This window comes from Aureimonas sp. AU12, assembly GCF_001463705.1.
GTDB lineage: Bacteria > Pseudomonadota > Alphaproteobacteria > Rhizobiales > Rhizobiaceae > Aureimonas.
In genome coordinates this window covers 112660-165902 of sequence record NZ_BBWH01000040.1, presented here as the reverse complement: position 1 = coordinate 165902, position 53243 = coordinate 112660, and the positions used below count along the sequence as shown (strand labels likewise).

Annotated in this window: 54 protein-coding genes and 1 tRNA gene (1 of these 55 running past the window's edge); 25 read left to right on the top strand and 30 right to left on the bottom strand. The window is 68.9% G+C overall.

Translation table 11 applies throughout. The features are described 5' to 3' along the window. Positions 1-352 (top strand): L,D-transpeptidase (locus tag AUL33_RS16400; protein ID WP_062210516.1); only part of this gene is annotated, 352 nt, incomplete at its 5' end. A 140-nt stretch (positions 353-492) separates the two neighbouring features. Continuing rightward, entirely contained in the window at positions 493-2826 is a 2334-nt protein-coding gene (locus tag AUL33_RS16395; protein WP_062210511.1) for an FdhF/YdeP family oxidoreductase, read from the top strand. A 116-nt stretch (positions 2827-2942) separates the two neighbouring features. Here the strand turns inward: AUL33_RS16395 and AUL33_RS16390 are convergent, their stop codons facing one another. The 8 genes from AUL33_RS16390 to AUL33_RS16355 all read right to left on the bottom strand — a co-directional run bounded on the left by AUL33_RS16390 (position 2943) and on the right by AUL33_RS16355 (position 8576). Beyond that, positions 2943-3578, bottom strand: a complete 636-nt coding sequence (locus AUL33_RS16390) for a LysE family translocator (protein WP_062210506.1) — start codon at positions 3576-3578, stop codon at positions 2943-2945. A 98-nt stretch (positions 3579-3676) separates the two neighbouring features. Continuing rightward, positions 3677-4357: a methyltransferase gene (locus AUL33_RS16385; RefSeq protein WP_062210504.1), complete on the bottom strand. Its 681-nt coding sequence runs from the start codon at positions 4355-4357 to the stop codon at positions 3677-3679. Positions 4358-4636: 279 nt separating this feature from the next. Further along, positions 4637-4861 (bottom strand): DUF3072 domain-containing protein, encoded by a 225-nt coding sequence (locus AUL33_RS16380; RefSeq protein WP_062210596.1) that lies wholly within the window; start codon positions 4859-4861, stop codon positions 4637-4639. 43 nt (positions 4862-4904) lie between these two features. Continuing rightward, the gene (locus tag AUL33_RS16375; protein ID WP_062210500.1) at positions 4905-5351 is read right to left on the bottom strand and encodes an EVE domain-containing protein; all 447 of its coding nucleotides are present in this window, start codon (positions 5349-5351) and stop codon (positions 4905-4907) included. Positions 5352-5366: 15 nt separating this feature from the next. Continuing rightward, the gene (locus AUL33_RS16370) at positions 5367-5657 is read right to left on the bottom strand and encodes a YciI-like protein (protein WP_062210495.1); all 291 of its coding nucleotides are present in this window, start codon (positions 5655-5657) and stop codon (positions 5367-5369) included. Between the two features lie 71 nt (positions 5658-5728). Further along, complete coding sequence (locus AUL33_RS16365; protein ID WP_062210492.1) at positions 5729-6706, bottom strand: NAD(P)H-dependent glycerol-3-phosphate dehydrogenase; 978 nt, start codon at positions 6704-6706, stop codon at positions 5729-5731. Positions 6707-6726: 20 nt separating this feature from the next. Continuing rightward, complete coding sequence (gene tsaD / locus AUL33_RS16360; RefSeq protein ID WP_244492293.1) at positions 6727-7848, bottom strand: tRNA (adenosine(37)-N6)-threonylcarbamoyltransferase complex transferase subunit TsaD; 1122 nt, start codon at positions 7846-7848, stop codon at positions 6727-6729. A 113-nt stretch (positions 7849-7961) separates the two neighbouring features. Continuing rightward, a complete protein-coding gene (locus tag AUL33_RS16355; protein WP_062210489.1) occupies positions 7962-8576 on the bottom strand; it encodes a hypothetical protein in 615 nt (204 codons plus the stop codon). Between the two features lie 205 nt (positions 8577-8781). On the opposite strand from AUL33_RS16355, the gene hemC reads away from it, so the two are divergent. The 7 genes from hemC (at position 8782) to sthA (ending at position 16677) form a co-directional block, all read left to right on the top strand. Continuing rightward, positions 8782-9717, top strand: a complete 936-nt coding sequence (gene hemC / locus AUL33_RS16350; RefSeq protein WP_062210486.1) for a hydroxymethylbilane synthase — start codon at positions 8782-8784, stop codon at positions 9715-9717. Between the two features lie 9 nt (positions 9718-9726). Continuing rightward, positions 9727-10425 carry a uroporphyrinogen-III synthase gene (locus tag AUL33_RS16345; protein WP_062210482.1) on the top strand — a complete coding sequence of 233 codons (699 nt, stop codon included), beginning with the start codon at positions 9727-9729 and terminating at the stop codon, positions 10423-10425. A 309-nt stretch (positions 10426-10734) separates the two neighbouring features. After that, a complete protein-coding gene (locus AUL33_RS16340) occupies positions 10735-12303 on the top strand; it encodes a COG4223 family protein (RefSeq protein ID WP_156419447.1) in 1569 nt (522 codons plus the stop codon). Position 12304: 1 nt separating this feature from the next. Then, on the top strand, positions 12305-13789 hold the full coding sequence (locus AUL33_RS16335; RefSeq protein ID WP_082652665.1) for a heme biosynthesis protein HemY: 1485 nt from the start codon (positions 12305-12307) through the stop codon (positions 13787-13789). Between the two features lie 32 nt (positions 13790-13821). Next, positions 13822-14286, top strand: coding sequence for a TerB family tellurite resistance protein (locus AUL33_RS16330; RefSeq protein ID WP_062210476.1), 465 nt, complete (start codon positions 13822-13824; stop codon positions 14284-14286). 64 nt (positions 14287-14350) lie between these two features. After that, positions 14351-15169 (top strand): glutamine amidotransferase, encoded by an 819-nt coding sequence (locus tag AUL33_RS16325; protein WP_082652673.1) that lies wholly within the window; start codon positions 14351-14353, stop codon positions 15167-15169. Positions 15170-15264: 95 nt separating this feature from the next. Then, positions 15265-16677, top strand: a complete 1413-nt coding sequence (sthA, locus tag AUL33_RS16320; RefSeq protein ID WP_062210473.1) for a Si-specific NAD(P)(+) transhydrogenase — start codon at positions 15265-15267, stop codon at positions 16675-16677. A 29-nt stretch (positions 16678-16706) separates the two neighbouring features. On the opposite strand, the gene AUL33_RS16315 is transcribed toward sthA, so the two are convergent. Both AUL33_RS16315 and AUL33_RS16310 read right to left on the bottom strand, forming a co-directional pair. Next, a complete protein-coding gene (locus AUL33_RS16315; protein ID WP_062210468.1) occupies positions 16707-17981 on the bottom strand; it encodes an MFS transporter in 1275 nt (424 codons plus the stop codon). 70 nt (positions 17982-18051) lie between these two features. Next, positions 18052-18127, bottom strand: a tRNA-Ala gene (locus AUL33_RS16310). A 152-nt stretch (positions 18128-18279) separates the two neighbouring features. Here AUL33_RS16310 and AUL33_RS16305 point away from each other — a divergent pair. From AUL33_RS16305 to AUL33_RS16295, 3 genes are read left to right on the top strand one after another with little or no spacing between them, the layout of a single operon-like run. Further along, the gene (locus tag AUL33_RS16305; RefSeq protein WP_306302799.1) at positions 18280-18663 is read left to right on the top strand and encodes a YggT family protein; all 384 of its coding nucleotides are present in this window, start codon (positions 18280-18282) and stop codon (positions 18661-18663) included. Between the two features lie 14 nt (positions 18664-18677). Continuing rightward, entirely contained in the window at positions 18678-18974 is a 297-nt protein-coding gene (locus tag AUL33_RS16300) for a DUF167 family protein (RefSeq protein ID WP_062210465.1), read from the top strand. Then, on the top strand, positions 18928-19509 hold the full coding sequence (locus AUL33_RS16295) for a hypothetical protein (RefSeq protein WP_062210462.1): 582 nt from the start codon (positions 18928-18930) through the stop codon (positions 19507-19509). The genes AUL33_RS16300 and AUL33_RS16295 overlap by 47 nt, the downstream gene beginning before the upstream one ends. A 128-nt stretch (positions 19510-19637) precedes the next feature. Here the strand turns inward: AUL33_RS16295 and ppa are convergent, their stop codons facing one another. The 6 genes from ppa to AUL33_RS16265 form a co-directional block, all read right to left on the bottom strand. Beyond that, positions 19638-20213 carry an inorganic diphosphatase gene (ppa, locus tag AUL33_RS16290; RefSeq protein WP_062210459.1) on the bottom strand — a complete coding sequence of 192 codons (576 nt, stop codon included), beginning with the start codon at positions 20211-20213 and terminating at the stop codon, positions 19638-19640. Between the two features lie 96 nt (positions 20214-20309). Next, positions 20310-20816, bottom strand: a complete 507-nt coding sequence (locus AUL33_RS16285) for a GNAT family N-acetyltransferase (protein WP_062210455.1) — start codon at positions 20814-20816, stop codon at positions 20310-20312. Between the two features lie 143 nt (positions 20817-20959). Further along, a complete protein-coding gene (locus tag AUL33_RS16280; RefSeq protein WP_062210452.1) occupies positions 20960-21340 on the bottom strand; it encodes a PH domain-containing protein in 381 nt (126 codons plus the stop codon). 44 nt (positions 21341-21384) lie between these two features. Continuing rightward, on the bottom strand, positions 21385-22398 hold the full coding sequence (locus AUL33_RS16275) for a zinc-binding alcohol dehydrogenase family protein (protein WP_062210449.1): 1014 nt from the start codon (positions 22396-22398) through the stop codon (positions 21385-21387). A gap of 179 nt (positions 22399-22577) precedes the next feature. Further along, the gene (typA, locus tag AUL33_RS16270) at positions 22578-24407 is read right to left on the bottom strand and encodes a translational GTPase TypA (protein ID WP_062210446.1); all 1830 of its coding nucleotides are present in this window, start codon (positions 24405-24407) and stop codon (positions 22578-22580) included. A 137-nt stretch (positions 24408-24544) separates the two neighbouring features. Beyond that, positions 24545-26593 (bottom strand): M3 family metallopeptidase, encoded by a 2049-nt coding sequence (locus tag AUL33_RS16265; RefSeq protein ID WP_062210443.1) that lies wholly within the window; start codon positions 26591-26593, stop codon positions 24545-24547. A 179-nt stretch (positions 26594-26772) separates the two neighbouring features. Here AUL33_RS16265 and AUL33_RS16260 point away from each other — a divergent pair, with 179 nt between their 5' ends. Continuing rightward, positions 26773-27321, top strand: coding sequence for a MarR family winged helix-turn-helix transcriptional regulator (locus tag AUL33_RS16260; protein ID WP_244492289.1), 549 nt, complete (start codon positions 26773-26775; stop codon positions 27319-27321). Positions 27322-27340: 19 nt separating this feature from the next. On the opposite strand, the gene AUL33_RS16255 is transcribed toward AUL33_RS16260, so the two are convergent. After that, positions 27341-28360 (bottom strand): LLM class flavin-dependent oxidoreductase, encoded by a 1020-nt coding sequence (locus AUL33_RS16255; RefSeq protein ID WP_062210578.1) that lies wholly within the window; start codon positions 28358-28360, stop codon positions 27341-27343. A gap of 196 nt (positions 28361-28556) precedes the next feature. Here AUL33_RS16255 and AUL33_RS16250 point away from each other — a divergent pair, with 196 nt between their 5' ends. Further along, positions 28557-29183 carry a LysE family translocator gene (locus AUL33_RS16250; RefSeq protein WP_062210440.1) on the top strand — a complete coding sequence of 209 codons (627 nt, stop codon included), beginning with the start codon at positions 28557-28559 and terminating at the stop codon, positions 29181-29183. Between the two features lie 92 nt (positions 29184-29275). After that, entirely contained in the window at positions 29276-30415 is a 1140-nt protein-coding gene (locus AUL33_RS16245; protein WP_156419446.1) for a helix-turn-helix transcriptional regulator, read from the top strand. A 100-nt stretch (positions 30416-30515) separates the two neighbouring features. On the opposite strand, the gene AUL33_RS16240 is transcribed toward AUL33_RS16245, so the two are convergent. Continuing rightward, positions 30516-31736: an argininosuccinate synthase gene (locus AUL33_RS16240; RefSeq protein ID WP_062210434.1), complete on the bottom strand. Its 1221-nt coding sequence runs from the start codon at positions 31734-31736 to the stop codon at positions 30516-30518. Between the two features lie 377 nt (positions 31737-32113). Here AUL33_RS16240 and AUL33_RS16235 point away from each other — a divergent pair, with 377 nt between their 5' ends. Beyond that, the gene (locus AUL33_RS16235; protein ID WP_062210576.1) at positions 32114-32752 is read left to right on the top strand and encodes a LysE family translocator; all 639 of its coding nucleotides are present in this window, start codon (positions 32114-32116) and stop codon (positions 32750-32752) included. Next, the gene (locus tag AUL33_RS16230; RefSeq protein WP_062210431.1) at positions 32752-33171 is read left to right on the top strand and encodes an EamA family transporter; all 420 of its coding nucleotides are present in this window, start codon (positions 32752-32754) and stop codon (positions 33169-33171) included. Before AUL33_RS16235 ends, AUL33_RS16230 begins: the two co-directional genes overlap by 1 nt. A gap of 22 nt (positions 33172-33193) precedes the next feature. Here AUL33_RS16230 and AUL33_RS16225 read toward each other — a convergent pair whose 3' ends face one another. The 7 genes from AUL33_RS16225 to thpR all read right to left on the bottom strand — a co-directional run bounded on the left by AUL33_RS16225 (position 33194) and on the right by thpR (position 38208). Next, positions 33194-33853 carry a glutathione S-transferase family protein gene (locus AUL33_RS16225; RefSeq protein WP_062210428.1) on the bottom strand — a complete coding sequence of 220 codons (660 nt, stop codon included), beginning with the start codon at positions 33851-33853 and terminating at the stop codon, positions 33194-33196. Between the two features lie 155 nt (positions 33854-34008). After that, a complete protein-coding gene (locus AUL33_RS16220) occupies positions 34009-34230 on the bottom strand; it encodes a BrnA antitoxin family protein (RefSeq protein ID WP_062210425.1) in 222 nt (73 codons plus the stop codon). A gap of 26 nt (positions 34231-34256) precedes the next feature. Continuing rightward, positions 34257-34712 carry a hypothetical protein gene (locus tag AUL33_RS16215; protein WP_062210422.1) on the bottom strand — a complete coding sequence of 152 codons (456 nt, stop codon included), beginning with the start codon at positions 34710-34712 and terminating at the stop codon, positions 34257-34259. 37 nt (positions 34713-34749) lie between these two features. After that, the gene (gene rlmN, locus AUL33_RS16210) at positions 34750-35982 is read right to left on the bottom strand and encodes a 23S rRNA (adenine(2503)-C(2))-methyltransferase RlmN (RefSeq protein WP_062210419.1); all 1233 of its coding nucleotides are present in this window, start codon (positions 35980-35982) and stop codon (positions 34750-34752) included. A 212-nt stretch (positions 35983-36194) separates the two neighbouring features. Next, a complete protein-coding gene (locus tag AUL33_RS16205) occupies positions 36195-36695 on the bottom strand; it encodes an invasion associated locus B family protein (RefSeq protein ID WP_062210416.1) in 501 nt (166 codons plus the stop codon). A gap of 310 nt (positions 36696-37005) precedes the next feature. Then, a complete protein-coding gene (locus tag AUL33_RS16200) occupies positions 37006-37419 on the bottom strand; it encodes a YkvA family protein (protein ID WP_062210574.1) in 414 nt (137 codons plus the stop codon). A gap of 180 nt (positions 37420-37599) precedes the next feature. After that, positions 37600-38208: an RNA 2',3'-cyclic phosphodiesterase gene (gene thpR / locus AUL33_RS16195; protein WP_062210413.1), complete on the bottom strand. Its 609-nt coding sequence runs from the start codon at positions 38206-38208 to the stop codon at positions 37600-37602. 274 nt (positions 38209-38482) lie between these two features. Between thpR and AUL33_RS16190 the strand changes: the two genes are divergently transcribed. Further along, entirely contained in the window at positions 38483-39073 is a 591-nt protein-coding gene (locus AUL33_RS16190; RefSeq protein WP_062210410.1) for a GNAT family N-acetyltransferase, read from the top strand. A 5-nt stretch (positions 39074-39078) separates the two neighbouring features. On the opposite strand, the gene AUL33_RS16185 is transcribed toward AUL33_RS16190, so the two are convergent. Further along, positions 39079-39735, bottom strand: coding sequence for an arylesterase (locus AUL33_RS16185; protein ID WP_062210407.1), 657 nt, complete (start codon positions 39733-39735; stop codon positions 39079-39081). 119 nt (positions 39736-39854) lie between these two features. Here AUL33_RS16185 and AUL33_RS16180 point away from each other — a divergent pair, with 119 nt between their 5' ends. The 5 genes from AUL33_RS16180 to AUL33_RS16160 all read left to right on the top strand — a co-directional run bounded on the left by AUL33_RS16180 (position 39855) and on the right by AUL33_RS16160 (position 45642). Next, positions 39855-40574, top strand: a complete 720-nt coding sequence (locus AUL33_RS16180; RefSeq protein ID WP_062210404.1) for an ABC transporter ATP-binding protein — start codon at positions 39855-39857, stop codon at positions 40572-40574. Positions 40575-40675: 101 nt separating this feature from the next. Then, positions 40676-43168 (top strand): ABC transporter permease, encoded by a 2493-nt coding sequence (locus tag AUL33_RS16175; protein WP_082652671.1) that lies wholly within the window; start codon positions 40676-40678, stop codon positions 43166-43168. Positions 43169-43371: 203 nt separating this feature from the next. Continuing rightward, on the top strand, positions 43372-44154 hold the full coding sequence (locus AUL33_RS16170) for a Bax inhibitor-1/YccA family protein (protein ID WP_062210401.1): 783 nt from the start codon (positions 43372-43374) through the stop codon (positions 44152-44154). A 320-nt stretch (positions 44155-44474) separates the two neighbouring features. Next, on the top strand, positions 44475-45032 hold the full coding sequence (locus tag AUL33_RS16165) for a GNAT family N-acetyltransferase (RefSeq protein WP_062210398.1): 558 nt from the start codon (positions 44475-44477) through the stop codon (positions 45030-45032). A gap of 37 nt (positions 45033-45069) precedes the next feature. Next, the gene (locus AUL33_RS16160) at positions 45070-45642 is read left to right on the top strand and encodes a histidine phosphatase family protein (protein ID WP_062210395.1); all 573 of its coding nucleotides are present in this window, start codon (positions 45070-45072) and stop codon (positions 45640-45642) included. 22 nt (positions 45643-45664) lie between these two features. On the opposite strand, the gene AUL33_RS16155 is transcribed toward AUL33_RS16160, so the two are convergent. After that, positions 45665-46072 carry an acyl-CoA thioesterase gene (locus AUL33_RS16155; protein WP_062210569.1) on the bottom strand — a complete coding sequence of 136 codons (408 nt, stop codon included), beginning with the start codon at positions 46070-46072 and terminating at the stop codon, positions 45665-45667. A gap of 267 nt (positions 46073-46339) precedes the next feature. Here AUL33_RS16155 and AUL33_RS16150 point away from each other — a divergent pair, with 267 nt between their 5' ends. After that, positions 46340-47830 (top strand): MDR family MFS transporter, encoded by a 1491-nt coding sequence (locus AUL33_RS16150; protein WP_062210392.1) that lies wholly within the window; start codon positions 46340-46342, stop codon positions 47828-47830. A gap of 19 nt (positions 47831-47849) precedes the next feature. On the opposite strand, the gene AUL33_RS16145 is transcribed toward AUL33_RS16150, so the two are convergent. The 3 genes from AUL33_RS16145 to acnA form a co-directional block, all read right to left on the bottom strand. Next, positions 47850-48185 (bottom strand): DUF2794 domain-containing protein, encoded by a 336-nt coding sequence (locus tag AUL33_RS16145; protein ID WP_062210567.1) that lies wholly within the window; start codon positions 48183-48185, stop codon positions 47850-47852. 199 nt (positions 48186-48384) lie between these two features. Next, a complete protein-coding gene (locus AUL33_RS16140) occupies positions 48385-49176 on the bottom strand; it encodes a thioredoxin family protein (protein ID WP_062210390.1) in 792 nt (263 codons plus the stop codon). Between the two features lie 320 nt (positions 49177-49496). Then, positions 49497-52250, bottom strand: coding sequence for an aconitate hydratase AcnA (gene acnA, locus AUL33_RS16135; protein WP_062210387.1), 2754 nt, complete (start codon positions 52248-52250; stop codon positions 49497-49499). 556 nt (positions 52251-52806) lie between these two features. Here acnA and ccmA point away from each other — a divergent pair. Then, on the top strand, positions 52807-53243 hold the 5' portion of the coding sequence (gene ccmA / locus AUL33_RS16130) for a heme ABC exporter ATP-binding protein CcmA (RefSeq protein WP_244492287.1). It continues 244 nt past the right edge of the window; 437 of the gene's 681 nt are visible here — the first part of the coding sequence; the start codon lies at positions 52807-52809; its stop codon lies off the right edge, out of view.

Below are 53243 nucleotides of genomic sequence, written 5' to 3'. Positions count from 1 at the left end.
CCGGCGGGGCGGCCGGCCCGGCCTGCCGCAATGGACCCTGCCGACGCGCCACATCCGGTCGGACGACGGCTGGTGCGACGCGGCCCGGCACGGCGCCTACAACCGGCCCGTTCGCCTGCCGTTTCCCGCCAGCACCGAACGCATGATGCGCGACGACCGGCTCTACGACGCCGTGGTGGTGCTCGACTGGAACGTGCGGATGCGGGTGCGCGGGCTCGGCAGCGCGATCTTCCTCCATATCGCGCGGCCCGGCTACCGGCCGACGGAGGGCTGCGTCGCCGTCTCGCCGCGCGACATGGCCCGTCTCGCCCCGTTCCTGCGGCCCGGCATGCGCCTCGTGGTGCGCCGCTGAAGGTCACCGTGCGGTCATCGTGCCGCGTGGGCCCGATTGGGAGGGAACTTGTGTCGCGTGCGAGCGGTTCACGGATGAGACGAAGTGCGAGCGGATCGGGCCACTCCGATCCGCCTGCCGGCAGCCAAGGACGTGACGCGATGGACCGCAGCGAGATCCAATCCAAGCCCCGGGTCGAACCCTATGACGAGCCGACGGGCGGCTGGGGTTCGGTCAAGTCTCTCGCCACGAAGAGCCTGGCAGAAGGACTGGCGGTCTCGACGATCTGGAACACCCTGTTCAAGCAGAACAAGGCCGACGGCTTCATGTGCGTCTCCTGTTCCTGGGCCAAGCCCAAGGACGGACACGCCTTCGAGTTCTGCGAGAACGGCGCGAAGGCGACGATCTGGGAGCAGACGAAGAAGCGCACCGACAAGGACTTTTTCGCCAAGTACCGCGTCAACGAGCTCCTGACGTGGACGGACTACGAACTGGAGAAGAACGGGCGCCTCACGACGCCGATGCGCTACGACCCCTCGCTCGACCAGTACGTGCCGGTGACGTGGGAAAGCGCCTTCGCCGAGATCGGCCGTGAGCTGAAGGCGCTCGATCCCAAATCCGCGATCTTCTACGCTTCGGGCCGCGCCTCGCTCGAGACGACCTTCATGTACCAGCTCCTGGCGCGGGTCTACGGCAATGCCAATCTGCCGGACTCCTCGAACATGTGCCACGAATCGACCTCGGTCGGCCTGCCGCTGTCGATCGGCTCGCCGGTGGGCACGATCCAGCACGAGGATTTCGCGCTCTCCGACATGATGCTCTTCTTCGGGCACAACACGGGCACCAACGCGCCGCGCCTGCTGCATCCGCTGCAGGAGGCGAGGAAACGCGGCGTTCCTGTCTACACGTTCAACCCGATCGAGGAGCGGGGCCTGATGCGGTTCAAGAACCCGCAGGCGCCGACCGAAATGCTGTCCCCCGACGAGGGGACGAAGATGTCGACGGAGTATTTCCAGGTCCGCTGCGGCGGCGACATCGCGGCCATCACCGGCATCGCCAAGGCGGTCTTCGCCCTCGACGACGCCGCCAAGGAGACCGGACGCGAGCGCGTGCTCGACGTCGACTTCATCGCCGAGCACTGCCACGGCTTCGAGGCGTTCGAGACCTTCGTGCGCGAGGCCGACTGGGACGAGATCGTGCGCGTCTCCGGCCTGCCGCGCGCCGACCTCGAGGAGGTCGGCCGCGTCTACGCCCGGTCGAAGGCGGTCATGGCCCATTACGGCATGGGCCTCACCCAGCACCGGCACGGCGTCGAGAACGTGCAGATGGTGGTCAATCTCCTTCTCATGCGCGGCAATATCGGCAAGCCCGGTGCCGGCATCTCGCCGATCCGCGGCCATTCCAACGTGCAGGGTCAGCGCACGGTGGGCATGACCGAGAAGCCGGAACTCGCCCCGCTCGACAAGTTCGCCGAGTTCTACGGGTTCGAGCCGCCGCGCGAGAAGGGCATGGCGACGGTGGAGGCCTGCGAGGGCATCATCGACGGATCGGTGAAGGCCTTCATCGGCCTCGGCGGCAATTTCTCGCGCGCCGTCCCCGAGACCGGCAAGATCGAGGAGGCGTGGCGCCGGCTGCGGCTGCACGTGCAGATCTCGACGAAGCTCAACCGCAACCATCTCCTGCCGGGCGAGGTCACCTACATGCTGCCGTGTCTCGGCCGTATCGAGCGCGACACGCAGGCGACCGGCGACCAGACCGTGTCGATCGAGGACTCCACCGCCTGTATTCACGGCTCGAAGGGCTGGCGCCCGCCGGCCTCGCCCGAGCTCCTCTCGGAGACGAAGATCGTCGCCGAACTCGCCAAGGCGACGGTGGCGGGCCAGAGCACCATTCCGTGGGACGACTGGGTGGCCGACTACTCGCGGGTGCGCGACGAAATCGAGCGCTGTTACCCGCAATATTTCAAGGGCTTCAACCAGCGCTTCCTGCAGCCGGGCGGCTTCCACCGTGATCTGCCGGCCTGCGAGCGCATCTGGAAGACGGAGAGCGGCAAAGCCAACTTCCTGCTTCCGGAAAACGGCTTCGACGTCGATCCCGACATCAATGTTGAGGGCCACGACGTCTTCAAGCTGATGACGCTGCGCTCGAACGACCAGTTCAACACCACGGTCTACGGCTATGACGACCGCCTGCGCGGCATCTCGGGCTCGCGCATGGTGCTCCTGATGAACAAGGACGACATGGCGCGCATGGGCCTGCGCGATCAGGACTTCGTCGACGTCGAGACCCATGCAGACGACGGGGTGGAGCGCCGCGTCGAGGGCCTGCGGGTCCATTCCTACAAGCTGCCGACCGGCAATGTCGGGGGCTACTATCCCGAGCTCAACAAGCTCATCCCGCTCTGGCACCACGAGAAACAGGCGCATGTGCCCGCCGCCAAGTCGGTGCCCATCCGCGTGGTGCGGGCCCTCGTGCCGGCGATCGCGGCGGAGTAGCGAAAGGGGGGCGTGGCTGTTCGGCTGCGTCCCCTTTGATCCAGATGCGGACCGGCGCTGGTCTGTTGGCTTATGGAACGCTCGGCACCGCCGCCGGTCGGGTAGACCGCCCGGGATCAGGCCGTCCGACGCCAGCCGAGGGCGAGAAGCCCCGCCGAGATCATCAGCGTGCCGCCGGTGCGGTTGACCGCACGGCGAACGCCGGCCCGCCGGATGTGGCGACGGGCGGCGAAGGCGAGGCCCGCATAGAGGCCGGCATTGATCGTCGCGAGCACGAGGAACGTCGCCTCGAAGACGATCATCTGCGGTGCCAGCGGCGCCGACGTGTCGAGGAACTGCGGCAGGAAGGCGACGAAGAAGACGATGCTCTTGGGGTTGAGCGCCGTCACGGCATAGGTGTGGAGGAAGATGCGCAGGGCGGAGACCGCTTCGCCCGCATCCTCTGTCGCTTCTGCGGCGTCTTCGCCGACCGGCGCCCGCCAGAGCTTGATCCCGAGATAGATCAGGTAGGCCGCGCCCAGCCATTTCAGCCCGGTGAAGAGGAGCGCGGAGGTCGCGAGCAGCGCGCCAAGGCCCAGCATCGAGGTGGTCATCGCCGTGAAGTCGCCGAGCGCCACGCCCGCCATCGAGGCACGCGCGACGCGGCGTCCATGCGTCAGCGCGTGCGAGACGACGAGAAGGATCGTCGGGCCGGGAAGGGCGAGCAGCACTGCGGACGCTGCAGCGAAGGCAAGCCAGTGTTCGATCGTCATGTTGAATCTCCAAAGAAGGAGGATCCATCCATCGATCGCGTGGACACGCAAGAGCCAAGAGCGGCAGACAATACGATCTTCGGCGAACGGAGGCTCTCCTACCGAGAGCCCGGCGGCATCCAGCGCCAGACCGTAGTGCGCTTTACGTCGGCATCCTCCAGCGCCCGCGTGACCGGCACCTCGTAGACGGCGCACTCCGTCACGTGGGCGCGCGGCAGGTAGGCACGGCCGGGATCGCCGACGAGGATGCGTGTTCCCGCTTCGGCCAGATGATCGAACCAGGGCGCGAGACGTTCCGCGAAGGCGCGGTCGTAGAAGACGTCGCCGGCCAGCAGGATGTCGGCCTCGACAACTGAGCCCACGAGATCCGCCGAGCGAATGTCGAGCGCGACGCCGTTCGCCTCTGCGTTCAGCCGCGTCGCCGCGAGTGCGAACGGATCGACGTCCACGGCGCAGACATGCGACGCGCCCGCCATCGCCGCGGCAATGGCGACGAGGCCCGAACCCGAGGCGAAGTCGAGGACGCGGGCACCGCGGACTTCGGTGGGGTGATCGAGCACGAAGCGAGCGAGGCCCTGCCCGCCGGCCCAGGCGAACGCCCAGAAGGGCGGCGGCAGGCCGATCGCCTCCAGCTCCTCTTCCGTACGCAGCCAGAGATCGTGCGCCTCGTCGGCCAGATGCAGCACGATCTCCGGCACGTGCGGTGAGCGAAGCCGCGCTGTCTGCGCCTCGACGAAGCGGCGACGAGGATCCTCGCTCGGCAGGGCAGGAGGCGTCATCGGCGGAACCGGGGAGGAGGGAACCAGCAGACGCGGCGCTGGTTGGTCAGAAGACGAGTTTGGCATCACAGGCAATGGAGCAGGGCAATGATGAAGGGTGGACTTATGTGGCTGATCGGGATCCCGATCCCCATCATCCTTCTCCTGTGGGTCTTCGGATTCCTGAGCTGAGCTGCAGGCATGGGGACCGGCGGCTGACGTTTGCGGTTGTCGATCACGGACCGACCAAAAGAAAGCCGCCCCGACCAGGGCGGCTTTCTTTGTTGGTGACAAGATCGATCAGGACGCGTTCTTCAACCGCTGGCTCTGGCCCTGAAGCTCGTCGATCAGCTTCGAGGCGTCGGCCTTGTTCATCTTCGGATCGAACTCGTGGCCGGTCTCCTCGCAGAGCGTCTGGAGATAGGAGCCCTGCGCCCCCGTCATCGGCTCGCCGCCGGTGGTCCAGGTGTCCGGATCCTTCTCGGCATTGGAGGGGGCGTCGGCCTTGGGATTGTCGCTCGTCATCTCGTTCACTCCGAAAACGCGTGGGTCTGTTTCCGGAATGTTCTCAGGCCGGGCGGGTTCCCATCGCCTCTGCGGCATCCAGTCCCCCCATCTCGCAGACGACCCGGAACTCGGCCACCGTCACCGGCTGCACCGAGAGGCGCGAGTTGGTGGTGAGCACCATGCCCTGCAGGCGCGGCTCGGCCTTGCAAGCGTCGAGCGTCACCGGGTTTGGCACATCCATCACCGCGCGAAGGTCGACGCACTCCCAGCGCGGGTCGTCGGCGGTGGAGTCGGGATGGACGAGGGCGCAGATCTCGACGATCCCCACCACCGCCTTGCCCTCGTTCGAATGATAGAAGAAGCCGCGTTCGCCCAGCATCATGGTGCGCATGAAATTGCGCGCCTGGTAGTTGCGAACGCCCGTCCACTCGGTGCCCTCCGTGCCGCAGGCCTTCTGCTGCTCGAAGGACCACTTGAACGGCTCGGACTTGAAGAGCCAGAAGGCCATGGCGACGCGGCCCCCTCAGGCGTTGTCGGGATTGTTGACGGTCCAGTTCCAGCGCCTCACCGTGACGGAGCCGAACAGGCCGGCCTTGGCATAGGGGTCGGCATCGGCGATGGCGCGGGCGGCCTCCGGGCTCTCGGCCTCGACCACGAGGAGGCTGCCCGTCGGCTTGCCGTCGTCGCCGAGGAAGGGGCCGGCAAAGCGCAGCACCGGGCCGAGCGCCTTCAGGTGCTCGAGATGGGCGGCGCGGGTGTCCGCGCGCAGCGTGCCGGCATCAACGCGGTCTTCGCAGAGAAGGGCGAACAGCATGTCTTCAGTCTCCCGTTGTGATCTGAGGTCGGATGATCTGCCGTCGGCGTCTATCAGCCCTGCGCCCGGTTTCAATCGAATTCGCGCTTCAGTGGGCGTGCCAGCAGCGCCGACACCGCTTCGCCGGCAGCGATACGCCCATCCAGAATGGCAGCGACGGCCTCGATGATCGGCGCCTCGATGGCGTGTTCGCGGGCCAGCCGCGCCGCAACGCCGGCTGAATGGACGCCTTCGGCGAGCTTCAGGCCACCGAGATCGTCGCCGCGCCCGAGCGCCAGCCCGTAGGCGAAGTTGCGCGACTGGCTGCCCGAGCAGGTGAGGACGAGATCGCCGAGGCCCGAGAGACCCATCAGCGTTTCCGGCCGGGCGCCGAGCGCTTCGCCAAGCCGGCGCAGCTCGACGAAGCCGCGCGTGACGAGCGCCGCCCCGGCGGAGGCGCCGAGCCCGAGACCGGCGGCCGCGCCGGCGGCGAGCGCCAGGACGTTCTTGAGCGAGCCGCCGGCCTCGACGCCGAGAACGTCGGTGCCGGCATAGATGCGGAAGGTGGCGGTGGACAGGCGCCGTGCCAGCCGGTCGGCCTCGGCGGCGTCAACGCAGGCAAGCGTCACGGCGGTGGGCAGGCCGCGCGCGACGTCGGCCGCAAAGCTCGGCCCCGACAGCACCGCGACGGGATGGCCGGGAAGTTCGGCGGCGACGACGTCGGAGGCAAAGAGCCCGGTCGCCGCCTCGATGCCCTTCGAGCAGAGGACGAGGGGCACCTGTGCCGGCAGACGCCCGCGCAGCGCGCCGCAGACGGTGCGCAGCGTCTGTGCCGGCACCACCGCGAGCACGGCTTCGGCCTCGGCCAGCACGAAGCCGAGATCGTCGCTGGCCCGCAGATGCTCCGGCAAGGCGATACCCGGCAGATAGCGCGGGTTCTCGCGCACACCGTTCACCGCCTCGACGATGGCGCTGTCACGCGCATAGAGCCGCACCTCGGCGCCCTCGCGACTTTCGAGGGCGGCCAGCGCCGTGCCCCAGGCGCCTCCGCCGATCACCGCGATCCGCATGTGCTTCTCCTGCGCCACGCTCACGCCTTGGCGCCGCGTTTGCCGAACCCGACGAGCGGGGCCGCGGTCTCGTCCAGCGGCCAGCGCGGGCGCACCGGCGCCGACATCGCATCGATGAGCCCCGCTTCCAGCCGTTCGAGGCCGGCATAGGCGATCATCGCGGCATTGTCGGTGCAGAGCGCCAGCGGCGGCGAGACGAGCCGAACACCGTGGCGCGCACACGCATCGGCCAGCACGGCGCGGATTGCGCCGTTGGCAGCGACGCCGCCGGCCACGGCCAGCACGGGATCTGCGAGACCGGGATGATCGGTGCGATAGCGCGCGAGCGCCAGCGTGACGCGGTCGCGCACCGTGTCGGCGGCGGCGGCCTGGAAGCTGGCGCAGAGATCGGCGACGTCGCCTTCGCTCAGCGGCGCATGGGCCTGCGCGGCCTGCCGCACGGCGGTCTTGAGGCCCGAGAAGGAGAAGTCGAGCCGCTTCTCGCCGCGCAACGGGCGGGGCAGGATGAAGCGGGCGGGATGGCCGCCCGCCGCCATGCGCTCGACGTTCGGCCCGCCGGGATGGGGCAGTTCAAGGAGCTTGGCGGTCTTGTCGAAGGCCTCGCCCAGCGCGTCGTCGATCGTCGTGCCCCAGCGCTCGTAGCGCCCCAGCCCGGCGACGAGGAGGATCTGCGTGTGACCGCCCGATACGAGCAGCAGAAGATAGGGATAGGCGAGGGCGTCGGTGAGGCGCGGCGTCAGCGCGTGGCCCTCGAGATGGTTGACGCCGACGAAGGGCAGGCCGCGCGAGGCCGCGATCGCCTTGCCGGTCATCGCGCCGACGATCAGCCCGCCGACGAGGCCCGGCCCGGTGGTCGCGGCGACCGCCGAGATGTCGTCCAGCGGCACGCCTGCTTCCTCGAGCGCGGCCCGCACGATGCCGCCGATCGCCTGCGTATGCGCACGCGCCGCGATTTCCGGCACGACGCCGCCGAAGGCCGCGTGCTCCTCGACCTGGCTGAGCACCACGTTCGACAGGATGACGGCACGCCCGTCCGCGTCGCGGCCGACGACGCTCGCGGCGGTCTCGTCGCAGCTCGTCTCCAGCCCGAGAACGAGCGTCGCTCCCGGGGCGGGATGCGGGATGGGCGTTGGACGGGACAAGGGCGGATCGCTTCCATGGCAGCGTGAACGTCCAGCCGACATAGAGCCTGGCGCCGGTTCGCGCCACTCCCGCCGGGTTCGTCTCCGGCGGGAGTCGTCTGGAGCGGGGGGCCTTACATCGGCGGGACGATGCCTTCCGTGCCGACCACCACGAAGGCGGTGGAGAGCGTGCCGTCGGCGGCCTTGGTCGCGGGCACGAAGACCGGTGCGCCCGGCTTCAGGTCGGCGGTGCTGGCCTCGGTGAAGGTGACGACGGGGATGCCGGCGGGCAGAGTCACCTGCTTGGTTCCGGTCGGGTAGGAAAGCGTCAGCTCGCGGCCCGAGACGTTCTCCACCGCGTTCGAGACGGTGGCGTTCGTCATCGTCGAGTTGGGCTTGAGGTCCCAGGGGTAGCTGCCCTCGCCCGCACCCTTCATCGCGGCGGGAAAGATCAGCACTTCCAGCGCGCCCGCCTTGCCGCCCTCGCCGGGCAACGAGGCGACGCCGACGTAGTCGCCGGCCTTGATGTCGGCCGCGTTCGCTGACGTGACGCCGCGCACGCCGACATCGGGCTTCATGGCGATCGCCACCACCGGGCCTTCGCGCGAAGTGACCGACAGGGTGCTGCCGTCGACGGCGGCGATGACGCCGCGAACTCGCGAGGGCTGGGCGTCCTGAGCACTTGCGAGCGAGGCGGAGAGCGCGAGGGCAGACAAGGCGAGGACGGGCATTCGAAGGGCAAGGCGCATGGGGGGAAAGCTCCTGTGCGGCAATCCAGTGGATCGCCTCGTAATCGATCGCCCATCAGGGAGCGCGCAAACCGACCGTTTCAAGGCCGCTGCGTCGCCCCGGCGCGGGATTGGCTTCGCCGGGCGGTCCCCAAGCGGCGCATCCTGTTGTAGGAAGCGGGAAAACGGGGCGCCGCGCGGGTGCCTGCTCCTTCGAAAGGCCTCCATGACCGGCACGTCCCTCATCCGCATCGGCACCCGTGGCAGCCGGCTCGCGCTGGCGCAGGCGCACGAGGTCCGCGACCGGCTGATGGCGGCGCATGGCCTGCCGGCGGAGGCGTTCGAGATCGTGGTGCTGTCGACCGCCGGCGACCGGATCCAGGATCGCCCGCTCTCGGAGGTCGGCGGCAAGGGCCTGTTCACGCAGGAGATCGAGGAGTCGCTTCTCGAAGGCCGGATCGATCTCGCCGTTCATTCCTCCAAGGACATGGCGACGCAGGTGCCGGACGGGCTGGCGCTCACCGCCTACCTGCCGCGCGAGGACGTGCGCGACGTCTTCATCGGCCGCCGCGTCGAGACCATCGCCGACCTGCCGCTCGGCGCGCGCGTCGGCTCGGCCTCGCTGCGGCGCCAGGCCCTGCTGCGGCGGCTGCGTCCCGATCTCGACCTCGTCATCTTTCGCGGCAACGTCCAGACGCGCCTTGCCAAGCTCGCCGCTGGCGAGGTCGAGGGCACGCTGCTGGCGCTGGCCGGCCTGAAGCGGCTCGGCAACGAGGCAGCCGCGACCGAATTCCTCGATGCCGCCAGCTTCCCGCCGGCGCCGGGGCAGGGTGCGATCTGCATCGAGGCGCGGGCCGGGGACGCGCGCACCGACGCGCTCGCCGCCGCCATCGACGACGCCGACACCCACGCGGTCCTCAAGGCGGAGCGAGCCTTCCTCGCCGTCCTCGACGGCTCCTGCCGCACCCCGATCGCCGCCCACGGCACGCTGAACGGCGACCGCTTCCGCTTCCACGGCATGATCCTGACGCCGGACGGAACGCGCATGCACGAGACCCATATCGAGGGCGAGCGCGGCGAGGCGAAGGAACTGGCCGAGGACGCGGCGTTGCGGCTGGTCGCCGAAGCGGGCGCCGCTTTCTTCGAAGACTGGAAGCGGTAGGTCCGAACGATGGCGCGCATCCTCGTTCTGCGAGAGACCGGCAGCGCCGCGAGGACAATGGCCGCGCTGGCGGCGCATGGGCACGGGGGACTGAGCCTGCCGCTGCACGAGATCCGCCCGCTCGATCCCAGACCCCCCGGCGGGCTCCTCGCCGGGCTCGTCGCCACGAGCGCGCATGCGGCACCTTGGCTCGCCCGGCATTTCGGCGACAGCCGCCTGCCCGTGGTGGCGGTGGGCGAGGGCACCGCCGCGGCGCTGCGGACGTCGGGCCTGCGTGAGATCCGTATCGGCGCCCATCGCGCGGCCTCGCTCCCGCCGATGCTGGCCGGGTTGGGCGCCCGGGTGGATCGTCCGGTGCTTTATGCGGCAGGTCGGGTCCGCCGGCCGGATCTGGAATCAGGCTGCGCGCGAAGGGGCGTCCCGCTCGTCGTCGCCGAGGTCTACGACACGCTGGCGCGTGCGGTCGGCTCGGCCGAACTGGCCGGCGTGACGGCGGGCGGCGCGCCCGACGGGGTGCTTCTCCTGTCGGGCGAGCAGGCCCGCGCCTTCGCCGAACTCGCCATGCGGCATCCCGGGTTGCTGGCGCCCGGCGCGACCCTCCACTGCCTGTCGGAGGCGATCGCCGAGGCTCTGCCGGAGCCGATGCGGGCGCAGGCGCAGGTGGCACGTAGCCCGGAGATCGATCGGCTGATCGCCGCAATCGTCTGAGATGGTGGACCCAAGTTTGATTATGTCCGTTGCAGCTTGCGCGGCGCACGCTAAATCAGCATCGATCGTGGGATGTGCGTCGCCGGTTTCGCCGGTGCCGCATGTCTCGCCAACCCGTCCGGTCCGGGATCGACAGTGACGTGAAGGAGTTCCTGGATGGCCCATCGCCCACGGCGGTCGAAATCTGGCGGAAGACCCGAAACCACGATCGATCTCGATGCCGAGCGGGTCGAGGGCGCCGACGCGGCAACGTCGCCGACAAGCCCCGACGACACTCCCTTTCCGATTGACGAAGGACGAACCGAAGCGATGAACGGCGGATCCGGCACCGGGCGACCATCCGATCTCGAGGCAGACGAGGCTGCGGCCGTGACCGGCGGGGCGCATCGCGACGACCTGCCGGCAGAGGCCGACCGGATCGCCGAGGGCGACACGGCGGCCGAGACGGGCCGCGTCCATTCGGCGGCAACGGACGACGCGCCGATCGGCACCGCCGAGCATCTCGACCCCGTCTCCGGCGACGTCGTGCCGGGCGGTGTCGCCGACGCGGCCGCGAGTGACGAGGAGACCAAGTCCAGCGAGGCGCCCGAGACCGAATTTGCGCGCGAAGAAGGCTTCGTTGGTGCGGGAGCGACGCTTCCGCCACGCCGCGACCTCGGCGAGTTCGAGGACGACGACACCGTTCCCCATACACCAGAGCCCGAGCCGTCCGGCCCCGATCCGTTGGCGACGAGCCCCTATCGCGCGGCGCCCGACGCTGAGTCCCCCCATCGCGGCCGCGGCTTCGGCTCGCTGCTTGGCGCCGGTCTTCTCGGCGCGGCGCTCGCGGTCGGCGGCGGTGCACTTCTTCTCACCTCCGGCGCGTTGACGATCCCCGTCGCCGAGACCCCGGCGGCCAACGTCCAGCAGTTCGCCACGGCCGGCGAAGTCCAGCAGGTCACCGGCGACGTCGCGACGTTGCGCGGCGCCGTCGAGCAGTTGCAGTCTGCGCAGGCGGCCGGCGGCGCGGGATCGGGCATGGTCTCGACCAGCGATTTCGCGCAGCTGAGCGACCGCGTCGCGGCCGCCGAGCGCGCGGTGCAGAGCGGCGGTGCCTCGACCGGCGACGCGGCGAGCGCCGCGGCCTCCGCCACCGAGACGGCCAACGCTGCCCGCGACACCGCGAGCGCTGCCGAGACCACCGCCAACGCCGCGCGCGACGCGGCAGCGGGTGCCACCACGGCGGCCGACGGCGCGCAGAGCGCCGCGCAGGCTGCCCAGCAAGCGGCGCAGAACGCCCAGACCGCCGCCAACGAGGCGCGCACCGCCGTGGACGGTTTCGCTTCGCGACTTTCGTCGATCGAAGAGGCCAACCGCCGCGCGGGCGTCGCGTTGTCGGCGGCCAGCCTCAAGACCGCGATCGACCGGGGCACGCCCTTTATGAGCGAGCTCGAAACCTTCGCGGGGGCCGCCGGCAATCCGGAGGCCGTCCAGTCGCTGCGCGATTTCGCCGCCTCGGGCGTGCCGACACCCTACGCGCTGACCGCGCAGTGGAACGAGGCAGAGGGGGCCATTCTTGCCGCGCTCCGGCCGGCCGACCCGACCGCCGAACTCGGCAGTCAGGTTCTTTCGGGTCTGCGCTCCCTCGTGACCGTTCGCCCCGCCGGCACCGCCGTTTCCTCGGCGACGCCCGGTCCCGAGGCGGCCGTCGCCCGTATGGACGCTGCGATCGCCGGAGGCGACTACGCCGCCTGGACGAGCGAGTGGACGGCCTTGCCGGACGCTGCCAAGACCGCCTCCCAGGACTTCGCCGACAAGGTGAAGGCGCGCACGCAGGCCGATGGCATCATCGACCAGACCATCAACAGCGCCATCGGCGCCTCCGCGTCGCAGGGCTGATATGCTGCGTATCCTCGCATTCTTCCTCATCGTCCTCGCTGCCGGCCTCGGCTTCGCCTGGCTCGCCGACAATCCCGGCTCCGTGTCGCTCGTCTGGCAGGGCCAGGAGGTCGGCACGAGCTTCACCGTGTTCGTCATCGTCGAGATGCTGCTCGTCGCCGGCGCGATCGCGCTGTTCTGGCTGGTGCGCGGCTTCTTCAAGGCGCCCGACCGCGTCACGCGCTTCTTCTCCAACCGCCGCCGCGACAAGGGCTACCGTGCCCTGTCGGCCGGCATGATCGCCGCCGGTGCGGGCGATGCCCTGACCGCGCGGCGTATGACGACGCAGGCCGCCAAGCTCCTGAAGAACCGCCGCGAGCCGATGCTGCGCTTTCTCGACGCGCAGACGGCGCTGATCGAGAGCGACCACGCCCGCGCCCGCTCGATCTTCGAGACGCTGGAGGCCGAGCCCGAAACCCGCCTCGTCGGCCTTCGCGGCCTGTTCCTCGAGGCCGAGCGCCTCGGCGACAAGGATGCGGCCCGCAACTATGCTGAGCGCGCCGTGCGCATCGCGCCGCACGTGCCTTGGGCCGGCGGTGCCGTGCTCGACCTCAAGGCCGCCCAGGGCGACTATGACGGCGCTCTCGCTATCCTCGAGGCGCAGCGCGATTCGCGGCTCGTCGACAAGGCCGAGAGCCGCCGGCTTCGAGCCGTCCTCCTCACCGGCAAGGCGCAAGGTCTCGCCGACGCCGATCCGACCGGCGCCAAGATCGCGGCCCGCGAAGCGCAGAAGCTCGCACCGGACCTGACGCCGGCTGCCGTCGTCGCGGCCAAGGCGATGATCCGCCTCGGCGACGCCAAGGGTGCCTCGAAGGCGCTGGAATCGGCCTGGAAGGCCGAGCCGCATCCCGAGATCGCGGCGCTCTACATCCATGCGCGGCCCGCCGATGGCGTCGCCGAGCGGCTGAAGCGGGCGCGTGTGCTCGCCGCCCTCCAGCCGGGGCACGTCGAGTCGCGACTGGCGGTGGCACACGCCGCGCTCGACGCACGCGAGTTTGCCCTGGCCCGTACCGAGGCGCTGGCGGCCGTGGACGCGGCGCCGCGCGAGAGCGTCTTCCTGCTTCTCGCCGACATCGAGGACGCCGACACGGGCAACGAGGCGCTCGTCCGCCAGTGGATGAGCCGCGCGCTTCATGCGCCGAAGGACCCGACCTGGGATGCCGACGGCGTGACAGGTCGCCAATGGCTGCCGGTCTCGCCAGCCACCGGTCGTCTCGACGCGTTCCGATGGGTCGCACCCAAGCCTGCGGCTCTGGCACTCGGCGACGAAGCCGCCGATCCCATGCGTGAGATCACCTCGCATTATCCACGATCGTCCAACAGCGTGTCGGCGAACGGCGTCGGTTCGCCGAAGACGGGCGAGATGACCCTCGGTGAGACGTCGCGGCCCGTCGCGCCGATCGCGGAGGCCAAGGCCGATCATCGCGATCAGACCGTCGGCGTCTGATCGCCCAACCGATTCGCGCATTCGAGGCCGGCATGCTCGACACGTTCAGGGATTTCCTGAAGACCCTCGCAGGCGATGAGCGCGGTCGCTCCCACGGGGACGACCCGCGCATCGCCGCAGCGGCGCTCATGCATCACGTGAGCGAGGCGGACGGCATCGCCACCGCTGCCGAGAAGGCGCGTCTGCGTGATCTTCTCGCCGCCGAATACGGTCTGGCGGCGAGCGAAGCGAGGGCGATGGAAGCGGCGGGCGAGGAAGCCGATCAGGACGCTGTGGACCTCTTCAGCTTCACCAACGTCTTGATGCGCCATCTCGGCGAGGCTGAGCGGATCCGCTTCGTCGAGCTTCTCTGGGAGATCGTCTTCGTGGACGGCGACGTCCATGAACTCGAGGACAACGTCGTCTGGCGCATCGCCGAACTCCTCGGCGTGTCCTCGCGCGACCGGATGCTCGGCAAGCGCGAGGCGGCGGCCCGGCGACGTGCGGCCGATGGTTGACGATCTCGTTCGCATCGATCGGAACCAGGCTCTTCCGGATGGGCTCGTCGAGCGATCGTCGGCGATGGGACCTGACACCGGAAGGCTCGAGTTCACGCCTGCGTCCCCGAGCCTCGCTGACAAGCCGCATGCGCCGACGCGCTTCGTCCTGCGACAGAAGGACGAGGACCGCCCGGTGCTGGTGGTTCTCCATCAGGAAACCTCGACGCCGGGGCGGGTGGGTCAGGTGCTGGAGGCGGCCGGGATCCGGCTCGACATCAAGCGTCCAGTGCTGGGCGAACGCCTGCCGGCGACGCTCGACGGCCATCGCGGCGCCATCGTCTTCGGCGGACCGCCGAGCGCCAACGATCCCGACGCCCATCTGCGGCACGAGATCGACTGGCTGGAAATTCCGCTGCGCGAAGACCGGCCCCTTCTCGGCATCTGTCTCGGCGCGCAGATGCTGGTGAAGCATCTCGGTGGCACCGTCGGCCCGCACCCGGAGGGTCTCGTCGAGGTCGGCTACTATCCGGTGGAGGCAACGCCCGAGGGGCGCCACCTCATGCCGCATTGGCCGGGCATGGTCTACCAGTGGCATCGCGAGGGCTTCAGCCTGCCGCACGGCGCGACACTTCTGGCCCGGGGCGAGCGCTTTCCCCATCAGGCGATCCGCTACGGCGAGAAGGCCTACGGAGTCCAGTTCCATGCCGAACTGACGCTGGCCATGATGCATCGCTGGACGACGCATGGCCATGCGCGCCTGTCGCTGCCGGGCGCGCAAGGGCGGCGCGAGCATTTCTCGGGCCGCGCCATCCACGATGCGCCGGTCAAGCGCTGGCTGGAGCAGTTCCTCGGCCTGATCTTCGGACGGACCGCGACCGAGGACGACACGCGTCGCGGCTGAACGCTTCGCGAAAGCCTCTTTCGCTATGCAGCATGCGGGCGGCCTGCATTCGGGCCGACATTAGTCCCGTCCTTCGCGGAGCCGAGAACAGCCTCATGTCGACCTTCGACCTCGTCGTGATCGGGAGCGGCCCGTCGGGGCGGCGCGCCGCCATCCAGGCCGCCAAGCTCGGGCGCACCGCACTGGTGATCGAGAAGCACAAGAAGGTGGGCGGCGTATCCGTCCACACCGGCACGATCCCGTCGAAGACGATGCGCGAGACCGTGCTGAACCTCTCGGGCTGGCGCGAGCGCGGCTTCTACGGCCGCGCCTATCGGGTGAAGCAGGACATCTCGGCCGCCGACATTCAGTCGCGCATGGAAAAGACGCTGGAGCACGAGGTCGACGTTCTCGAACACCAGTTCGCCCGCAACGGGGTGAAGACGATGCGGGGCGACGCCGCCTTCCGCTCGGCGCACGAGGTCGAGGTGACGCTGCCGGACGGCGAAGTGAGGGTGGTCACCGGCGGCGCGATCCTGATCGCGGTCGGCACCCATCCGTTCCGGCCCGACTACGTGCCCTTCAACGGCGAGAACGTCTTCGATTCCGACGAGATCGTCGCCATTCCGAAGCTGCCGCGTTCGCTGGCTGTCATCGGCGCCGGGGTCATCGGCGTCGAATATGCCACGATCTTCTCGGCGCTCGAAGTGCAGGTGACGCTGATCGAGCCCCGCGCCACCTTCCTCGACTTCGTCGACAAGGAACTGATGGAGGAGTTCATCCACGAGCTGCGCGACCGCAACGTGGCGCTGCGCCTCGGGGCGGAGGTGACGAAGATCGAGTTCGACGCGCAGGGGCGTCCGGTCTGCCGCATCGCCACCGGGCGCGACGTGACGAGCGAGGTGCTTCTCTTCGCGGCCGGGCGCATGGGGGCCACCGAGGGGCTGAATCTGGCGGCCGCCGGCCTCACGAGCGACCATCGCGGGCGCATCACGGTCGATCCCAAGACATTGCAGACCGCTGTCCCGCACATCTATGCCGCTGGCGACGTCATCGGCTTTCCCTCGCTCGCCTCGACCTCGATGGAGCAGGGGCGGCTGGCAGCCTGCCATGCGTTCGGCCTGCAACCGCCGCCGCCGCCGGAGTTCTTTCCCTATGGCATCTATTCGGTGCCGGAGATCTCGACCGTCGGCATGAGCGAAGAGGACGTCCGCAAGCGGGGCATCCCCTACGAATGCGGCATCGCGCGCTTCCGCGAGACCTCGCGCGGCCACATCATGGGGCTGCAGACCGGCATGATGAAGATGATCTTCTCGAAGAAGACCCGGCGCCTGCTCGGCGTCCACATCGTCGGCGAGGGGGCGACCGAACTCGTCCATATCGGGCAGGCGGTGCTCAACCTGAAGGGCACCATCGACTACTTCATGGACAACACGTTCAACTATCCGACGCTGGCGGAAGCCTACAAGATCGCCGCCCTCGACGCCTGGAACCGCGCCTTCGGGCCGGCAGCCGCGCCGGTCGTCTGATCCGGCCTAGTCGCTTGGGGTCGCCGGGCTCAGGTCCGGGCCGCGAGGCTGCGCGCCTGGCGCAGGCCCGGGAAGGCATAGGCCCAGATCGCGGCGACGCCCATCGTCGCGACGCCGCCCACCACCACGGCCGGCACGGCGCCGATCAGCGCCGCCATGACGCCGGCGCGGAACTCGCCGAGCTCGTTGGAGGCGCCGACGAAGACGCTGTTGACCGCGTTGACGCGCCCACGCACCTCGTCCGGCGTCCAGAGCTGCAGCAGGATCTCGCGGATATAGACCGAGATCATGTCGGAGGCGCCCATCAGCGCCAGTGCCACGATCGAGAGCCAGGGCGCGGTGGAGAGGCCGAAAAGCACTGTGAAGGCGCCGAACAGGGCGACGAAGGCGAACATCACGAGGCCCGCACGGTCCTTCACCGGATGGGCGGCGAGCCAGAGCGCCACCGCGAGAGCGCCGACGCCGGGCGCGGCGCGCAGCATGCCGAGGCCCCAGGGTCCGACCTCCAGCACGTCGCGCGCGAAGACCGGCATGAGCGCTACGGCCCCGCCGAGAAGCACGGCGAAGAGGTCGAGCGAGATGGCGCCGAGCACCACCTTTTCCCGGAAGATGTAGCGGAAGCCTGCGACTACGGTTTCCAGGCTCGCAGGTTCGCCGGCCTTGCGTTGCGCCGGCGCCGCGATCGACAGGACGAGGCCCGCGCCGACTGCGAAGAGCACGAGCGCGACGGAATAGGACAGGTGCGAGGAGAGCCCATAGAGAAGGCCGCCCGCGACCGGGCCGACGATCGAGGCGATCTGCCAGGAGGAGGAGTTCCACGCGATGGCGTTGGCCAGTTCGTCCTTCGACACGAGATTGACCACGAGCGAGGAGGCCGCCGGGCCGAAGAAGGCACGGGCGATGCCGAACATCACGAGAATGGCGAAGACCGGCAGGGGCGAGACGAGATCGAGGAAGGTCAGCGTCAGCAGCAGGCCGGCGGCGAGCGTCTCGGCAACCAACGCCAGCGCCATGATCCAGCGCCGCGAGAAGCGGTCGGCGACCGTACCGGTGACGAGCACGAGAAGAAGCGCCGGCAGGAACTGGCAGAGACCGACGAGCCCGAGGTCGAGCGGATCGCGCGTCAGGTCGTAGATCTGCCAGCCGACGGAGACCGAGACGATCTGCGTGGCGAAGGCACCCGCGAAACGGGCGAGCCAGTAGCGCAGGAAGCGGGGATTGCGGAAGGCGGCGAAGCGGTCGTCGTCGGGTTTCGGCGCATCGGACGGTCCGGTGGCGGCCTCGAGGGTCCGGTCGTCACTCATGCAGGCGCTCGGTCTCTGGCGGCGGGGCCGCCGACGTTCGGCTCTGGGATGCGCTGGAAAGAAAGACCACTGGTGGAGCTGAGCGGGATCGAACCGCTGACCTCGTCATTGCGAACGACGCGCTCTCCCAACTGAGCTACAGCCCCGTCCACCGGTGCCGCGCATTTAGATCAGGGCGGGGAGGGGTGTCAAGCGGCGTTCGCAGCCGGTCCGGCCGTCGCGCGACCCATCCCAGCCGTTGCGGCGCACCAAGCGGCGATGACGCGGAATTTCCTTGGCATCCGTTAGGAAAATCCCCATGTCGCTCGCCTATGGTTCGATCCCGACCCGTGGCGACGCAAAGCGCCGCGACTCCTTCGAAAAAGGCTGTTCACCCGACATGCTCGCCGTCGTCCAAGTCCTCCTCCTGGTCCTCAACATCGCTTGGTGGATCATCATCGCGTCGGCGATCCTGTCCTGGCTCCTCGCCTTCAACATTCTCGACGCGCGCAACCAGTTCGTGCGCACCATCACCGATTTCCTCTACCGGATGACCGAACCGCTGTTCCGCCCGATCCGGCGGATCCTGCCGACCTTCGGCGGGCTCGACTTGTCGCCGCTGGTGGTGCTGCTCATCATCTTCTTCATCCAGCAGATCATCTTCATCTACGTGGTGCCGGCGATCTACCGCGCGGGCATCTGAGCGACGCTTCGTCCATGATCCTTCGCGTGCGTCTGACCCCGCGCGCAATGAGCGACCGGATCGACGGCGCGACCGAGGACGCGGCGGGCTGGATCGTTCAGGCCCGCGTGCGGGCCGTTCCAGAGAAGGGCCGCGCGAATGCAGCGTTGATCGCGCTTCTCGCAGAGGCGCTGCATCTGCCGAAATCGGCGCTGTCGCTCGCCGGCGGCTCGAAGTCGCGCGAAAAACGCGTGCGCATCGACGCCGCCGCCGATAGCATCGGCCATGCTCTCCGCGCTCTTCCTCCTCACGGTGCTGGCGGCCGCGCCTGACGCGGGGTCGCAGCCCGTGGCGCCCGCCGGAATCGCCGCCGCCGCCTCGCCCCTCCTGCCACGCTACTGCGTGCCCGCGCCGACGCCGAGCGATCCTGGCGTCCTGCGTTGCGCCGGGCTCATCGGCACCGATGTGTATCTTGCGGGAGATGAGGCGAACCGGCGCGTGGCTCTCGGCGCGCCCGCCGGCTTCCCGCCGCCGCTACCCGCGCCTGCCATGCTCGGGCGGACCCTCGACTGGCGCATCCTCGGCGCCCGGCCGATCGCCGGCATCTTTCTCTATCGCCTGACATCGGGAGACGAAGCGCTGCGATGGCTGGTGGTGACGAAGCCCGGCAGCATGGAGCGGCCGGGCTGCATCGTCGCGCTGTTCGACGGGAATGCAGAGCCGGAAGCCGACGTCAGGGCCGCTTCCTTCGCCGACGCGCGAGCGCCGGGCTTTCGCTGCGGCATCGATCGCGCCACCATCCAGGGCCGCGCCGCAGACACCACCCGCCGCCTTGGTGCCGCGTGGCTTCAGGCCGCCGGTCGCTGACATCCTACGAGGCCGCGGCGTTGGCTATCGAGACACCCAACGCAAGAAGGGCGCGGTCCTCGATGGTCCGCGCCCCTCGATCGAGCTGTCTCCCACGCACGCCGGCTTGCGGCGTACCTAGGGAAGGGTCAGGCGTTTTCCTGGCCCACCGGGGTCGGGTTGCGCTCGGATTCCTTGGCCGCGTCGTGACGGACCACCGCCTCGCGGATCAGTTCCTTGGCTTTCGCCGAGCCGTGCCATCCGCCGATCTTCACCCACTTGCCGGGCTCCAGATCCTTGTAGTGCTCGAAGAAATGCTCGATCTGCTTCAGCGTGATCTCAGGCAGGTCGGTGTGTTCGTGAACATTCTGGTAGCGCTGGGTCAGTTCCGGCGAGGGAACCGCGATGACCTTCTCGTCGAGACCCTTGTTGTCTTCCATCATCAGGACGCCGATCGGGCGGCAGTTAATGACGCAGCCGGGGAAGAGGGGCCGTGTCGAGCAGACCAGCACGTCGATCGGATCGCCGTCGTCCGACAGGGTGTGCGGCACGAAGCCGTAATTGCCGGGATAGGTCATCGGCGTGTAGAGGAAGCGATCGACGAAGAGCGCGCCAGCCTCCTTGTCCATCTCGTACTTGATCGGGTGACCGCCGACCGGCACTTCGATGATGACGTTGATGTCGTCTGGCGGGTTCTTGCCGCGGGCGATGGCGTCGATGCGCATGGAATCCTCCGATTGGCCGTCCGAGCGTCTCTACCGTCTCGTCGGGGCGGAGGCAATGCGCATGCAGTTCGTACACGCATGCCGCGTGCGACTTCCTCAGGCGAAGGTGAATGCGACCTTCCTCAGCGTCACGCCGTCGAAACATTCCGAGCCGGCCGCGACATCGACGCCGCCCGACGCCTCGTAAAAGTTCAGGGCCGTCTCGTTGTCGGCCAGCGCCCAGACCGCCAGACCCCGGAGTCCGCGCGAGCGAAGCAGCATCCGACAGGCGTCGAACAGACGCCGACCGAAGCCGATGCCCTGGAACTCAGGCCGCAGATACAACTCGTAGATCTCGCCCTCGACGGTGAGCGCCCGCGTCCGATTTCGGCCGAGCGTCGCATAGCCGACCGTTTCGCCGCCATACTCGACCACGAGGATCGTCGCTCGGTTCTCGATCGCCTGCCGCCACCAGTCCGGTCCGCGCCGTTCCAGCATGCGGCCGAGCGCCTTGTGCGGGATCAACCCGCCATAGGCACCCCGCCAGGAGGCCTCGTGGACGGCGGCGAGCGACCCGGCATCGCGGGCCTCGGCGAGGCGAACTTCTGCGGCGATCGTCTTCATGATCCGTTAACCATGAAGCCCGGGCTTTCGATCCTCTACCGAGAACAAAAAGCGGGCCGGTCCGATGCGTCGTGCTGTCATGGGGCGGGGGTAGCCGGTGGAGCGCATGGCGACAACCACCTGCCCCGACTTTCCACGACCCGTTAACGCCTCAGCACACCGCCGGCGAGCGCCTTCTGGATGCCCGGCAGGTTGGCGCCGCGCGAGAGGTTCTGCAGGAACGGCTGCGCCTGTCCCGCGACCCAGATCCGAAGCTCGGCATCGGTGTCGAAGGAGCCGGCGGTCTCGACCGAGAACATGGTGATCGCGCGGTAGGGGATCGAATGATAGGCGCGCTTGCGCCCGGTCATGCCCTGCTTGTCGACGAGGATGACGCGCCGATCGGTGAAGACCATCTGGTCGCGCATCACCTGGAACGCCACCTCGATCCCCTCGTCGGGGAGGAGCACGGGTTCGAGTTCGCGGGCGAGCGCATCGACGTCGACGTCGCTGGCAAGGCCGAGCAGGCCGGAGAGAAGTCCCATCGTGGTTCCTTCGAAAGGGGCGGGGTCAGGCGAAAGGGGCGGGGTCAGGCCGGCCAGCCGGCGAGGACGGTCTTGCCGATCGTCGTTCCACTCTCGGCCAGCGCGTGGGCCTCGCGCACCGTCGCGGCCGAGATCGGCTGCAGGGTGCGGGTGCGCGTCGAGCGCAGGCGCCCGGCATCCACAAGCCGCGAGACCTCGGCGAGAAGACGATGCTGTTCGATCATGTCGGCGGTCTGGAACACGGGGCGGGTGAACATGTACTCGAAATGCAGCGACACCGATTTCTGACGGATCGGCGCGAGATCGAGATCGGCGCTGTCGATGACGCAGAGATGGCCGAAGGGGCGGATGAGGGCGCCGATATCGGCCATGTGGCGCGGCGTCTGCGTCACGGCGAAGACGTAGTCGACGGGCGGCAGGCCGAGCGCCTCGATCTGCGGTGCCATCGGCTGCGCGTGATCGACGACATGGTGGCAGCCGTGGTCGAGGGCGAAGCGGCGCGTCTCCTCGCGCGAGGCGCTGCCGACGACGGTGAGGCCGGTCAGTTCCCGGGCGAGCTGCGTGGTGATCGAGCCGACGCCCCCGCTGGCGCCGATGACCAGCAGCGTGCCGCGCTCGCTGCGGTCGGGCTCGATGCGGAAGCGGTCGAAGAGGGTTTCCCAGGCGGTGATCGCCGTCAGCGGCAGGGCGGCGGCATCGGCGAAGTCGAGACTGGCCGGCCTGCGGGCGACGAGCCGCTCGTCCACGAGCTGGTACTGCGCATTCGAGCCCTGCCGGTCTACCGCCCCGGCATAGAACACCGCGTCGCCCTCGCGAAACAGCGTGGCGTCGCTGCCGACGGCTTCCACGACCCCAGCGGCGTCGAAGCCGAGAATGCGCGGCAGGCGCTTTTCGTCGGCGACGGGGCCGCGCTGCTTGGTATCGACGGGATTGACCGAGACTGCCTCGACGCGAACGAGGAGGTCACGGCCCGTGGCGAAGGGCCGTGGCAGATCGAGATCGACCAGATGCTCCGCCGACTTGTCCGGCGGCGATGCCGCATATCCGACCGCCCGCATCGACCTGCCTCCCCGATCTCGACCCCGCGAGGCCGCCGTGACAGACCCTGCCCGGCGCCAAGCTGGTGTTCTGTCGTGACGTAGACGCCTTCGCGCCGCGATCAAGCCCGGCAGGGCGCAACAAAAAGGGCGGAGCCTTGCGGCCCCGCCCTCGATCGTCACGCCGGATCCTTGAAGGATCAGGCGACCTTGCGGCTCTTGTCGAAGCGCTTGCGCTCGTTCGAGTCGAGATAGAGCTTGCGAAGGCGGATCGTCTTCGGGGTCACCTCGACCAGCTCGTCATCCTGGATCCAGGACAGCGCACGGTCGAGCGTCATGCGGATCGGCGGCGTCAGCTTAATCGCCTCGTCCTTGCCGGATGCGCGCATGTTGGTGAGCTTCTTGCCCTTCAGCACGTTCACCTCGAGATCGTTCTCGCGGGTGTGGATGCCGATGATCATGCCGGCATAGACCTTGACGCCGGACTCGATCACCATCGGCCCGCGATCCTCCAGGTGGAACATCGCGAAGGCGACGCTTTCGCCGGCATCGTTGGAGATGAGGACGCCGGTGTTGCGTCCCGCCAGCTCTCCCTTGAACGGCTGATAGGAATGGAACAGGCGGTTCATGATCGCCGTACCGCGCGTGTCGGTCAGGAGTTCCGACTGGTAGCCGATGAGGCCGCGCGTCGGCGCGTGGAAGACGAGACGCTGGCGTCCGCCGCCGGAGGGCCGCAGCTCGACCATCTCGGCCTTGCGCTCGCTCATCTTCTGCACGACGACGCCGGCATGCTCCTCGTCGACGTCGATCACGACCTCTTCGATCGGCTCCAGCGTCTCGCCGGTCGCCTCGTCCTTCTTCATGACGACGCGCGGGCGGGAAATGCCGATCTCGAAGCCTTCGCGGCGCATCGTCTCGATGAGCACGGCGAGCTGCAGCTCGCCGCGACCCGACACGTAGAAGGAGTCCTTGTCTTCCGATTCCTCGATCTTCAGCGCGACGTTGCCCTCGGCTTCCTTGAGGAGGCGGTCGCGGATGACGCGGCTCGTCACCTTGTCGCCCTCGGTGCCCGCGAGCGGCGAGTCGTTGACGATGAAGGACATGGTCACGGTCGGCGGATCGATCGGCTGCGCGACGAGGGGCTCGGTGACGGCCGGGTCGCAGAACGTGTCGGCGACCGTGCCCTTCTGAAGGCCCGCGATGGCGACGATGTCACCGGCTTCGGCGTATTCGAGCGGGGTGCGCTCGAGGCCGCGGAAGGCGAGGATCTTGGAGATGCGGCCGGTCTCAAGAACCGTGCCGTCGCCGTGCAGCACCTTCACCGCCTGGTTCGGCTTGATCGAGCCGGACTGGATGCGCCCGGTGATCAGGCGCCCGAGGAAGGGGTTGGCCTCGAGGATGGTGCCGATCATCTTGAACGGCTCGTCCTTGCCGGCCGTGTCGGGCTCGGGAACGTGCTTGAGGATCAGGTCGAACAGGGGCTCGAGGCCTTCCTCGCGCGAACCGTTCGGGGTGGTGGCCATCCAGCCGCCGCGACCCGAGCCGTAGAGGACGGGGAAGTCGAGCTGCTCGTCGGTGGCGTCGAGATTGGCGAAGAGATCGAAGATCTCGTTCAGCACTTCCTCGTGGCGCTCGTCCGGACGGTCGATCTTGTTGATCGCGACGATCGGCTTGAGGCCGACCTTTAGCGCCTTGCCGAGCACGAACTTGGTCTGCGGCATCGGGCCTTCCGACGCGTCGACGAGGATGACGGCGCCGTCCACCATGTTCAGGATGCGCTCGACCTCGCCGCCGAAGTCGGCGTGGCCGGGCGTGTCGACGATGTTGATCCGGGTGCCCTTCCACTCGACCGAGGTGGCCTTGGCCAGAATCGTGATCCCGCGCTCCTTTTCGAGGTCGTTCGAGTCCATGGCGCGCTCTTCCTGGCGCTGGTTCTCACGGAACGATCCCGACTGGGAAAGGAGCTTGTCGACGAGCGTGGTCTTGCCATGGTCGACGTGCGCGATGATCGCGATGTTGCGAAGCTTCATATTGGGCCACCGGAAGGAGTTGGAACGCGTGAAAAGGCGCGTTTCAAGAGAAACGGCCCAGGGACGTCGCGGTCAATGGGCCGTTCCATAACGGATTTTTCGCAAAAGCGAAAGGCGTCTTGCGCGAGGCCTGCGCCTCAGGCCGCAAAACCGCGCTTGCGCATCATCGCCTGCGGGTCCGGCCCGCGCCCGCGGAAGGCCTCGTAGAGCCTGGCCGGGTCGGCGGAATTGCCGGCGGCATAGACGTTTTCGCGAAGCCGCGCGGCGGTCGCGGGGTCGAAGGCGTCGCCGGTCTCCTCGAACGCCTCGAAGGCGTCGGCGTCGAGGACTTCCGACCACATGTAGGAGTAATATCCCGCCGAGTAGCCGTCGCCCGAGAAGATATGGGCGAAGTGCGGCGAGCGGTGGCGCATCACCATCGCGGCGGGCATGCCGAGATCGGCGAGGATCTCGGCCTCGCGCGCCATCGGGTCGGCAGGCGCCTCAACCCCGCGGTGCAGCAGGATGTCGACCAGCGCCGAGGAAGTGAACTCCACCGTGTTGAAGCCGGCATCGAAGGTCGCGGCAGCCTTCAGCTTGTCGACCTCGCCCTGCGGCAGCGGCTCGCCGGTCTCGGCATGAAGGGCGTGCGCTTGAAGGATGGCGGGTACGGTCAGCCAATGTTCGAAGAGCTGCGAGGGCAGTTCGACGAAGTCGCGCGCCACGGACGTGCCCGCGAGCGAGGGATAGGTGACGTTCGAGAGCAGCCCGTGCAGCGCGTGGCCGAACTCGTGGAACAGCGTCTTCGCGTCGTCCACCGAGAGGAGGGCGGGCTGGCCTTCCGCCGGCTTGGCGAAGTTGCAGACATTGTAGATCACCGGCGTCTGGCCGCCGTCGATGCGGTGCTGCGAGCGCAGCGCGCTCATCCAGGCGCCCGAACGCTTCGAAGCCCTCGCGAAATAGTCGCCGAGGAAGAGGCCGACCGGCGAGCCGTCGGCGGCCAGGACACGCCACACGCGCACGTCCGGATGCCAGGCGGCGACGCCCGGCAGCGCCTCGAAGCGCAGGCCGAAGAGGCGCCCGGCGACGTCGAAGGCGGCCTCGATCATCCGGTCGAGCTGGAAGTAGGATTTCAGCGCGCTCTCGTCGATCGCGAACTCAGCACGGCGCCGCTTCTCGGCATAATAGCGCCAGTCCGAAGCCGCCAGCGGCCGGTTCGCTCCGTCCGCTGCCGCCAGGGCGCCGAGAATGGCGCCATCGGCGACGGCACGCTCGCGCGCCTTGTCCCAGACCCGGCGCAGGAGACCCTCCACCGCATCCGGCGTCTTGGCCATCGTGTCGTCGAGCTTGTAGTCGGCAAAGCTGGCGAAGCCGAGTAGCTTGGCCTTCTCGGCCCGCAGCGCGAGGATCTCGGCGAGGATCGGCCGGTTGTCGGTCGCGCCGGCGTTCTCGCCGCGCGCGGTCCAGGCCGCGAAGACCTCGGCCCGTAGGTCCGCATCCGGGCAGAACTGCAGGAACGGCACCACGATCGAGCGCGACAGCGTCACCACGTGGCCCGGCAGCGAGCGCTCGCTCGCGGCGTCCGCCATGGCGGAGACGAGGAAGGCGGGGAGGTCGGCGAGATCCGCGCCGGCCACGGGCCGCGCATAGGCGCGCTCGTCGGCGAGAACGTTCTGCGAGAAGAGGGTGCCGAGTTCGGCGAGGCGCGCGTTGAGATCGGCGAAGCGACGGCGGGCGTCGCCCTGGAGCTTGGCGCCCGAGCGCACGAAGCCGCCATGGACGCGCTCGACGAGGCGCAGCTGCTCGGGGTCGAGGCCAAGCTCCGTGCGGCGCGAGAACAGCCGGTCGATCCGGGCGAACAGTGCGGCGTTCAGCGCGATCGCCGAACCATGGCGCGAGAGCTTCGGGGCGACCTCGCGCTCGACCCCCTGGAGCGCATCGTTCGTATGGGCGCCAGCGAGCGCGTAGAACAGCGAGGCAACGCGCGATAGCGGCCGGCCCGAGCGCTCCAGCGCCAGGATCGTATCGTCGAAGGTCGGCTCGGACGTCGCGGAGGCGATGGCGTCGATCTCGGCCAGCTCCAGCGGCATGGCCCGGTCGAAGCCTGCCGCGAAGTCGTCGGGAGTGATGGCCGCGAAATCGGGCAGGCGGTCGGGTGCGGCGAAGGAGAAACGCGTATCGAACGCTGCGATGTCGACTTCCGGCATGGATCGGTCCTTTATATCGTCTCTCTCTGCTTACGATGAAGCGGAGCTCGTTCGGAAGGGCTTCCCGTCAGACGCGCAATCGGATAGGTCGCGGTGCGGCGCACCTAAACTTAGCGTACGTCAAGTTCAATCATGAGCCAGGCGCGCCGTGCGCCTCCGGCACGAAAGGCAGGACGGGCGTGCCAGAGCTTACCACCGGGAATGCGTTCGGCTTTCTCCTGACCGACACGTCGCGCCTCTTCCGGCAGTTCTTCGAACGCACCGTGGCGGAGAACGGTCTCGGGCTGACGCCAGGCGAAATCCGGGCGCTCGGCTTTGTCATGCGCTTTCGCGGATCGCGGCAGGCGGCTCTGGCCGAGCATATGGGCGTCGAGCCGATGACGCTGTCGGCCTATCTCGACCGGTTGGAAGGGCGGGGCCTGATCGTGCGGGCCGTCGATCCTTCGGACCGGCGCGCCAAGCTGATCGAGCCGACCGAGGCGGCCTTCGACATCATGCAGAGCCTCGATCCGCTCTTCGACAAGATCTACGCCCATGTCACCGAGGGGCTGACGAAGACCGAGATGACGGCGATCGCCACGGCGTTGCAGAAGATGCGCGCCAACCTCACGTCGGATCCGCAGATCGCCGCCAAGATCGACCTTCTCCATCCGCCCACCGCAAGCGCCGGCGTGGTGCAAGCCGGTGGTGCGGCCCGGATGGCGGGCGTCGAGGACGCCGCCGGCTAGGCCGCCGAAGGCGTCGTTCTTACTCGGCAGCCTGCCGCGTCTCGCCCTGCGAACCCAGCCCCTGCATTGCCTCGGCCGCCAATGCGAACGAGCGCACGCGCGCAGCGTGGTCGTGGATTTGACCGGTAATGACGACCTCGTCCGGATGGTAGCGATCCACCAGTCGGCCGAGCTGGGCGGCGACCGTCGGTAGCGAGCCGACCGCCGAGATCCGCAGCGCCTCGTCGACCATCGCCCGCGCGCCGGCATCGAGCACCGCGTCGACATCGTCCACGGGGCGCGGCAGCGGGCCGGGATGGCCCGAGCGCAGCCGCGCGAAGGCCTGCTGCATCGACGACTGGAGGCGCCGGCCCTCGGCGTCCGTCTCGGCGGCGAAGACGTTCACCGCCAGCATGAAATAGGGCTCGTCCAGAGACTCGGACGCTCGGAACGTCTGCCGGTAGACCTCGATCGCCTCATCCAGCGCCCCCGGCGCGAAATGCGACGCGAACGCATAGGGCAGCCCGAGATGGGCGGCGAGCTGCGCGCCGTAGAGGCTGGAGCCGAGGATCCAGACGGGGACATGCGTGCCTTCGCCCGGAACCGCGCGCAGGCGCTGGTTCGGTGCGGCGTCGGCGAAATAGGCGAGGAGTTCGAGAACGTCCTGCGGGAAGTTGTCGGAATTGTCGAGCGAGCGGCGCAGGGCCCGCGCCGTCATCATGTCGGTGCCGGGCGCGCGTCCGAGCCCCAGATCGATGCGGCCGGGATAGAGCGTCGCCAGTGTGCCGAACTGCTCGGCCACGACGAGCGGCGCATGGTTCGGCAGCATGATGCCGCCCGAGCCGACGCGGATCGTGCTGGTACCCGCGGCGACATGGCCGATTACGATCGCCGTCGCGGCGCTGGCGATGCCGGTCATGTTGTGATGCTCGGCCAGCCAGTAGCGGTTGTAGCCGAGGCGCTCGGCCTGGCGGGCCAGATCGAGCGTGTTGGCCAGCGCATCGGCGGCCGTGCCGCCCTCGGGGATGGGCGAGAGGTCGAGGACCGAATAGGGGATCATCAGCATACCTTCCTGTCTGAGCCATCAGATGGGGAGGCCGATGCCGGCTGTCGAGAGAGGCCGCGACGGACCTTCCGGACGTGCCGATCGTGCCAGACGCGATCGGTCGGCGCGCACAGGCGCCAAGGCCCGGCATCTGCCGGATGTCGCGCAACACGCCCGGCGCGCAGTCTGGCGCTTCGCAACGGAGCGCCCGATGCCGTTCTCCCCTCAGACCGCGGATCTTCTGGCCTTCGCGGGCACCTATTCCCTCGTCGTCGCGACGCCCGGGCCGAACCTCTTCGTCGTGGTGCGCGCCAGCCTCTCGCCGCGCCGCCATGCCGGGCTTGCCGCCGCCCTCGGCGTCGCCGCCGGCGCCGGGTTCCTGGCGCTCCTGTCCTCGATGCTCGCCACCACCGTCAGCCTTGGCCCGGCCGCGCGCCCGGTGGCCCATGCCGTCTTCGCCGGCCTTCTCATTCTCATGGGCTGGCGGGCGGTCGCCGCCGCCCGATGCCCGGCCGGCGCGAAGGCGCCGCCGACGCCGCGCACCCGGAGCCTCGCCAGCTTCGGTCTCGGCTTCGCCACCGCCGCTACCAACCCGATGAGCGCCGTCTTCTTCGGAACCTACCTCATCTCCGGCGACTGGGCCGGCGCCGTCCGGCCCGCACCCTTCGAGGCCGCCCTCGTGGCGGCCGGCGTCGCCTTCCTTTGGTTCGGATGCGTGGGCACGGCCCTGTCGAACTGCCGCCTTCCGGGCCTCCAGCCGCTGCATCTCAGCCGGATCGACGGCGCCCTCGGCATCGCCCTCTGCGGGATCGGGGTGTCGATCCTCCTGCGCCTCTGACGGTGTGCGCCCGGGGCCGGTGCCACGCGGCTTGACGGCACCGAGACGCGGGACCACACTTCTCCCCGCGAGCGATCCGAAGCGGGGCGGCCATGCCGAAACCAGACGTGGACGTTCTGTCGGAAACGATCGGTCTCATCTACGCCGCCGCCCATCGCCCCGACGCCTGGGCTGGCGTGGTGGAAGGGGTCCGGGATCTCTTCGGTGGATCGAAGGCCTGCATTTCGAGGCTCGGCCCCGCGCTCGGGCCGCAGGACAGCGTCTCCACGGCGTCCGATCCCCGATTCACCCGGATGATCGTCGAGGAGTTCTGTGCCGAGGGCGAGCCGCTGAGCCCCGCCGTCTCGATTATGCCGATCGGCGTCGTCTATCACGACCATGCCCTTGTCGGGCGCGAGCGCCTGCGCAGCTCGCGCTTCTGGAACGAATGGATGGCGCCGCAGGACATGTATGGCGGGCTCGGCTGCCGGCTGGCCGTCTCCGGTCCGTCGAGCTGGTTCGTCGATGTCCAGCGCGGCCGGCGCCAGCAGAGTTTCTCCAACGAGGATGCCGCGATGTTCGCGCGCCTCGTGCCCCATTTCGTCCAGTCGCTGGCCCTGTCGCGCCGCTACCGCGAGGCGCAGGCCTCTCTCGCCGCGCTCGACCGCGTGCCCTTCGGCGTCGTGCTCGTCGATGCTCGCCTTCGCATCGTCAGCGAGAACGCGGCCGCTCGCGCCCTTCTCGATCGCCGCGACGGCGCCCTCGCGCGGCGTGCCTCCGGCCATCTCGGTGTGACCCGGACGGGCGAGACCGAAAGCCTTCGCCGTCTCGTCGCGCGAGCCTGCCAGACGGACGCCACCGAGATCGCGGCCGGCCGGATGATCGCGGGATCGGCGCTGTCGCCGGGGCGGGGCGATCTCGCGCTCTCGGTCGCCCCGCTCGGCGCCGACCCCGACGAATGGCTGCCGGGTGAGCCGCTCGCCGTGATCTCGATGTGCGAAACCGGGCCGCGTCCCGTCGCGGGGCTCGCCGAGGAAGCCCGCCGCGCCTTTCGCCTGTCGCCGAAGGAAGCCGCCGTCGCCGTCGGGCTCGTCTCCGGCCTGACCCTTCGCGAGGCCGCCGAGCGCGAGGGCATCGCCTTCTCCACCGCAAGATCCTATCTCGAGACGATCTTCGCCAAGACCGGCACCCGCCGCCAGTCGCAGCTCGTCGGCCTGCTCGAACGCATCGACACGATCCGCCTGCCGGACTGAGCGGCCTGTGGCTGCGGCCGCTGCGCTTTCCTCCCGATACGAAAAAGGCCGGCCTCCTCATGAGACCGGCCCTTCATCTTGCGTCGGAAAGCCTTGGACCTCAGAGGCCCTGGCGCTTGGCCAGCGTGCGCAGGCGCAGCGCGTTCAGCTTGATAAAGCCCGCGGCGTCCTTCTGGTCGTAGGCGCCGTGATCGTCCTCGAAAGTGACGAGCGCATCGGAATAAAGCGTCTTGGCGCTCTCGCGGCCGATGACGATCGTGTTGCCCTTGTAGAGCTTCAGCCGCACCGTGCCCTCAACATGCTCCTGGCTCTTGTCGATCGCCGCCTGCAGCATCAGCCGCTCCGGCGAGAACCAGAAGCCGTTGTAGATGAGCTCGGCATAGCGCGGCATCAGCTCGTCCTTCAGATGCGCCGCGCCGCGGTCGAGCGTGATGCTTTCGATCGCGCGGTGCGCCGCCAGCAGGATCGTGCCGCCCGGCGTCTCGTAGATGCCGCGCGACTTCATGCCGACGAAGCGGTTCTCCACGAGATCCAGCCGCCCGATGCCGTTGTCGCGGCCGAGATCGTTAAGCCTCGCCAGCAGCTCATGCGGTGCCATGGCCACGCCGTCGATCGACACCGGGTCGCCCTTGACGAAGCCGATCGTGATCGTCGTCGCCACGTCGGGCGCCTCCTCCGGGCTCACCGTGCGCTGGAAGACGTAAGGCGGCGCTTCCTCGGCGGGGTCCTCCAGCACCTTGCCCTCCGAGGAGGAGTGCAGCAGGTTGGCGTCCACCGAGAACGGCGCCTCGCCGCGCTTGTCCTTGGCCACCGGGATCTGGTTCTTCTCGGCAAAATCCAGAAGATCGGTGCGCGACTTGAACTCCCATTCGCGCCACGGCGCGATCACCTTGATGTCGGGGTTCAATGCATAGGCCGAGAGCTCGAACCGCACCTGGTCGTTGCCCTTGCCCGTCGCCCCGTGCGCGATCGCATCCGCGCCGCACTCGCGCGCGATTTCCACCAGACGCTTGGAAATCAGCGGCCGCGCGATCGAGGTGCCGAGCAGATAGGTGCCCTCATAGACCGCGTTCGCCCGGAACATCGGGAACACGAAGTCGCGGCAGAACTCCTCGCGCACGTCCTCGATATGGATCTCCTTGATCCCCATCATCTCGGCCTTGGCGCGCGCCGGCTCCAGCTCCTCGCCCTGGCCGAGATCCGCCGTGAAGGTCACCACCTCCGCGCCCAGCTCCGTCTGCAGCCACTTCAGGATGATCGAGGTGTCGAGCCCGCCGGAATAGGCGAGGACGACCTTCTTGACGTTGCTGGGAAGAGCCATGGTGAACCGATGTCCTGTTGGCGAATGACACTCCCGCCGATGTGACCGAAGATCGCCCGCGGCGCAAGCGCTTGGCGGGTTGGCGGTGGCAAGACGGGGGCGCTGCCCCCGGCCCCGCCCCCAGGGCGAGCCACGGGTCTCGCCCGTCCTAACGGACGGCCTGAGGCCCTTGGAACCCCATCTGTTGTTTCCCACAACGGGGAGGGCCGCTGGCCCTCCCCGTTGTGGGACAAGAGAGAGCGGGGGCTCCGGGGCGTCAGGCCCCGGACGGGGTTCGGGGCAGTCGCCCCGCCATGCCATCGCGACCGCCGAAAACGGGTGGTAGCGTGAACGGCCTCGGCGTATGGAAGGCCGGTCGATCGCTGGAGTTGGCCGTCATGGATTTCCTGCCCGAACCGTCTGCGCTTCTGGCTTTCACGCTGGCGGCGGTGGTGCTGACGATCACGCCGGGACCGGACATGACGCTGTTTCTGGGGCGCACGCTGGCGCAGGGGCGCGCGGCGGGGTTCGCGGCCATGCTCGGCGCGTGTTCGGGGGTGCTGGTGCACACGACGCTCGCGGCGGTGGGCCTGTCGGCGCTGGTGGCGGCCTCGCCTGAGGCGTTCCTGGCGCTGAAGGTGGCGGGCGCGGCCTATCTGGCGTGGCTGGCGGTGCAGGCGATCCGCAAGGGCTCCTCGCTCAGCCTCGATCGCGAGGCGGGCGAGCGGCAGTCCTTGTGGGCCAACTGGCTGACGGGAGTGGGGATCAATCTCCTCAACCCGAAGATCATCCTGTTCTTCGTGACCTTCCTGCCGGTCTTCGTCGGCGCGGGCGATCCGCATGCGGGACAGAAGTTCTTCTTCCTCGGCGTCTATTTCATCCTGATCGCGGTGCCGATGTCGATCGCGATGATCGTGGCGGCGGACCGGATCGCGCTGGCGCTCAAGCGGCGTCCGAAGGTGATGCGGATGATCGACTGGGTGTTCGCCAGCGTCTTCTCGGCCTTCGCGATCAACATCCTGATGGCGCGGGTCTGATGGACTGGCTCGGCTGGGCGCTGGCCTCGGCCGCGTTCGCCGCGTTGACGGCGATCTTCGGCAAGGTCGGCGTCACCGGCATCGCCTCGGACTATGCGACGCTGATCCGTACGGTGGTGATCCTCGCACTGATCGCGGGCATCGTCACGGCGAAGGGGCAGTGGCAGAATCCGGCCGGGCTGCCGGGCCGGGCGCTTCTGTTCCTCGTCCTGTCGGGGCTCGCCACGGGGGCGTCGTGGCTCTGCTACTACCGGGCGCTGCAATTGGGGCAGGCGGCGCAGGTGGCGCCGATCGACAAGCTCTCGGTGGTGCTGGTGGCGGTGTTCGGCGCGGTCTTTCTGGCCGAGCGCCTGACGCTCGCCAACTGGGCGGGCGTCGCGATGATCGCCGGCGGGGCGCTGCTCGTGGCGTGGCGCTGATGGCCGCGCGCCGCCGCGCCGGTCAGGCGTAGGCGTAAGGCCCGCCGCGCGCGAGCGCTGCCCTGTAGGCCGGGCGGGCGTGGATGCGGGCGAGGAAGGCCGAGAGCTGGGCGCGCGGGCCGAAGCCGATGCGCGAGCCCGCGGCCTCGATCGGAAAGCTCATCATCACGTCGGCGGCGGAGAATTCGGGACCCGCGAACCAGCCGGTCGGCGCCAGCGAGCGCGCCCAATGGTCGAGATGGGTGGCGATCTGGGCATCGAGCAGCCGCGCGTCCACCGCCTTCACCGCGGCCTTCAGGATCGGCCGAGCGAAGAAGGGCGCTTCCTTCGGCATGCGCGACAGGATCAGCTTCAGAAAGAGCGGCGGCATGGCCGAGCCCTCGGCATAGTGCAGGAAGTGCTGGTAGTTCCAGTAATCCCTTGAGCCGCGCTCCGGCACGAGGCGGTCGTCGCCATGGGTCTCCAAGATGTAGGTTACGATGGCACCGGTCTCGGCGATCGTCAGGTCGCCCTCGGTCAGGATCGGCGACTTGCCGAGCGGATGCACGGCCTTGAGCGCCGGGGGCGCCTGCATCGACGTCTGCCGCTCGTAGCGCTTCACCTCGTAGGGAACGCCCAGCTCCTCGAGAAGCCAGAGCACGCGCTGCGAGCGGGAATTGTTGAGGTGGTGGATGGTGATCATGCCGGGGATCTGGTCCCGCCCGTCCCGAAGGCAAGCGAGACCCCAGCGCTGTCACGGGACATGTCCGGGCGAAGCATCGTCGCATCACGCCGCTTAGACAGAGATTTGGGGACCGTCCGGCGGATCGATGGTCTCGGGACGGTGCCGAGATCCGGTCAGAGACCGGCGGCCGTCCTCAACGCAGCGGCCATGCGGTCCTGCCAGCCCGGTCCGTCCGCCTGGAAATGTTCGAGCACGTCCGCCTCGATCCGCAGCGTCACGCTCTCCTTGACGCCGGGCACGCGCGGCGCCTCCGCGCTGCGCGCCGGGGCCTTGGCGCTGGCGGGCTTGAACATCGCCTCGGCGGCGTCTCGCGGATTGATCGGGCGACGGGACATGGGGGAGCCTCGAAAAGGAGGAGGGATCAGGACGTGAAGGGCGGAAGCGGGGCGGCCGGCGTCGGGGCGGTGCGACGCCAGCGGCCTGCTGCGCGCCCGGCCACGAGCCAGTAGACGAGCGCGAAGGAGAGGCCGGCGACGACGAAGGCCGTCTGCAGGCTGAGCTCGGTGGGGGCGCCGCCCGGCGAAAGGCGCAGGGCCGCAAAGCCCCCGGCGATGCCGGCTCCCATGTGGAGAAGGATCGAGCGCAGGCCCATGATTTCGCTCAGCGCCATGAACAGGCCCCAGGGCAGGAGCGCGGCGGACCCGACCTGCGCGGCCTGCGCGGTGAAGAACACCAGAAGCTCGAAGACTAGGAAGGGATCGGAAAGCGCCCCGTCGGGCAATTCGAGGAACGGCCAGAGCATCGCGAAAGCCGCCGCGAAGCAGGCCAGCACGAAACCGATGGGAATGACGAAGAGGAAGCGCAGGACGGTGGTCATGCCCGCTCCCGGCCACTCGCGCGAACGGACCGCATCCTCAGACCGCGACCGCCGCCTCCAGCGCCAGGCGGTCGCCCTTCTTCATCCGCTCGCTTTCGGACTTGAGCTGGCCGCAGGCGGCGAAGATGTCGCGTCCGCGCGGAGTGCGGATGGGCGAGGCGTAGCCGGCCTGGTTGACGAGTTCGGCGAAGCGCTCGATCTGGTCCCAGTCCGAGCACTCGTAGTCCGATCCCGGCCACGGGTTGAAGGGGATGAGATTGATCTTGGCGGGGATGCCCTGCAGCAGCCGCACGAGCTGGCGCGCGTCGGCGAGGCTGTCGTTGACGCCCTTCAGCATCACGTATTCGAAGGTGATGCGGCGGGCGTTCGACAGGCCGGGATAGGCGCGGCAGGCCGCCATCAGATCAGCCAGCGGGTACTTCTTGTTGATGGGCACGAGCACGTCGCGCAACTCGTCCGTTACCGCATGGAGCGAGATGGCGAGCATGACGCCCATCTCCGCGCCGGTCTTCTCGATCATCGGCACGACGCCGGAGGTCGAGAGCGTGATGCGGCGCTTCGACAGAGCGAGCCCGTCGCCGTCGGAGACCACCGAGAGCGCCGACTTCACGTTGTCGTAATTGTACAGCGGCTCGCCCATGCCCATCATCACGACATTGGAGACGAGGCGTCCCTCGCTCGGCACGATGGCGCCCTGCGGCGTCGAGGCTTCGGGGAAGTCGCCGAGCTGGGCGCGGGCGGTGAGCACCTGGCCGACGATCTCGCCGGGTTCCAGGTTGCGCACGAGGCGCTGGGTGCCGGTGTGGCAGAAGGTGCAGGTGAGGGTGCAGCCGACCTGGCTGGAGACGCAGAGCGTGCCGCGTCCTTCCTCGGGAATGTAGACGGTCTCGATCTCGACCGGGCGCCCGGCGCCGCGTGCGGGAAAGCGGAACAGCCACTTGCGCGTGCCGTCCACCGAGATCTGCTCCTCGACGATCTCGGGCCGGCGGATCTCGAACTTGTCGTCGAGAAGCGAGCGCAGGTCGCGCGAGACGTTGGCCATCTGCGAAAAGTCGGAGACGCCGCGCACGTAAAGCCAATGCCAGAGCTGCTGAACGCGCATGCGCGCCTGCTTCTCTGGAACGCCGGCCTCCATGAGCGCGAGGCCCAGATCATGGCGCGAGAGGCCGAGCAGCGAGCGCTTGGATTGGCTTGCGGCGGGGGCGGCCGCCATCGCCGCCGCCGGGCGGGGACGGGCGTCGGCGGAGGTCAGGTCGATCGTCGCGCTCATGGAAACATCCTGCCGCACGGGACGAACGCACGGGAGCTTGGCGCCGTCGAGGGGGGTCGAAATCGTTCGGATGGCCTTCAAATGAGCCGAAAACGGAAAAATCGCAAGGGCCGCGCCGTGCGAGCGCAGGGTCGCGAGGGCAAGCGGATACGAAAAAGCGCCGGCGAGGAGCCGGCGCTCGGGTCTTCAACTGCGCCGGAAACCCGGCCGGCCTACTTGCAGCTCTTGATCGAGTTCAGCGCGGCGGTGACGCCGGCGAGCGAGTAGGTGTAGTTGGTGGCGGTGCCGCGCTGCGAGGTGGCATCGACCTTCATCGCCTTGCCGTTGCGAAGGGCGGCGACGAGCTGCGGCTCCTCGGCGGCGTTCTCCATCCAGGCGCTTTCGCCGCGCACGAACATCGAGAACTTCTTGCCGTCGATGTCGACCACGACCTTCGAGCCCTCGCGCATCGGATAGCCCATCACGACCTGCGGCTCGTAGGCGGCGGCCTTGCCGGGCTTCTGCGAGACGAGAAAGAAGATGTCGCCGTGATCCACCGAGGGGGGCTGCATCGTCTTGGGCGTCGAGAGCACGTAGCAGACCTTGCCGCCGCTCGCGTCGTAGGAATAGGAGCCCCAATCGTTGAACTGGCTCACGCGCGTCGGGGTCTGCGCGGCGCTCGCCGCACCGGACAGCGTCACCATCACCGCCGCAGCCGTCAGAACGTATTTCATGGAGTTCGTCTCCCCGCCTCGTCTTCAATCGCATGGGTCGCGCTCGCGCCGCCGAAAGGGCGACTGCGCAAGCGATGTCGAGCGGGCAGGGTGGGCTTCGAGCCCTTTCCACAGGGTAAACGATCGGCAAATTTCTGCCCGACAATACCCATCAAATCCGGGAAGGCCCTCGGCCCCGCAGTCCGCACGATCCCGCCAGTCGAGATGACGGGCGGGATCCGATGGTCGTCAGACCAATCGGCCCAATATGGCGACAGTGTGGTCCGGCCTCTTCACGCCTGCGCCAGCACCCCGGCGCGCCCGGCAGGGGTCAGGCCGACGCGCCGGCCCCTGTTTCGCCCTTGTCGTCCGCTTCCGAGCGCAGCGTCTCGCGGGCGCGGTCGTAATGCTCGGGGCGGATGTTGGAGCGCACGGCCGACAGCGCCGCGAGCAGCACCGCGGCGTCGTCGGTGAAGCCGAGGCCGACGATGAAGTCCGGCACCACGTCGAAGGGCAGCACGAAATAAGCGAGCGCGGCCAGCAGGATGCCGCGCGAGGCGGCGGGCGTCTTGGGATCGAGCGCGCAATGGTAGGAGGCGACGACGTCTTCGGCGAAGGGGATATGGCGCATCGCCCGCTTCAGCGTGCCGAAGAAGCCGCGACGCACCTTGTGCTCCTGGCGCGCCTGCTGTTCCTCGCTTCCCGGCAGGAGCACCTCGCCGACGAGCGCCTCGCGTCCGGCCAAGACGGTGGTGCCGTCGCTGCCGCTCGGGGCAGCCGTGCCGGTCTGGGTCTCGGTCTCCTGCATTGTCTCGCCCGGTGCCGCCGTTGCGTCCTGATCGCCCGCCATGTCCGCTCTCCTCTGCCGCCTCGCCGGCTCATATGGCGCAGCGGGGCGCCGGTTCAAAGAGCCGGCGACCGGGCGTCAGCGATGGGCCTGCTCGAACATCGGCAGGCTCGCCGGTTCGCAGCGCGCCGGAAGATGCGCGCCTTCGCGCGGCGCTTTCAGCGGGAAGGACTCCTCCAGCACGTACGGGCCGCCGCCGACCGAATCGCGCGAGGAGTAGAGCACGAAGCGCCCGACGGAGAAGGCCTGCGTGCGGAAGTCGCCGCGCCCGGCCAGATAGCGCGCGACCTCCTCGGCCTTCGGGTTGCGCAACCGCGCCAGCGTCACGTGCGGGGTGAAGCGGCGGGTGTCGCAGGGTTGGCCGAGCCGCTTCACGATCCGGTCGATCTCGCCCTGCAGCAGATCGAGCGGGCCGGACGGGGCGACGCCCGCATAAATCGAATGGGGCTTCTTCGAGCCGAAGGCGCCGACGCCCCGCAGCGCGATCTCGAAGGGCGCGCGCGCCACCCGGTCGAGCGCGGCGACGATCTCGTCGGCCGTGCGCGGCTCGACATCGCCGATGAAGCGCAGCGTCAGGTGGTAGTTCTCGGCGTCGATCCAGCGGGCGGAAGGCAGGCCACCGCGAAGAAAGGACAGCGAGAGCGCCGCATCGCGCGGGATCTCAAGGGCGGTGAACAGTCGCGGCATGAGAAGTCCTTCCCATTTCTCAGGACCGCTTCGCTCGACGGGCCGACCGGGTCCTGCCCGGCCTCAAGCTTCGACGAGTTCCACGACCTACGATGACGTTCCGACACGCCATGATTTTCATCACAGGAAGCTGACTTCAAGATGGCGCATGGGTGCCATGCACAGATCCCCGCTATCCGTTGCTGCATTGCACAATTACATCGGGGCTCCCGACACTTCCCGAAGCCGCGTCCCGATGCCCGATCTCGCCCCCCGTTCCGACGCGTCCCGTCCCATGCCTGCGCAGGGGATCGTGCGTCGTCTCGCCGGCGCCGATCGCACGTTGCTGCGGGATCATCTCCTGCGGCTCGACCCGGCCTCTCGGCGCCAGCGCTTCGGCGGTGCCGTCGGCAACGATCGCCTCGAGGTCTATTCCGGGACCGCGATCGGTCCCGACACGCTGGTGAAAGGCCTTTTCGTCGACGGTGTGCTGCGCGGCCTCGCCGAGCTGCGCTTCGTCGATGGCGGGCGCGGAGCCGCCGAACTCGCCTTCAGCATCGAACGCGGCTGGCAGGGCCGGGGGCATGGCACGCGGCTCGTCGCCAGCCTTCTCGATGGCGCACGCAATCGCGGCGCGCATCGCCTCGTCCTGCATGTCGGCCGCGACAACGCGCGGATGCGGGCGATCCTACGCCGTCACGGCGCGGTGCTGGCCTTCGAGGGCAGCGAGATCGTCGCCGAAATCCGCAGCCCGGCGGCCGACGCCGCCTCGCAGTCGCGCGAACGGGACGAGGATCGTGCGAGCGCGATCGAGCGTGCGGTGCGACGCGGCCTCTATGCGCTGGCATCCGGCGCCGGTGTCGATCTCAGCCTCCGCGCCGCCTGAGCGCCTCAGGCACCCTTCGCGGCGTCGAGCGCCTCCATCACCAGCGGCAGGATCCGCTCCACGATCACGCCGACGCCGCGCGCGTTCGGGTGCATGTAATCGGCCTGGTTCATGCCTTCGACCGAGGCGACGCCGTCGAGGAAGAACGGATAGAGCGGCACGTCGTACTGCTTGGCGAGGTCGGGATAGATGGGGTTGAAGGCGCTGGCGTAGTCGGCGCCCATGTTGGGCGGGGCGATCATGCCGGCGAGGATGACCTGCGTTGCCGGCCGGGTCTTGAGCTTGGCGAGGATCGCATCGAGATTGCGCCGCGTGACGTCGGGCGAGATGCCGCGCAGCGCGTCGTTGGCGCCGAGTTCCACGATCACGACGCTCGCCGTCTCCGGCACCGACCAGTCGAGGCGGGCGAGGCCCCCGGTCGTGGTGTCGCCGGAAACGCCGGCATTCGTCACGCTCGCACTGCGCCCGGCCTTGACGAGGGCGGCGGCGAGCTGCTCGGGAAAGCTCTCGCCCGGACCCACCCCGTAGCCGGCCGAGAGGCTGTCGCCGAAGGCGACGATCTCGGGCGTTGCTGGTGCCGGCGCCTGCGCGCGGGCCGGCAGGGGAGCGAGAAGGCCGAGACCGATCGTCACGAAGAGGAGAAGCGATTGGAACCGCGCCATAAGCCACCCATATCCTTGCACTGCGGCATGATGCGATCCGCATCGAACGCCCCGGCCGTCCTTCGACGGCCTGACGACGGGCCATTTCCGTCCTCAGCGGCATATAGGAAGGTGGACCCTTGGCAGAACCGGCGATCCGATTACGAAAGGTTCATCTGACGCTCGGATCGGGCCATAGCGCCGTCCATGTCCTCAAGGGCGTCGATCTCGACGTCGCACGCGGCGAGTCCGTCGGTATCGTCGGTCCGTCGGGATCGGGCAAATCAACGCTGCTGATGGTGCTGGCGGGTCTGGAGCGGGCCGACGAAGGGCTGGTCGAGATCGCCGGACAGGCGCTCGGCTCCTTGAGCGAGGACCAGCTCGCCGCCTTTCGCGGCCGCCACATCGGCATCGTCTTCCAGTCCTTCCATCTCATCCCCAACATGACCGCGCTCGAGAACGTCGCCGTGCCGCTCGAACTCGCCGGCCATCGCGATGCTTTCGCGCGGGCCGAACAGGAACTGGCGGCCGTCGGCCTCGGCCACCGCGTGACGCATTATCCCGGCGAGCTGTCGGGCGGAGAGCAGCAGCGCGTGGCGCTGGCCCGCGCGCTGGCGCCCGAGCCCGCCATTCTCATCGCGGACGAGCCCACCGGCAATCTCGACGGCGAGACCGGCCAGCAGATCGCCGACCTGCTTTTCGCCGAGCAGCGCCGCCGCGCCATGACGCTCGTCCTCGTCACCCACGACAAGTCGCTCGCCGCGCGTTGCGGGCGCGAGGTCGCGGTGCGCTCCGGCGAGATCGGCGGCGGTGTCGCCGCACCGAGCCGCGTTTCCGATCTCGCCGGGGCCGCCTCTTGAGCGCCGCGACCGAGGCGGGCCTCGTCCAGCCGGCGGTGCGAGCGGGCTCGCGCGGGCGGGCCGGCGAGTTGCGCCTCGCCCTGCGGTTCGCGCTGCGCGAGATGCGCGGCGGGCTGCGCGGCTTCGTGATCTTCCTCCTCTGCCTGACGCTCGGCGTCGCCTCGATCGCCGCGGTCAATTCGGTGTCGCAGATGATGACCGGCGGCATCGAGCGCGAGGGGCGCACGATTCTCGGCGGCGACATGCGCTTCGGTCTCAACCAGCGTCGCGCGAGCCCCGATGAACGCGCCTTCCTCGCTGGCTTGGGCCAGGTCGCCGAAAGCGCGTCGCTGCGCTCGATGGCGCGCCTGCCCGACGGCTCGAACCAGACGCTCGCCGAGGTGAAGGCGGTGGACGCGCGCTATCCGCTCTACGGTGCTGCCGAGACGAGCCCGTCCGATCCGCTGCCGCTTCTGCTGGCCGAGCGCAACGGCCGCTTCGGCGCGGTGGTGGCGCCCGAATTCCTCGACCGGCTGGGGTTGAGCGTAGGCGCCACGATCCGGCTCGGCTCGGCCGAGATCGAGATTCGCGGCGTTCTCGACCGCGAGCCCGACGTCCTCTCGGACGGCTTCATCTTCGCGCCGCGCCTTATGGTCTCGCTTGATGCGCTCGACGCCACCGCCCTCGTGCAGCCCGGCTCGCTTGTCGAATACGACTACAAGGTCCGCTTCACCGAGGACGGCACCGATCCCGCGGCGGTCGAGGCGCAGGCAGGGCAGCAGTTCCCGCAGGCCGGCTGGAGCATTCGCGACGCCGGCGAAGCCGCGCCCTCGCTCCAGCGCAACATCGAGCGCTTCTCGCAATTCCTGACGCTCGTCGGGCTCACCGCGCTCATCGTCGGGGGTGTCGGCGTCGCCAATGCGGTGGCCGCCTATCTCGATTCCAAGCGTTCGGTCATCGCCACCTTCAAGAGTCTGGGCGCCGGCGGCTCCTTCGTGGTGACGATCTATCTCATCCAGATCCTGGTGCTCGCCACCGTCGGCATCCTCGCCGGCCTCGTGCTGGGGGCGCTCGCGCCCTTCGCCACCGCCGGCTTCCTCGAAGCCTACATCCCCGTGGCCGCCAACGCCTCGGTCTATCCCGGCGCGCTCCTCGTCGCGACGCTGTTCGGCTACCTGACGGCGCTGGCCTTCGCGATCCTGCCGCTCGGGCGCACGCGCGACGTCGCGGCGACCGCGCTGTTCCGCTCGAACGAGCAGCCGGGCTCGATGCGCATCCGCTGGACCTATGCCGCCGCAGCCTTCGTTCTCGCGGCTTGCATCGCGGGCCTGGCGCTCTTCATGGCGAGCGACAAGGGCGTCGCCGGGGTCTTCCTCGTCGCCACGGCCGTCGCCTTCGCGGTGCTGCGCCTCGTCGCCTTCGCCATCCGCAAGGGCGCTGCGCGCCTGCCGCGCGTGCGCTCGACGCCGCTGCGCCTCGCCATCGGCAACATCCACCGTCCCGGCGCGCTCACCTCTTCGGTCGTGCTCTCGCTCGGCCTCGGCCTGACGCTGCTCGTCACGCTGGCCACGATCGACACGGATCTGCGCCGCGAGATCGGCAGCGGGATCGCGGCGCGCGCGCCGAACTTCTTCTTCGTCGATATCCAGTCGGCCGAGATCGACACGTTCCGCTCCGAGGTCGATCGCCTCGCGCCGGGCTCCAGCCTCGACGCCGCGCCGATGCTGCGCGGGCGCATCGTCCAGCTGAACGGCGTCGACGTCTCGCAGATCACCGTGCCGCCGGAAGGCGCTTGGGTGCTGCGTGGCGACCGGGGCGTGACCTACGCGACGGAGCGGCCCGAGAACACGACGATCACGCAAGGCGAATGGTGGTCGGCGGACTATGAGGGCGAGCCGCTCGTCTCCTTCTCGGCCAAGGAGGCCGGCGAACTCGGCCTCAAGGTCGGCGAGACGCTGACCGTCAACGTGCTCGGCCGCAACATCACCGCACGCATCGCCAACTTCCGCACGGTGGAGTGGGAATCGCTGTCGATCAACTTCGTCATGGTGTTCTCGCCCAACACCTTCCGGGGCGCGCCGCACGCCTGGCTGGCGACGCTGCAGATCCCCGACGACACCGCCGAGGTCGAGCGCGGCGTGCTGCGCGGCATCTCCAACACGTTCCCGGCGGTGACGACGGTGCGGGTGAAGGATGCGCTCGACGCCGTCAACGCGCTCGTGGCGCAACTGGCGCTGGCGATCCGGGCCGCTGCCGCCGTGGCGCTCGTCGCCTCGGTGCTCGTCCTTTCCGGAGCGCTCGCCGCCGGAAACCGGGCGCGCGTCCACGACGCGGTGGTGCTGAAGACCCTTGGCGCGACGCGGGCGACGCTCATCCGCGCCTACGTGCTCGAATATCTTTCGCTCGGCGCCGTCACCGCCATCTTTGCGGTGGCGGCCGGGGCGCTCGCCTCCTGGTATGTCGTCGCCCGCATCATGCAGCTTCCCTTCCATTTCGACTGGACGGTGGCGATCGCGACGCTGGTGGGCTCGCTCGTCCTCACCGTCGGCTTCGGGCTGGCGGGAACCTGGCGCGTGCTCGGCCAGAAGGCGGCACCGGTGCTGCGGGAGCTGTGACCGGCGCAATCGGCGTCGCATAACGCAAAATTAATCGGCCGGGGCCCGAATCCTCGGCCGGATCTGGCCCCGGCCCTTGTGGGAGGGGGCGGACCTTCGCATATTCGGGGTCAAGGCTTGCTGGGCGTTCCGCCAGCGGCGCATGGGAGAGCCACGAGAGGCGCCCCGACACCGGTCGGAACTCCGAGGAAAGGGAAATTGCCATGGCTGACAAATGGAATGCGGGTCTGCGAAGCGTACCCGCTGCCGGAAGCCGCACCGACGCGACGATCGACCAGGGCCTTCGCGCCTACATGCTGAAGGTCTACAACCTGATGGCGGCGGGTCTCGCCATCACGGGTGCCGCGGCCTACGGCGTCTATTCGCTGGCGACCACCACCGTCGCCTCGAACTCGGTCGGTGAACTCAACGGCGTGATGCTCACGCAGTTCGGCGCGACGGTCTACACCTCGCCGCTGAAGTGGGTGCTGATGCTGGCCCCGCTTGCCATGGTGTTCTTCCTGTCGATGCGCATCAACCGCATGAGCACGCAGGCCGCTCAGGCGACCTTCTGGGCCTATGCCGCCCTGGTCGGCGTCTCGCTGTCGACGATCTTCCTCGTCTACACGCAGGATTCGATCACGCAGGTCTTCTTCATCACCGCCGCGTCTTTCGGAGCCCTCTCGCTCTTCGGCTACACGACGAAACGCGACCTGTCGGGCATGGGCTCGTTCCTGATCATGGGCGTTGTCGGCATCGTCATCGCGATGATCGTCAACATCTTTCTGCAGTCCTCGGCGCTCGCTTTCGCCGTGTCGGTGATCGGCGTCCTCGTTTTCGCCGGCCTCACCGCCTACGATACGCAGCGCATCAAGGAAATGTACTTCGAAGGCGACGACGCGCTCGTCGCCGGTCGTAAGGCCATCATGGGCGCCCTGTCGCTCTACCTGAACTTCATCAACATGTTCATGTTCATGCTGCAGCTCTTCGGCAACCGCAACTCCTGACGCGGACGGCCATACCGGACGATCGAAGGGCGGCCCTTGGGCCGCCCTTTTTCGTGGGCGGTGGGTGTCATGGCGGGGCTGCCGCCCCGGCCCCCGCCCGAGGGCTGGCGCCCCCGGACCCCCGCTTCTTTTGATCCTCCATCGGGGAGGGCCGCCGGCCCTTCCCGATGGAGGATGGAAGTGATGGGGTTCCAAGGGCCTCAGGCCCTTGGCGGGTCGGGGCAGCGCCCCGTCTTTCCACCCACCGACTACGTTGAGCCGCCCGGGCGGCGCGCCTATGGTCGGCGGCAGTGATTCCCGACAGGCGAGGTCCTTGGTTCATGAGTGCATTCACCCTCCGCGACGCCGGTCTCGACGACGTGCCGGCGCTGCAGCGGATCTACGAGGACGCGGTTCTGCACGGCACGGCGACCTACGAACTGATGCCGCCGGACGAAGCGGAGATGACGGTGCGGTTTCGCAACCTGACGGGGCAGGGCTACCCCTACATCGTCGCGGTCGACGCGCATGGGGAGGTGGTGGCCTATGCCTATGCGGGGCCGTTCCGGGCGCGGCCGGCCTATCGCTGGTCGGTGGAAGATTCGATCTACATGCTGCCGCAGGCCAAGGGCCAGGGCATCGGCACGGCGCTCCTGCGACGGCTCGTGGAGCTGTGCCAGGAGAAGGGGTTCCGTCAGATGATCGCGGTGATCGGCGGCTCCGATCACCAGCCCTCGATCAAGTTGCACGAGCGCGTCGGCTTCCGGCACATCGGTCTCTTCGAGGGTTCGGGGTTCAAGTTCGGCCGCTGGATCGACACGGTGTTCATGCAGTACCGGCTCGGCGACGGAAACGGGACGATGCCGGACGAGACGGTGTTTCCGGGCACGCTGGGCTGACGGGACCGGCGCGGGCCGAGCGCGGGAAGTCCGATCGATGGCGACGGTGATGATCGTCACCCATCCGGAGGTGATCGTCGATCCCGCACGGCCGGTGCCGTCATGGCGCTTGTCGGAGCGCGGCATCGCGCGCATGCGCGGCCTGGCGGAGCGTCCCGGGTTCGAGCCACCGGCGGCGGTCTGGGCGAGCCGGGAAGTGAAGGCGATCGAAGCCGCGGGTCTGTTGGCAGCGCCCTTCGGCCTGCCGGTTGGGGTGGACGAGGATCTCGGCGAGAACGATCGCTCCGCGACGGGCTTCCTGCCCGCACCGGAGTTCGAACGGACGGCGGATGCCTTCTTCGCAACGCCGGACGAGAGCGTGCGGGGCTGGGAACGGGCGGTGGATGCGCAGGCGCGCATGCGAGCGGCCGTTGCGTCGGTGCTGCGGGCCTCGCCCGCGGGAGACGTCGTGATCGTCACCCATGGCGGCGTCGGCACGCTGCTGCTCTGTCACCTCCTGGGGCTTGCGATCACGCGGGCCGAGGATCAGCGGGCCCAAGGCCATGTCTTCCGGTTCGAGCGCGAGACCGGCACCGTGCTGCATCGCTGGCGCTCGATCGAGGCGGCCTGACCCGGCGACCCTGCACTTGGCCTCAGGGGAGGCCGCGTGGCTCGATCGAGCGGGGCTTCCGGTCGGCGTCGATGGCAACGAAGGTGAACTGGCCGCGCGTCACCTGCTCGGTGTCTTCGCTTTCGCGAGAGCGGCGCCAGGCTTCGACGGCGATGCGCATGGAGGTGCGGCCGACCGCGACCACCTCGGCATAGAGGCTGACCTCGTCGCCGACATAGACGGGCTTGAGGAACTGCATGGCGTCGATGGCGATCGTGGCACAGCGGCCGCGGGCGCGCCGGGCGGCCGCGGCGCCGGCGGCGAGATCCATCTGCGCCAGCAGCCATCCGCCGAAGATGTCGCCGGCGGGGTTGGTGTCGGCCGGCATGGCGATCGTGCGGATCGTCGGCGGGTTGCGCTCCGCCTGGGGTGTCTCGTCGCCGTTGCTCATCGAACCCTCGCCCTTGCCGGAAAACCCGCGCACGCCCTCCGTTCTGCCGTTTGTCGGTTGCCCGAACCCGTCGCGATCTCGCCGGCTGCCATCCCTCCGGCCGCTCGGCGCTCGCAGCGGCATTTCGCAGACGCGACGATTGTGACCGGCGAAGGACTGGCCATCGGCGACCCGAAACCGTATGTCCCCCTTGCGATTCCCATCGAAGGTGTCACGCCGTCCGGCGGCCCGGCTCGTCGCCGCCCGTGAAGCGTTCGTTTCGATCCCATGTCGGTTCAGTCTCCCAGCGTCGGCCTTGCCGGCATCGCGCCCGCCCGGCGCAACTTTCGCACCGTCGCCCTCATCGTCGCCAGCGCCATGTTCATGGAGCAGCTCGACGCCACCATCCTGGCGACGGCGCTGCCCACGATGGCGCGTGATTTCGGCGTCGGCGCGCCCTCGATGAGCATCGCGCTCACCTCCTACCTGATCAGCCTCGCGGTGTTCATTCCCGTCAGCGGCGCGGTGGCCGACCGCTGGGGCTCGCGCACCGTGTTCCGCGCCGCGATCGGGGTCTTCGTCGTCGGCTCGGTTCTGTGCGCGCAGGCACCCTCGCTTGGCTTCCTCGTGGTCGCGCGGCTGCTGCAGGGCCTCGGCGGGGCGATGATGATGCCGGTCGGGCGCCTCGTGCTGCTGCGCTCGGTGGAGCGGCGCGACCTCGTCTCGGCGATGTCCTGGCTCCTCGTGCCCGCGCTCATCGGGCCGATCCTCGGACCGCCGGTCGGCGGCCTCATCGTCACCTATGCGGACTGGCGCTGGATCTTCTACATCAACGTGCCCATCGGCCTCATCGGCATGGTGCTCGTCAGCCTCTTCATCGACGAGACGAAGGGCGAGCGCACCGGTCCGTTCGACGCCGTCGGCATGGTCCTGTCGGGCGTCTCGCTGGGCTCGCTCCTCTTCGGCTTCGAGAGCGCCAGCCGCGACGGCGAGGGGCTGATGGCGCTGGCCTTGATCGCGGTGGGTCTCGTCACCGGCGGTCTTTATCTTCGCCATGCGAAGGGTCACCCCGCGCCGATCCTCGATCCCGCCCTGATGCGCGTGCCCTCGTTCGGAACCTCGGTGATCGCGGGATCGCTGACGCGCATCACGCAAGGGGCGCATCCGTTCCTGCTGCCGCTGATGATGCAGCTCGGCTTCGGGCTTTCGGCGGCGACGAGCGGTCTGATCACCATCGCCACCGCGATCGGCTCGCTGATGATGAAGGCGTTGGCGCCCCGGCTGCTGCGGCGCTTCGGCTTCCGCAACGCGCTGGCGGCGAACGGGATCGTCGCGGCGCTGCTTTACGGCGCCTGCGCCTTCTTCCGGCCGGACTGGCCGCTGCCGTTGATCTTCGGGGTGCTGGTCTGCTGCGGCTTCTCGATGTCGTTCCAGTTCACCGCCTACAACACGGTGGCCTACGACCGGATCTCCCCGGCGCAGATGAGTTCGGCGACGAGCTTCTACACGACCTTCCAGCAGCTGATGCTGTCGCTCGGCATCTGCGTCGCCGCGCTGGCGCTGAACGGCTCGATGCGCGTCCAGGGGCACGGCGAGCCGCAGCTCTCGGACTTCTCGGCGGCCTTTGCGGTGGTGGTGGCGATCTCGCTGGCGGCGACGGTCTGGAACCTGCGCTTTGCCGCCGATGCCGGCCGCGAGATCAGCGGCCACGGCCGGATCGCCGAAACCGTGAAGCGGCCGGCGGCCGAGGTCAGCGAGAGCCTCGAACACACCCGGTAGCGCCGCAGGGCGTAACGCTTCAGTCTTCGACGAGCTTCAGCGACTTGTCGAAGACGCGCAGCACGAGGGCGAGGTCGTGGCCGCGCTTCATCACGAGGCCGCCCGCGGCCACCACGCTGTAGGCGCCCTGCTTGCGGGCGAGTTTGGGGTTCTTCTCGACGCGGTAGAGCGGCATCTCGCTGAAGCGCCGGAAGATCGAGAACACCGCGCGGTCGCGCAGGGTGTCGATCGCGTAGTCGCGCCATTCGCCGGCCGAGACCATGCGCCCGTAGACGCGCAGGATCTGCCCGAGTTCGTGCCGATCGAAGGAGACCACGGGAAGCGCGTTCGCCCCCCGGATCTCGGCGAGATCGATGAGGGCGGCGGAACGCTCGTTCGTCACTTCGGTCAATCGTCTTCCCCTTCGAGGGTCGCACCCGGTCTCCGGCAAGAGTGCGACATCATCCTGTCATGAAGATGGGGACCGCGACGTTCGTTGCAACGCGCCGCTGGTGGCGGTTCCGACTGCATCGCGCCGCGTGGCGGCGGCGGGCGTCGCAACGCGCTGGTTCGGATCAGAATTCGAGCGAGGCCGCCGCGAGGATACGGCCCGGCTTGTTGCCGGGGCCGACCGCCTGGAGCAGCGCGGCGCAGCCGGTGCGCAGGCCATCGGGGTCGGCCAGCAGCCCGATCGGCATGTCGATGCGCATGTCCTCGTCGGTCACGGTGCCCACCACCCGCCAGTCGCGCACCGCATGGGTGTTGACGAGCTCGTGCCCGGTGTTCTCGCCGCGCGTCACGGCGGTGCGCGTCTCGTCGATGAAGGTCACGAAGATCAGCACCGGCGGGCGGTCGCCCGGCGCGAGCGGGCCGCTGCGGGCGAAGACATGCAGCGTGTCCCCCTGCGTTTCCAGGCGCACCTCCGGCACGGTGCCGCCCGAGCCCGGCCCGCCGGCCAGCGGCTCGGTCTCAAGGATCCGCCGGATCGCCGCCTCGTCGCCGCCCGCCACGGCCGCGACGCCGTTGACCACCGCCTGCGGCGTCGTCAGGGCGCCGGTGCGCAGGCGCTTGGCATAGGTCTTCTGGCGCTCGACATTGTTGCGCGAGCCCAGCGGGTCCTCCCAGCCGATATAGTCCCAGTAGTCCACGTGATAGGCGAGGGCGACGATGCCCGGCCCCGAGAGGCGGGCGAGCAGCGTGTCGGCGGGCGGGCAGGAGGCGCAGCCCTGGCTGGTGAAAAGCTCCACCACCCCCGAGACGCCGCGGCTCGTCGCGGTGCTGTCACCGGCCAGCGCCGGGCCGGGGCGCACGATGGTCGCCCAAGCCAGGAAGCCGATGGTCAGCGCGGTGGCGGCCGTGTTGCGCACGATGGCGATCGCTCCTGTTCGTCTTCGTCGCATCGAGAGATGGCACATCCCTCGCAGAACCCAACCGCCCGCGCCATCGCGCCGGCTTCACTTGGGGGTGATGCGCCGGGCGCCGCCGGCTCCGCGGGTTGCGCCAAGGCATCGGCAGACGAAGCGGACAGGCTTCGTCGTCGGACCCGGCGGACCAAACGAGACCTCGATCACATCCGGCAAACCCATGTTCGCTGGACGTGATCGCGGCATGAAAACGCCGCCGCCCCCGGTCGGGAGGGCGGCGGCGCGATGAGGCGAGGGGCCGAGAAGCGGCCCCCAAGCCGTTTTCAGGCGGCGAGCTGGCGCAGCACGTAGTGCAGGATGCCGCCGTTCTTGAAGTACTCCAGCTCGTCCAGCGTATCGATGCGGCAGAGCAGCGGCACATTCAGGACCTCGCCGTCGGCACGGGTGATCACCGCCGTCATCATCTGGCGCGGCTTGACCGTGGTCAGGCCCTCGATGGTGACGGTCTCGTCGCCCTTCAGGCCCAGCGTCTGCCAGGAGGTGCCTTCCTCGAAGACGAAGGGCACGACGCCCATGCCGACGAGGTTGGACCGGTGGATGCGCTCGAAGGACTGCGCGATCACGGCGCGAACGCCCAGCAGCACGGTGCCCTTGGCCGCCCAGTCGCGCGAGGAGCCGGTGCCGTATTCGCGGCCGGCGAAGACCACGAGCGGCACGCTCTCGGCCTGGTACTTCATCGCCGCGTCGTAGATCGGCATCACCGCCCCGTCGGGGAAGTGCTTGGTCATGCCGCCCTCGATGCCGTCCAGCATCTGGTTCTTGATGCGGATGTTGGCGAAGGTGCCCCGCATCATGACTTCATGATTGCCGCGGCGTGCGCCGTAGGAGTTGAAGTCGACCGGGCGCACCTGATGCGAGACCAGATAGTCGCCCGCCGGGCCGTTCTTCTTGATCGAGCCGGCCGGCGAGATGTGGTCCGTGGTGATCGAATCGAGGAAGAGCGACAGGATGCGCGCGCCGTGGACGTCGGTGACGGGCTCCGGCGTCATCGTCATGCCCTCGAAATAGGGCGGGTTCTGCACGTAGGTCGAGCGGTCGTCCCAATCGTAGGTCAGGCCGCCCGAGACCGCGATCTTGCGCCAGTGCTCGTCACCCTTGAAGACGTCCGAGTAGCGGCTCTCGAAGAGATCGCGCGTCACCGTCTTGCGGACGATCTCGGCGATTTCCTGCGTCGTCGGCCAGATGTCCTTGAGGAAGACGTCCTTGCCGGTCTGATCCTGACCGAGCGGTTCGGTGGTGATGTCGACGAACATCGAACCGGCGATGGCGTAGGCCACCACGAGCGGCGGCGAGGCGAGGTAGTTCGCCCGCACGTCCGGGTTCACGCGGCCCTCGAAGTTGCGGTTGCCCGAGAGCACCGAGCAGGCCACGAGGTCGTTGGCGTTGATCGCCTCGGAGATCTCCTCCGAGAGCGGCCCGGAATTGCCGATGCAGGTGGTGCAGCCGTAGCCGACGAGGTTGAACCCCATCGCGTCCAGATCCTTCTGGAGGTCGGCCTTCTCGAGATATTCGGTGACGACCTGGGATCCCGGCGCCAGCGAGGTCTTGACCCAGGGCTTCACCTTGAGGCCGAGCGCATGTGCCTTGCGGGCGACGAGGCCGGCGGCCACCAGCACGTTCGGGTTCGAGGTGTTGGTGCAGGAGGTGATTGCGGCGATCACCACGTCGCCGTCGGAGATGCCGTGGTCGCGGCCCTCGACGGCATGGCGAACGGTGTCGGGCGTCTTGCCGGGGGGCACGGCGCCCTCGTCCATGAAGCGGGAATCACCCACCGAGGAAGGCAGTTCGCTCTTCTTGCGGCCGCCCTGCAGTTCGGTCAGCGCGACGCGGAACTTGGCGGCGGCGTCGGTCAGCGCGACGCGGTCCTGCGGGCGCTTGGGGCCGGCGAGCGAGGGAACGACGGTCGAGAGGTCGAGCGACAGCGTGTCGGTGAAGACCGGCTCCTGCGACGCGGCGTCGAAGAACATGCCCTGCGCCTTCGCATAGGCCTCGACCAGCGCGATGCGGTGCTTGTCGCGGCCCGTCGCCTCCAGATAGGCGAGCGTGTCCTTGTCGACCGGGAAGAAGCCGCAGGTGGCGCCGTATTCCGGGGCCATGTTGGCGATCGTCGCCTGATCCTCGAGCGTGAGGTTGGCAAGGCCGGGGCCGTAGAACTCGACGAACTTGCCGACGACGCCCTTCTTGCGCAGCATCTCGGTGACGGTGAGCACGAGATCGGTCGCGGTGGTGCCCTCGGGCAGCTTGCCGTCGACGCGGAAGCCGATGACCTCGGGGATCAGCATCGAGATCGGCTGGCCGAGCATCGCCGCTTCGGCCTCGATGCCACCGACGCCCCAGCCGAGGACCGACAGGCCGTTGACCATGGTCGTGTGCGAGTCGGTGCCCACCAGCGTGTCGGGATAGGCGATCGTCTCGCCGTTTTCTTCCTTCGTCCAGACGGTCTGGGCGAGATATTCGAGGTTCACCTGGTGGCAGATGCCGGTGCCGGGCGGCACGACGCGGAAGTTCTGGAAGGCTTCCGAGCCCCAGCGCAGGAACGTGTAGCGCTCGCCGTTGCGGTCGTACTCGACGTTGACGTTCTTCTCGAACGAATCCTTCTGGCCGAAATAGTCGACCATCACCGAGTGGTCGATCACCAGATCGACGGGCACCAGCGGATTGACCTTGCGGGGGTCGGCGCCGAGCTGCTCGGTGGCGTCGCGCATCGCGGCCAGATCCACCACGGCGGGAACGCCGGTGAAGTCCTGCATCAGGACGCGCGCCGGGCGATAGGCGATCTCGTGACCGGTCTTGCCCTTGTCCTCGAGCCACGTCACCATGGCGCGGATGTCGTCGGCCTTGACCGTGCGACCGTCCTCGTTGCGCAGCAGGTTCTCGAGGATGACCTTCATCGAGAAGGGCAGGCGCGAGGCGCCCGTCAGGCCGTTCTTCTCGGCTTCCTTCAGGTCGAAATACACATAGGGCTTGCCGTCGACGTGAAGCGTCTTGCGGCTCTTGAAGCTATCGGGGTGGGACATTGGGGCTCTCGTTCCTTCTCGAACCATGACATGTCCGAAAGGCGAACGACCGCCGCACCCGCGAGACGCGGGCACGTTGGAAGATGCGGGTACGACCATTTCCGCCCGTCCGCCCCGGGACCCGCCACGCAGGCAGGCCACTTGAGATCGGCGCTGATGACTCCACGCCGGTCGCTGGAGTGGTTGAGCGCCTTATAGGCAAGTTTGTAATGGCTATAAAGGCCCCAGCACGCCTGCGACCCCCGAAAATCCGGCCTCGCGTCAACTTCGCGTGCGCTGCGGGACCAGCGGGTGGCATGGCGGGGCTGCCGCCCCGTGCCTCGTCCGGGACAGAAGTCCCGGACCCTCCTTTTCTTTTGTCCATCATCAGGGAGGGCCGCCGGCCTTCCCTGATGATGGAAACAGCAGATGGGGTTCCAAGGGCCTCGAGGCCGTCCGTCAGGACGGGCGAGACCCGTGGCTCGCCCTAAGGGTGGGTCGAGGGCGAAGCTCCGTCTTGCCAACGCCCCCGCCGCGCGACAGAACGCGGGGAGGACATACCGAGGAGGCCGGGCCGTTGATCACGCTGCGTTTGACGGGACTGGCGGCGGGGCGGGGCGGGCGCGTGGTCGTGCCGCCGATCGATCTCGTGCTGCCGGCGGGGTCGGCGCTGTTGGTGACGGGGGCGAACGGGGCGGGCAAGTCGACGCTGCTGCGAACGATCGCCGGATTGCTGCCGGCGCTGGCGGGATCTGTGAGGGTCGAGGGCGCGGTGGCGGCGGATGGTGAACCGGCTTGGGCCGTGGCGGAGGTCGCGCATTATCTCGGCCATCGCAACGCGCTGAAGGCGGGGCGCACCGTGGCGGAGGAGCTGGGCTTCTGGCGGCGGTTTCTCGGCGGCACGGGGCTCGGCGTGCGCGAGGCACTCGAAGCGGTGGATCTGGCGGGAGCCGGCGACCTGCCGGCGGGCGTCCTGTCGGCGGGGCAGGGGCGGCGGGCGGCGATGGCGCGGCT

Bases quoted from the DNA above. Each gene is read 5' to 3' on its own strand.
- AUL33_RS16395 (WP_062210511.1), top strand. From the start codon at position 493: ATGGACCGCAGCGAGATCCAATCCAAGCCCCGGGTCGAACCCTATGAC.
- AUL33_RS16390 (WP_062210506.1), bottom strand. From the start codon at position 3,578: ATGACGATCGAACACTGGCTTGCCTTCGCTGCAGCGTCCGCAGTGCTG.
- AUL33_RS16385 (WP_062210504.1), bottom strand. From the start codon at position 4,357: ATGACGCCTCCTGCCCTGCCGAGCGAGGATCCTCGTCGCCGCTTCGTC.
- AUL33_RS16380 (WP_062210596.1), bottom strand. From the start codon at position 4,861: ATGACGAGCGACAATCCCAAGGCCGACGCCCCCTCCAATGCCGAGAAG.
- AUL33_RS16375 (WP_062210500.1), bottom strand. From the start codon at position 5,351: ATGGCCTTCTGGCTCTTCAAGTCCGAGCCGTTCAAGTGGTCCTTCGAG.
- AUL33_RS16370 (WP_062210495.1), bottom strand. From the start codon at position 5,657: ATGCTGTTCGCCCTTCTCTGCGAAGACCGCGTTGATGCCGGCACGCTG.
- AUL33_RS16365 (WP_062210492.1), bottom strand. From the start codon at position 6,706: ATGCGGATCGCGGTGATCGGCGGAGGCGCCTGGGGCACGGCGCTGGCC.
- AUL33_RS16355 (WP_062210489.1), bottom strand. From the start codon at position 8,576: ATGCGCCTTGCCCTTCGAATGCCCGTCCTCGCCTTGTCTGCCCTCGCG.
- hemC (WP_062210486.1), top strand. From the start codon at position 8,782: ATGACCGGCACGTCCCTCATCCGCATCGGCACCCGTGGCAGCCGGCTC.
- AUL33_RS16345 (WP_062210482.1), top strand. From the start codon at position 9,727: ATGGCGCGCATCCTCGTTCTGCGAGAGACCGGCAGCGCCGCGAGGACA.
- AUL33_RS16340 (WP_156419447.1), top strand. From the start codon at position 10,735: ATGAACGGCGGATCCGGCACCGGGCGACCATCCGATCTCGAGGCAGAC.
- AUL33_RS16335 (WP_082652665.1), top strand. From the start codon at position 12,305: ATGCTGCGTATCCTCGCATTCTTCCTCATCGTCCTCGCTGCCGGCCTC.
- AUL33_RS16330 (WP_062210476.1), top strand. From the start codon at position 13,822: ATGCTCGACACGTTCAGGGATTTCCTGAAGACCCTCGCAGGCGATGAG.
- AUL33_RS16325 (WP_082652673.1), top strand. From the start codon at position 14,351: ATGGGACCTGACACCGGAAGGCTCGAGTTCACGCCTGCGTCCCCGAGC.
- sthA (WP_062210473.1), top strand. From the start codon at position 15,265: ATGTCGACCTTCGACCTCGTCGTGATCGGGAGCGGCCCGTCGGGGCGG.
- AUL33_RS16315 (WP_062210468.1), bottom strand. From the start codon at position 17,981: ATGAGTGACGACCGGACCCTCGAGGCCGCCACCGGACCGTCCGATGCG.
- AUL33_RS16305 (WP_306302799.1), top strand. From the start codon at position 18,280: ATGTCGCTCGCCTATGGTTCGATCCCGACCCGTGGCGACGCAAAGCGC.
- AUL33_RS16300 (WP_062210465.1), top strand. From the start codon at position 18,678: ATGATCCTTCGCGTGCGTCTGACCCCGCGCGCAATGAGCGACCGGATC.
- AUL33_RS16295 (WP_062210462.1), top strand. From the start codon at position 18,928: ATGCTCTCCGCGCTCTTCCTCCTCACGGTGCTGGCGGCCGCGCCTGAC.
- ppa (WP_062210459.1), bottom strand. From the start codon at position 20,213: ATGCGCATCGACGCCATCGCCCGCGGCAAGAACCCGCCAGACGACATC.
- AUL33_RS16285 (WP_062210455.1), bottom strand. From the start codon at position 20,816: ATGAAGACGATCGCCGCAGAAGTTCGCCTCGCCGAGGCCCGCGATGCC.
- AUL33_RS16280 (WP_062210452.1), bottom strand. From the start codon at position 21,340: ATGGGACTTCTCTCCGGCCTGCTCGGCCTTGCCAGCGACGTCGACGTC.
- AUL33_RS16275 (WP_062210449.1), bottom strand. From the start codon at position 22,398: ATGCGGGCGGTCGGATATGCGGCATCGCCGCCGGACAAGTCGGCGGAG.
- typA (WP_062210446.1), bottom strand. From the start codon at position 24,407: ATGAAGCTTCGCAACATCGCGATCATCGCGCACGTCGACCATGGCAAG.
- AUL33_RS16265 (WP_062210443.1), bottom strand. From the start codon at position 26,593: ATGCCGGAAGTCGACATCGCAGCGTTCGATACGCGTTTCTCCTTCGCC.
- AUL33_RS16255 (WP_062210578.1), bottom strand. From the start codon at position 28,360: ATGATCCCCTATTCGGTCCTCGACCTCTCGCCCATCCCCGAGGGCGGC.
- AUL33_RS16250 (WP_062210440.1), top strand. From the start codon at position 28,557: ATGCCGTTCTCCCCTCAGACCGCGGATCTTCTGGCCTTCGCGGGCACC.
- AUL33_RS16245 (WP_156419446.1), top strand. From the start codon at position 29,276: ATGCCGAAACCAGACGTGGACGTTCTGTCGGAAACGATCGGTCTCATC.
- AUL33_RS16240 (WP_062210434.1), bottom strand. From the start codon at position 31,736: ATGGCTCTTCCCAGCAACGTCAAGAAGGTCGTCCTCGCCTATTCCGGC.
- AUL33_RS16235 (WP_062210576.1), top strand. From the start codon at position 32,114: ATGGATTTCCTGCCCGAACCGTCTGCGCTTCTGGCTTTCACGCTGGCG.
- AUL33_RS16230 (WP_062210431.1), top strand. From the start codon at position 32,752: ATGGACTGGCTCGGCTGGGCGCTGGCCTCGGCCGCGTTCGCCGCGTTG.
- AUL33_RS16225 (WP_062210428.1), bottom strand. From the start codon at position 33,853: ATGATCACCATCCACCACCTCAACAATTCCCGCTCGCAGCGCGTGCTC.
- AUL33_RS16220 (WP_062210425.1), bottom strand. From the start codon at position 34,230: ATGTCCCGTCGCCCGATCAATCCGCGAGACGCCGCCGAGGCGATGTTC.
- AUL33_RS16215 (WP_062210422.1), bottom strand. From the start codon at position 34,712: ATGACCACCGTCCTGCGCTTCCTCTTCGTCATTCCCATCGGTTTCGTG.
- rlmN (WP_062210419.1), bottom strand. From the start codon at position 35,982: ATGAGCGCGACGATCGACCTGACCTCCGCCGACGCCCGTCCCCGCCCG.
- AUL33_RS16205 (WP_062210416.1), bottom strand. From the start codon at position 36,695: ATGAAATACGTTCTGACGGCTGCGGCGGTGATGGTGACGCTGTCCGGT.
- thpR (WP_062210413.1), bottom strand. From the start codon at position 38,208: ATGCCGCGACTGTTCACCGCCCTTGAGATCCCGCGCGATGCGGCGCTC.
- AUL33_RS16190 (WP_062210410.1), top strand. From the start codon at position 38,483: ATGCCTGCGCAGGGGATCGTGCGTCGTCTCGCCGGCGCCGATCGCACG.
- AUL33_RS16185 (WP_062210407.1), bottom strand. From the start codon at position 39,735: ATGGCGCGGTTCCAATCGCTTCTCCTCTTCGTGACGATCGGTCTCGGC.
- AUL33_RS16175 (WP_082652671.1), top strand. From the start codon at position 40,676: ATGCGCGGCGGGCTGCGCGGCTTCGTGATCTTCCTCCTCTGCCTGACG.
- AUL33_RS16170 (WP_062210401.1), top strand. From the start codon at position 43,372: ATGGCTGACAAATGGAATGCGGGTCTGCGAAGCGTACCCGCTGCCGGA.
- AUL33_RS16165 (WP_062210398.1), top strand. From the start codon at position 44,475: ATGAGTGCATTCACCCTCCGCGACGCCGGTCTCGACGACGTGCCGGCG.
- AUL33_RS16160 (WP_062210395.1), top strand. From the start codon at position 45,070: ATGGCGACGGTGATGATCGTCACCCATCCGGAGGTGATCGTCGATCCC.
- AUL33_RS16155 (WP_062210569.1), bottom strand. From the start codon at position 46,072: ATGAGCAACGGCGACGAGACACCCCAGGCGGAGCGCAACCCGCCGACG.
- AUL33_RS16150 (WP_062210392.1), top strand. From the start codon at position 46,340: ATGTCGGTTCAGTCTCCCAGCGTCGGCCTTGCCGGCATCGCGCCCGCC.
- acnA (WP_062210387.1), bottom strand. From the start codon at position 52,250: ATGTCCCACCCCGATAGCTTCAAGAGCCGCAAGACGCTTCACGTCGAC.